This is a genomic window from Streptomyces colonosanans, assembly GCF_001866645.1.
Classification (GTDB): domain Bacteria; phylum Actinomycetota; class Actinomycetes; order Streptomycetales; family Streptomycetaceae; genus Streptomyces; species Streptomyces colonosanans.
Genome location: NZ_MLYP01000016.1, coordinates 1 through 40,500 on the forward strand (window position 1 = coordinate 1; position 40,500 = coordinate 40,500).

The following is a 40,500-nucleotide window of genomic DNA, read 5'->3' on the forward strand; positions in this document are numbered from 1 at the left end:
ACGAGGGCTTCCGGCCGGCACGCCGGTGGGGGCACCGCCCGCGCGAGCGAAGCCGAGCGTGGGGGAACGCACCGGACGCCGCTCCTTGACGGGCAAACGTTGCCTGCCACGGCACTGGGGCAGTGGCAGCGTCGGCAGGGACCCAGGGCGAGCGTCGAGGCCGAGACCACGGTCCGCGGCGGCGGACCTCGGTTGACGGCAGGCCTCGTTGGCCGGCTCGGCGAGCCCCCGGAGCCGCCCCCGGCGGGGGACCTCGGGTGGCTGGGCTCGGCCGGCGCGAGTTGTCGGGCAGGGCCTCGCCGGGATGACTGCCCGTGTCACGACGGCCAGGGTGCGGGCTGGTCAGCGGCGGTACCGGTCGGCCCGACAGTCCGGGCCCGCGGCCCGAGGCCCGGCGAGCTGCTGAACGCCTCGGTTCACCCTTCCGCGGCCGTCAGCCGGCCGCGCAGGTCCTCCCAGTAGGCATTCAGCATCCGCTTGAGCTCGTCCACGGTTTCCAGGTCCGGCTCGCCGTCGCTCTTGAACACTTCGTGCAGCACGGCGTTAGCGGCCCACACCACCATCCGCGTCGCCCGTTGCGCCCGGTGACCGCCGGGGCCGCCGGTCAGGTGCTCCACGATGCGCTGCAGGCCCTCGGCGATGTGTGTGTTGCTCGCCTCGTCGGCCCGCGCGAGCTCGGGACTGAGGTGCCGCCCGGCCCACAGAGCCATGCCGCCCGCCTGGGACCGGAAGAGCTCGGCGTAGACGCCGACCATCATGCCGACCGGGTCGGTCAGTTCGCCCTCGACGGTACGCTCGACGAGTTCGTCGATCGCGGCCTTGAAGGCATCGAGGTACCGCTGGCCCAGCGCGTCCACGACGGCGCTCTTGTCCGGGTAGAACTGGTAGATGCTGCCGACCGGCGCGCCCGCCTCCTGGGCGATCCGCCGCATCGTCAGCGCCTCGTACCCCTCCTGAGACACGATCCGGTCGGCCGCGGCGAGGATGGCCTCGACCCGGGCCCGGCTGCGTGCCTGCTGAGGCTGCCTCCGTAGCCGCGCCCGCGACGTCGGCTGCGGCTTGCCTGCTTCCGTCACCACGTGCCCCCGGTCGTTTGATGACGCGAACGTAGCACGCGGCCACGGAGCGCGGGCCGGCCATGCTGCGCCCCCGCTCCGTGCGCCGGCTACAACACCGAGCAGCGCGGTGACTCGGCAGCGTTGCTTCAATCATGCGGTGTCCCTGGCCGATCGATGTGCTGCTCTTACGGGCCGGGTCTCCCGGGGGCGGCTTTGTCCTGTGAGTGGGAAAAGTTGACGGCAATTCGTGCACGGCTTCTTCCCAGGTGCGGTTGTCACTGCTACGTTCCCCTCAAAAGCCCAGTATGGATGGCCGATTTGAGGCGGGGAGGGGCACGTGAGACGCATGACGGCTCGACCCGCCAACGCGCACCAGGCCCGGTTGCTGAAGCTCCTGCGTGACTCCGGGCCCAGCTCCCGGGCGCAGCTAGGCGACCAGGTCGACCTGTCCCGGTCGAAACTGGCCGTGGAGGTGGACCGGCTGCTGGAGACGGGACTGGTCGTCGCCGACGGGCTCGCCGCCTCGCGCGGCGGGCGCCGCTCCCACAACGTCCGGCTCGCGCCCACCCTGCGCTTCCTGGGCGTCGACATCGGAGCGACGTCGGTCGACGTCGCCGTCACCAACGCCGAACTGGAGGTGCTGGGACACCTCAACCAGCCGATGGACGTGCGCGAGGGCCCGGTCGCGGTCTTCGAGCAAGTCCTGACCATGGCGGCGAAGTTGCGGGAGACGGGGCTGGCGGAGGGCTTCGACGGCGCCGGTATCGGCGTCCCCGGTCCCGTCCGCTTCCCCGAGGGCGTCCCCGTGGCGCCCCCGATCATGCCGGGCTGGGACGGCTTCCCCGTACGGGAGGCGCTCAGCCAGGAACTCGGCTGCCCGGTCATGGTCGACAACGACGTGAACCTCATGGCGATGGGGGAGCAGCACGCGGGTGTTGCTCGCTCCGCGGGCGACTTCCTCTGCGTCAAGATCGGGACCGGCATCGGCTGCGGCATCGTCGTCGGCGGTGAGGTCCACCGCGGTACGACGGGCAGCGCGGGCGACATCGGGCACATCCAGGCCGTGCCCGACGGACGCCCGTGCGCCTGCGGCAACCGGGGCTGTCTGGAGGCCCACTTCAGCGGCGCGGCGCTCGCCCGCGACGCGCTGGAGGCGGCGCAGCAGGGCGTCTCGGCGGAACTCGCCTCCCGTCTGGAGGCGGCCGGCACACTCACCGCCGTCGACATCGCCGCCGCTGCCGCCGCGGGCGACCCCACCTCCCTCGGCCTGATCCGGGAGGGCGGCACCCGCACGGGTCAGGTCATCGCCGGACTCGTCTCCTTCTTCAACCCGGGCCTGGTGGTGATCGGCGGCGGGGTCACCGGCCTCGGCCACACCCTGCTCGCCGCGGTCCGCACCCAGGTCTACCGCCAGTCGCTGCCGCTGGCGACCGGCAACCTGCCCATCGTCCTTGGCGAGCTGGGCGCCGTCGCCGGCGTGATCGGCGCGGCCCGGCTCATCAGCGACCACCTGTTCTCACCCGCATAGGCTCCGACGGTCCCAAGAGATCACCAGCACGGAGTCATCGTTCTGCCCTGCCCCGAACACGCCTGCTCCGCAAGCGCTCTCACCCTGCAACCGGCCCGCACCACGCCCGCCGAGGGGAACACACATGGCACCAGAACCACCGCTGCTCAGTATGTCCGGCATCACCAAGTCGTTCCCCGGAGTCCGGGCTCTCGACGGCGTCGACCTCGAGGTCCAGGCCGGTGAAGTGCACTGTCTGCTCGGCCAGAACGGGGCCGGCAAGTCCACCCTCATCAAGGTCCTGGCCGGCGCCCACCAGCCCGACACCGGGCGCCTCCACTGGCGCGGCGAACCCGTCACGCTCCGCTCGCCCATCGCCGCGATGCGCCTCGGCATCGCCACCATCTACCAGGAACTCGACCTGGTGGAGCACCTGTCGGTGGCCGAGAACGTGCACCTCGGCCACGAACCCACGGCTGCCGGCTTCTTCGTACGCCGCCGCGCCGCGCGCTCCTCGACGGCCCAGCTGCTGAGCCGGCTCGGACACCCGGAGATCGACCCGGCGCGCCCGGTCGGGGAACTGCCCGCGGCGCAGCAGCAGATCGTGTCCATGGCGCGGGCGCTCTCCCACGACGTACGGCTCATCGTCATGGACGAGCCGTCCGCCGCCCTCGACCCGGAGGAGGTCGACAACCTCTTCCGCATCGTCGCCGGCCTCACCGACGACGGGGTCGCCGTCGTCTACATCTCGCACCGCCTGGAGGAGATCCGCCGCATCGGCGACCGGGTCACCGTCCTCAAGGACGGCCGGGCGGTCGCGGGCGGACTGCCGGCCCGGTCGACGCCGACGCGCGAGATGGTCGCGCTGATGACCGGGCGGAACGTCGAGTACGTCTTCCCCGACCGGCCCGGACCGGCCGCGGCGCGCGAGGGCGACCCGGTCCTGCAGGTGCGGGGGCTGGTGCGCGAGGGCGAGTTCGCGCCCCTGGACCTCCAGGTCCGTGCCGGAGAGATCGTCGGCCTCGCCGGGCTCGTGGGCTCCGGGCGCTCGGAGATCCTGGAGACCATCTACGGGGCGCGGAAGCCGATGGCCGGTCAGGTCCTGGTCGACGGCCGGCCGGTGCGTACCGGCAGCGTGCGCGCCGCGGTCAGCGCCGGACTCGGGCTCGCCCCCGAGGAACGCAAGGCGCAGGCCCTGCTCATGCTGGAGTCCGTGACCCGCAACGTGTCGGTGTCCTCCCTGTCCCGCTTCGCGCGCGCAGGATGGATCGACCGGGGCGCCGAACGCGGCGCGGCACGGGCCGCCACCCGCGAGCTGTCGCTGCGGCCGGACAACCCTGCCGTTCCCGTGCGCACCCTCTCCGGCGGCAACCAGCAGAAGGCCGTCCTGGCCCGCTGGCTGCTGCGCGGTTGCCGGGTGCTGCTGCTGGACGAACCGACCCGCGGGGTCGACGTCGGCGCTCGCGCCGAACTGTACGCGGTCGTGCGGGGGCTGGCCGACGAGGGCATCGCGGTGCTCCTGGTCTCCAGCGAGGTGCCCGAGGTGCTCGGCCTCGCCGACCGGGTGCTGGTGCTGCGCGAGGGCCGCGTCGTGCACACCGCACCCGCCCGCGACCTCGACGAGCACCGCGTACTCGACCTCGTCATGGATGCACACCCCGTGGCCAGCGAAGGGAGCCCGGCGTCATGACGCAGCACGTGTCCCCGCCCCGGGGCGGCACCGGCAAGGCCGCACCGGCCGACCGCCTTCCCCTCTGGCGTGGCCTGACGGCCCGCGCCGACGTGCGCACCCTCTCCCTCCTCGGGGTGCTCGCCGTACTGGTCCTCATCGGCGGGATCACCAAGCCCGACGAGTTCCTCGACACCCGCAACCTCCAGCTCGTCCTCACCCAGGGCTCCGTCATCGGTGTGGTCACCGTCGGCATGACCCTCGTGATCACCTCCGGCGGCATCGACCTGTCCGTCGGCGCGATCGTCGCCCTCGCCTCGGTGTGGGCGACCACCGTCGCCACGCAGGAGTACGGCTTCGGCGGCATCCTCCTCACCGCGGTGCTGGTAGGCCTGGGCTGCGGCCTGGTCAACGGACTGCTCGTCGCCTACGGCGGGATGGTCCCCTTCATCGCCACTCTGGCCATGCTGGCGTCGGCGCGCGGCCTGGCCCTGCAGATCACCGACGGCAGGACGCAGATCGTCACCGTCGACGGCGTCCTCAGCCTCGGCGAGCGCGACTCCTACGTGCTCGGGATTCCGCCGCTGGTGCTGGTCTTCGCGGTCGTGACCGTCATCGGCTGGCTGCTGCTCAACCGGACCACCTTCGGCCGCCGCACGGTCGCCGTCGGCGGCAATCCGGAGGCGGCCCGCCTCGCCGGCATCGACGTACGCCGCCAGCGGCTGTACCTCTACCTGCTGTCGGGACTGTGCTGCGGCATCGCCGCCTTCCTGCTCATCATCCTGTCCGGCTCCGGCCAGAACACCAACGGCAACCTCTACGAACTCGATGCCATCGCCGCCGCGATCATCGGCGGGACGCTGCTCAGCGGGGGCCGCGGCACCATCACCGGCTCGGTGCTCGGCGTCCTGATCTTCACCACGATCACCAACATCTTCGCCCTGAACAACCTGCAGACCGACGTCCAGCAGATCGCCAAGGGCGCGATCATCGTCGCCGCCGTGCTGGTCCAGCGCCGTACCGCGAACACGACCTGAAGAAGGGGTTCCCACGATGTCACCACTCACGAGCCGCAGAGGACTGCTCTTCGGGACCGCCGCCGTGTCCGCCGGCGCCCTCGTCACAGGTTGCACCAGCAACGAGCCCAAGCAGGAGAAGGCCGCCACAGGCGACCAGCCCTCGGCCGACGACAAGCCCGGCAAGCACGTCACCATCGGCTTCGCCGGCCCCCAGGCCGACCACGGCTGGCTCAACGCGATCAACGACAACGCCAAGCGCCGCGCCAAGAAGTACGCCGACGTCACCCTGGAGATCACCGAGGGTTCCAACGACACCGCCGCGCAGATCGGCCAGATCGAGACGCTGATCAACAAGAAGGTCGACGTGCTGGTGGTGCTGCCCGCCGACGGCAAGGCGCTCACCCAGGTCGGGCTGAAGGCGATGCGCGCGGGCATCCCGGTCGTCAACCTCGACCGTATCTTCAACACCCCGCAGGCATACCGCTGTTGGATCGGTGGCGACAACTACGGCATGGGCCTCAGCGCCGGTCGCTACATCGGCGAGAAGCTCAAGGGGAAGCAGGACGCCCGCGTCATCGAACTGGCCGGTCTCGACAACCTGGAGCTGACCAAGCAGCGCACCCAGGGTTTCGACGACGCCCTGAAGAACTACCCCAACATCAAGAAGGTGGCCCGTCAGGCCGCCGAGTTCACCGTCGAGTCCGGACAGGCCAAGATGGCCCAGCTGCTCCAGGCCCAGTCGAAGTTCGACGCGCTGTGGAACCACGACGACGACCAGGGCGTGGGCGCGCTGCGCGCCATCGAACAGGCCGGCCGCGACGACTTCCTGATGGTCGGCGGCGCGGGCGCCCTCTCCGCCTTCCAGGCCATCAAGCAGGACAACGGGGTCCTCAAGGCGACCGTGCTGTACCCACCGACCATGGCCGCCTCCGCCATCGACCTTGCCCGCGCCCTCGGCCAGGGCAAGGGCGTCGGCGGCCTCGCCGAGTACGAGATCCCGGCATCGATCACGCTCTACTCGGCCGTCGTCGACAAGACCAACGTCGACCAGTACATGCCCACGGGTTTCCGGTGACACGTTCCGCCCCGCACCCCCCACGGCGCCGACACCCACAGGACGAGGAGACATCCGTATGGGACAGCCGCAGCAAACGGATCGGCCGGAGGCGGACAAGCCGCCGCTGCGCGTCGGCATGGTCGGCTACGCCTTCATGGGCACCGCCCACTCCCAGGGCTGGCGCACCGTGGGCCGCGTGTTCGACCTGCCCCGGCGCCCGGTGCTCGCCGCCCTCTGCGGCCGGGACGCGACCGCCGTGCGCGCCGCCGCCGACCGGCACGGCTGGGCCTCGGCCGAGACCGACTGGCGGGCGCTGATCGCCCGGGACGACATCGACCTCGTCGACATCTGCACCCCCGGCGACAGCCACGCCGAGATCGCGCTGGCCGCGCTGGCCGCCGGCAAGCACGTCCTGTGCGAGAAGCCGCTCGCGAACACGGTCGCGGAGGCCGAGGCGATGGCGCGCGCCGCCGAAGCGGCGTACGAGCGCGGCCAGGTGGCGATGGTCGGCTTCAACTACCGCCGGGTCCCGGCCACGGCGCTGGCCCGGCGGATGGTCGCCGAGGGCAGGCTGGGCGCCCTGCGGCATGTCCGGGTGACCTACCTTCAGGACTGGCTGGTGGACCCGCAGTTCCCGCTCACCTGGCGGCTGCGCAAGGAAATCGCCGGCTCCGGCTCGCTCGGCGACCTCGGCGCGCACATCGTGGACCTCGCCCAGCACCTCGCGGGGGAGGATCTGGCCGGGGTGTCCGCGCTCACCGAGACCTTCGTCCGCGAGCGGCCGCTGCCGGTGGGCGCCACCAGCGGCCTGTCCGCCGTGTCGGCCGTGGGCACCGGGCAGGTCACCGTGGACGACGCCGCCCTGTTCACCGGCCGGTTCGCCTCCGGCGCGCTCGCCTCCTTCGAGGCCACCCGCTACGCCACCGGCCGCAAGAACGCCCTGCGCATCGAACTCAACGGTGAGCACGGCTCGCTCGCCTTCGACCTGGAACGGCTGAACGAGCTGTACTACCACGACGGCGGCGAGCCCGGAGCGCGGGCCGGGTTCCGCCGCATCCTGGTCACCGAACCCGACCACCCTTATCTGGACGCCTGGTGGCCGCCGGGCCACGGCCTCGGCTACGAGCACACCTTCGTCCACCAGGCCCGCGACCTGGTGCACGCGGTCGCCGAGGGCAGCAGGCCCGAACCCTCCTTCGCCGACGGGCTGCAGGTGCAGCGCGTGCTCGCGGCGGTGGAGGAGAGCGCCGAGAAGAACTCCGTCTACACGCCCGTAGCCGCTTGAAGGAGGACTGCCGGATGCCGCGCAGATTCACGCTCTTCACGGGCCAGTGGGCCGACCTGCCGCTGGAGGAGGTCTGCCGACTCGCCCGCGACTTCGGCTACGACGGCCTCGAACTCGCTTGCTGGGGCGACCACTTCGAGGTCGACAAGGCTCTCGCCGACCCGTCGTACCTCACCTCCCGCCACCAGCTCCTCGACAAGTACGGCCTGAAGTGCTGGGCGATCTCCAACCACCTGGTCGGACAGGCGGTGTGCGACGCCATCATCGACGAACGCCACCAGGCGATCCTGCCCGGCCGGATCTGGGGCGACGGCGAGGCCGAAGGCGTGCGGCAGCGGGCCGCGGCCGAGATGGCGGACACCGCGCGCGCCGCGGCCGCCTTCGGCGTCGACACCGTCATCGGGTTCACCGGCTCCGCCATCTGGCACCTGGTCGCCATGTTCCCGCCGGTCCCCGAGGCGATGATCGAGCGCGGCTACGAGGACTTCGCGGCCCGCTGGAACCCGATCCTCGACGTCTTCGACGCCGAGGGCGTGCGGTTCGCGCACGAGGTCCACCCGAGCGAGATCGCCTACGACTACTGGACGACCCACCGGGCCCTGGAGGCCGTCGGTCACCGTCCCGCTTTCGGCCTGAACTTCGACCCCTCGCACTTCGTCTGGCAGGACCTCGATCCGGTCGGCTTCCTGTGGGACTTCCGCGACCGGATCTACCACGTCGACTGCAAGGAGGCCCGCAAGCGGTTCGACGGCCGCAACGGCCGCCTGGGCTCGCACCTGCCGTGGGGGGACCCGCGCCGCGGCTGGGACTTCGTCTCCGCCGGGCACGGCGACGTGCCCTGGGAGGACGTCTTCCGGATGCTGCGCTCCATCGGCTACGAAGGCCCTGTGTCCGTGGAGTGGGAGGACGCCGGCATGGACCGGCTGCAGGGCGCTCCCGAGGCGCTGCGGCGGCTCAAGGAGTTCGACTTCGACCCGCCGAGCGCGTCGTTCGACGCGGCCTTCGGCAGCGATTAGCGCTCCGCAGGGAGCGGGGAGGAAGCGCCGTTCGGCGCGTTGTCCGAGGGCGGCTGCGGGTGGGCTGTGGCGGGTTGCTCCCCCAGTCTCTCGACTCCTCCCCCAAGTTCTCGACTCCGCTCGAACAGGGGGTACCCCCATGAGCAGGGAGGTGACCCCCCTCGCGGCGGAGCCGCATCGACACAGCCCCGTGGCCCTTCGGCGGCAGGGCAGGCCGGGGTGCGCGGGCGTCGTCGGCCGGTCCGGCCTGCCCGGAGACCGCTTTGTCCTGTAACTGGAAAAAGCTCAACTTCTCTGCTGTGCAAGGGCTATCCGACTCCGACAAAGCCAGCTACGGTCCCGGAGTTGTACAGGTCACGCACGTCTCCGGGGTGACGGCGCACCCCGGCGCACCGCTTTTGCCCCGTACGATCCCCACCCTCCCGGAGGGATTTTTGTGCACAGGAAACGTCTGAGATTCCGCAAGGCACTGGCACTCCTCACCGGCTCACTTCTCGCGGGCACCTCGCTCGCGCTCGCCGCGCCGCCGGCGAGCGCCGTGGAGCCCGACGCCAGCAGGCCGGCCGCGGCGGCCGCCGAGGACTTCCAGCAGGTCACCCTCGCCAAGGGCGCCCCTGAGGTGGGCGAACCGATGTCGCTTGCCGTCCTCCCGGACCGCAGCGTCCTGCACACCTCCCGCGACGGCACCCTGCGCCTGACCGATGCACAGGGCGCCACGTCCGTCGCGGGCAAGCTGGCCGTCTACAGCCATGACGAGGAAGGGCTCCAGGGCGTCGGGATCGACCCCGACTTCGCACAGAACCGCTTCGTCTACCTCTACTACGCGCCGCCGATGAACACCCCGCCCGGCGACGCCCCGGAGAACGGCACGGCCGCCGACTTCGCCCCCTTCGACGGCGTCAACCGGCTCTCCCGCTTCGTCCTGAAGCAGGACGGCACCCTCGACACGGCCAGCGAGAAGAACGTCCTCGAGGTCAAGACGTCCCGCGGCATCTGCTGCCACGTCGGCGGTGACATCGACTTCGACAAGGAGGGCAACCTCTATCTGTCGACCGGCGACGACTCCAACCCCTTCGCCTCCGACGGCTACACCCCCATCGACGAGCGGCCCGACCGCAACCCGGCCTTCGACGCCCAGCGCACCTCGGCCAACACCAACGACCTGCGGGGCAAGATCCTGCGGATCAAGGTCAAGCCGGACGGCTCGTACGACATTCCGGAGGGCAACCTCTTTGCCCCGGGCACCGCGAAGACCCGTCCCGAGATCTATGCGATGGGCTTCCGCAACCCGTTCCGGTTCAGCATCGACAAGCCCACAGGCACCATCTACATCGGCGAGTACGGCCCGGACGCCGGCTCCGCCAATCCCAAGCGCGGCCCGTCCGGCATGGTCGAGTTCGACCGCGTGACGAAGCCCGGCAATTACGGCTGGCCCTACTGCGTCGGCAAGAACGAGGCGTACATCAAGTACGACTTCGCCACCAAGCAGTCCGGTGCGGCCTTCGACTGCTCGGCGCCGAAGAACACCTCGCCGCACAACACCGGACTCGTCGACCTCCCGCCGGCCCAGCCGGCCTGGATCGACTACGACGGCGGCTCGATCCCCGAGTTCGGCACCGGCTCCGAATCCCCGATGGGCGGCCCGGTCTACCGCTACGACGCCAACTTGAACTCCGCCGTCAAGTTCCCCGAGTCCTATGACGGGAACTTCTTCGCCGGCGAGTTCGGCCGCCGCTGGATCAAGCGGATCGAGCAGGGCGACGACGGCACCGTCAAGTCCATCAACCCCTTCCCCTGGTCCGGCACCCAGGTGATGGACATGGCCTTCGGCCCGGACGGCGCCCTCTACGTCCTGGACTACGGCCTGTCGTGGTTCGGCGGCGACGAGAACTCCGCGCTCTACCGCATCGAGAACGTCACCAACGGCCACGCGCCGACCGTGACCGCCGCATCGGACAAGACCTCCGGGACGGCACCCCTGAAGGTGTCCTTCTCCGCGACCGGCAAGGACGCCGACGGCGACGCCCTCACCTACGGCTGGGACTTCGGTGACGGCACCACCAGCGCCGAAGCGTCGCCCCAGCACACGTACCGCGACAACGGCACGTACACGGCCACCGTCACCGTGACCGACCCGACCGGCTACACCGCCACCGCCAACGTCCACGTGGTCGTCGGCAACACCGCGCCCACCGTCGAATTCAAGACCCCGGCCGACGGCGCCCTGTTCGAGTTCGGTGACACCATCCCGTTCCAGGTGAAGGTCACCGACCGCGAGGACGAAGTGATCGACTGCTCGAAGGTCACCGTCCGCTACATCCTCGGCCACGACAGCCACGGCCACCCGATCACCTCGGCCAACGGCTGCGAGGGCACCATCACCGTGCCGGCCGACGGCGAGCACGACCCCAACGCCAACATCTTCGGCGTCCTCGACGCCGAGTACACCGACAACGGCGGCGGCGGTCAGGCTCCGCTGACCACCCACGCCCGGATCCAGCTCCAGCCCCGGCACCGGCAGGCCGAGCACTTCAGCAACCAGAGCGGCATCCGCACCTACGACAAGACCCAGGCCCACGGCGGCAAGACCGTCGGTGACATCAACAACGGCGACTGGATCTCCTTCAAGCCCTACGACCTCAAGGGTGCCCAGACGCTCACCGCCCGGGTCTCCTCCGGCGGCGCCGGCGGCTACCTCGAGGTCCGCACCGGAGGCCCGGACGGCCCCCTGCACGGCTCCGGGATCGTCCCGGTGACCGGTAGCTGGGAGACCTTCCAGAACATCGACATCCCGCTCAGCAAGCTCCCGAACAAGACCACCGAGCTGTACCTGGTCTTCAAGGGCAGCGGCACCGGAGCGCTCTACGACGTCGACGACTTCGTGATCTCCGACAAGAAGCCCGCGAACAACGCCAAGCGCGTTCTCGTCTTCTCCAAGACGGCCGGCTTCCGCCACGACTCCATCGCAACCGGCGTCCAGACCCTGAAGGACCTCGGCGAGCAGAGCGCCATCACCGTCGACTCCACCGAGGAGGCCAAGCAGTTCACCACCGAGAACCTCGCCCGCTACGACGCCGTCGTCTTCCTCTCCACCACCGGTGACGTCCTCAACGCCGACCAGCAGCAGGCGTTCGAGAAGTACATCGCCGGCGGCGGCGGTTACATGGGTGTCCACGCGGCCGCCGACACCGAGTACGACTGGCCGTTCTACGGCGGCCTGGTCGGCGCGTACTTCGACTCGCACCCACAGATCCAGAAGGCCACCGTCCGGGTTCCCGAGCACGACCACCCGGCCACCAAGGACCTCGACAACGCGTGGGACCGCACCGACGAGTGGTACAACTACCGCTCCAACCCGCGTGACAACGCCCGCGTCCTGGCCACCCTGGACGAGACCACCTACCAGGGCGGCAAGATGAAGGGCGACCACCCGATCGCCTGGTGCCACGCCTACCAGGGCGGGCGCTCCTTCTACACCGGCATGGGCCACACCAAGGAGTCCTACGCCGAAGCCGGCTTCCGCAGCCACCTGCTCGGCGGACTGAAGTACGCCACCGCACAGGAGAAGGCCGACTGCAAGCCGCGCACCGGCTACCGTGACCTCTTCAACGGCCAGACCCTCGACGGCTGGAAGCAGGCCGGACCGGGCCGCTTCACCGTCCAGGACGGCGCGCTGCACTCCGAGGGCGGCATGGGCCTGCTCTGGTACCAGGCCAAGGAGTTCCAGTCCTACTCCCTGAAGCTGGACTGGAAGATGCAGGGCGACGACAACTCCGGTGTCTTCGTGGGCTTCCCCGCCTCCGACGACCCCTGGTCGGCGGTGAACAAGGGCTACGAGATCCAGATCGACGCGACCGACGCGCCGGACCGGACCACCGGGGCCATCTACTCGTTCCAGTCGGCGGACATCATGGCGCGTGACGCCGCGCTGCGCCCGCCGGGCGAGTGGAACAGCTACGAGATCCGTGTCGAGGGCGCACGCATCCAGGTGTTCCTCAATGGAGTCAAGATCAACGACTTCACCAACAAGGACCCGGAGCGGATGAAGAACGGCTACATCGGACTCCAGAACCACGGCCCGTCCGACCACGTGTCGTTCCGCAACATCCAGATCAAGGAACTGCCCGCCAAGGGCGCCTAGTACGGCGGCGGGCGGGGGACGCCGGACCCCCGCCCGCCGTCCCTTCCCCTTCGGCCGGGCCGGCCGCCGACGCGCCCGCGCCCGTACTTCCCCAGCCGGTGCGGACCGGGATCCGGGCGTTGCCATGCGCCCGGGCCCGGTCCGCACCCGGCACCCGATCCACCCGTCCGGCTTCCGGTTCGTGTATGACAAGGAGGCTGCCCATGTCCGCCGAACCTTCCGCTTCCCCCTCCCGCACCGGTGTCTGGCTGATCGGCGCGCGAGGTTCCGTCGCCACCACCGCCATGACCGGATGCGCCGCCGTCGCCGCCGGACTGTACCCCGTCACCGGCCTCGTCACCGAAACCGAGCCCTTCGCCGCGAGCGGCCTGCCCGCGCTGTCCTCCCTCGTCTTCGGCGGACACGACACCGTGGACTGCCCGCTGCCCAAACGCGCCGAGACCCTCGCCGCCGCCGGCGTCCTGCCGCACGGCCTGCCCTCCGCCGTCCGCGGTGAACTGACCGCCACCGATGGTGAGATCAGGCCCGGCGTGCCGCTGCCCGGCGACACCCGGAGCGAGGACGCCCTCATCGACACCCTCGTCGGCGACATCCGCGACTTCACCCGCCGCCAAGGCCTCGCCCGCACTGTTGTCGTCAACGTCGCCTCCACCGAACCGGCCCCCGAGGGCGCTGCCCTGCCCGCCAGCTCGCTGTACGCGGCGGCCGCCCTGCGCGCGGGCTGTCCGTACATCAACTTCACCCCGTCGGCCGGACTGCACCACCCCGCGCTCGCCGCCGAGGCCCTGGCCGCCGCCCTGCCGTACGCGGGCCGCGACGGCAAGACCGGGCAGACCCTGTTGCGGTCCGTTCTCGGTCCCATGTTCGCGCAGCGGGCGCTGCGGGTGCTGGCCTGGTCCGGTACGAACCTCCTCGGCGGCGGGGACGGAGCCGCCCTCGCCGACCCCGCCGCGGCCGCCGCGAAGAACTCCGGCAAGGAACGGGTCCTCGCGGACACCCTGGGCACGGTTCCCCAGGGCGAGGTGCACATCGACGACGTGCCCGCGCTCGGCGACTGGAAGACCGCCTGGGACCACATCGCCTTCGACGGTTTCCTCGGCACCCGGATGGTCCTCCAAACCACCTGGCAGGGCTGCGACTCGGCGCTCGCCGCGCCCCTGGTCCTGGATCTGGTCCGGCTGCTGGCCCGCGCCGACGAACGCGGACTGACCGGACCGCGCCCCGAACTCGCCTTCTACTTCAAGGACCCCGACCCGGGAGCCCCCGCGGCGCTGGGGGAGCAGTACGCGGCGCTCCTGGACTTCGGCCGACGGCTGGGGGACCCGCGATGACCCGCCACGGTCTGGCGGTCGTCGCCCTGGCGGTGACCGTTGCCGCCGTCGTCGGAGCGCGCGGGTCCGCTGCCCGTGGCCGCCCGCGCCGTGGGGAGGGCCACGACCACCGGGCGCTCTCACCAGAGGCGGAGCACGGGGCGGGGGCTGGTGCCCGGTCCGCGGATCCGGCCGATCCGGCGGGGGAGAGCGGCGGGCCCGCGGACTCCGCCGGACAGACGGTGGCAGCCGCCGCATCCGCCGGACGGCCGCGGGCGACCGGCGCGTCGGAGGGGACGTCCCGGCCGAGGCGGACGGATGCCGAACCCGTCGCCTCCACCGCCCGGGCAGCCACCCCCGCCGCACCCCCAGCGCCGGCCTCCACCCCGAGCGGCCCGGCCACCCCGCCCACCGCGGCGTCGCCCTCCGTGCCCACCCACACCGAGCGCCCGCCCCACCGCCTCGCCCTTGGCACGCCCGCCGACTGGGTCGAACTGCTGCGGCTGCCCGCTCTGTTCACCGTCCCCGGTGACGCCCTCGCCGGGGCCGCCGCAGCCGGGCGCGCCCCCGGTGCCCGTACCCTCTTCGCCATCGGCTCGTCCCTGTGCCTCTACCAGGCAGGCATGGCGCTCAACGACTGGGCGGACCGCGCCGAGGACGCCGTGGACCGCCCGCACCGTCCGCTTCCGTCCGGGAGGATCGCCCCCGGCGGCGCGCTCGCCGCGGCCGGCGCGCTCACCGCCCTGGGCCTTGCGCTCGCCGCCCGCGCAGGCCGACCCGCGCTCCGTGTCGCCGTCCCGCTCGCCGCCACAGTCTGGGCCTACGATCTCGGGCTGAAGCGGAGCTGGGCCGGGCCGCCGGCGATGGCGGCGGCCCGGAGCCTCGACCTCGTGCTCGGCGCCGCCGCGAGCGGCGGTCGCGTCCGCAACGCCGTACCGTCCGCCGCCGCCCTCGGTGCCCACACCCTGGCCGTCACCGCGGTATCCCGCCGCGAGACCCAGGGTGGCGCCACCGCCGTACCGCTCGCAGCCCTCGCGGCCACCTGCTGCGTCGCGTACACACTCGTGCCGGCCGCTATCGCCCTCCGACTCCCGGCAGACCGCGGTGGAGCAGCCCCCCTCGGTCTGCCGGGTCCCACCCCCGCGCAGCCCGTACCGTCCGGCAGTTTGCTCCGCGCGGCCCTTGCGCTCGCCTACGGCGTCACCGCCGCCCGCCCCCTCGCCCACGCCGTCCTCAACCCCTCGCCGCCACTCACCCAGCGCGCCGTCGTCGGCGGCATCCGCGCCCTGATCCCCCTCCAGGCCGCGTTGTCCGCCCGCGCCGGCGCCCCGGTGACCGCCCTGCTCACATCGGCCCTGGCCGCTCTTGCCAGCAGGTTCGCGAGGAAGGTGAGCGTCACATGAGCGGACTCCCGGCCCTCCGCTTCGGCTACGGCACCAACGGCCTCGCCGACCTCCGCCTCGACGACGCTCTCGTCCTGCTCGCCGACCTCGGCTACGACGGCGTGGGGCTGACCCTCGACCACATGCACCTCGACCCGCTCACCCCCGACCTGGCCGCCCGCACCCGCCGGCTCGCCCACCGGCTGGACGCGCTCGGCCTGCAGGTGACCGTGGAGACGGGCGCCCGCTATGTGCTCGACCCGCGCCGCAAACACGGCCCCTCCCTCCTGGACGCCGACCCCGAGGACCGCGCCCGACGCGCCGAACTGCTGCTGCGGGCCGTGGACGTGGCCGCCGACCTCGGCGCACACGCGGTGCACTGCTTCAGCGGCATCACTCCGCCCGGCACTGGCCAGGACACGGCGTGGAAGCGGCTGGCCGAATCCCTGACCCCCGTCCTGGACGCGGCCGGCGCCGCCGGCGTCCCCCTCGCCGTGGAACCCGAACCCGGTCACCTCCTGGCCACCCTCGCCGACTTCCACCACCTGCGCCGCACCCTCGGCGACCCCGAGCACCTCGGTCTCACCCTCGACATCGGCCACTGCCAATGTCTCGAACCGCTCCCGCCCGCCGACTGCGTGCGCGCCGCCGCGCCCTGGCTGAAGCACGTCCAGATCGAGGACATGCGCCGCGGCGTCCACGAACACCTCCCCTTCGGAGACGGCGAGATCGACTTCCCGCCCGTCCTGGCGGCCCTGGCGGCCACCGGTTACCAGGGCCTGACCGTCGTGGAACTGCCCCGCCACTCCCACGCCGGTCCGCACTTCACCGAGCTCTCCCTGCCTTTTCTCCACGAGGCCGCCACGGCAGCCGCCGCCCTGCCCGCCACCCCCGAAGGGAGCACCCGATGACCCACCCGCCCGGCGCCGCGGGCACCCCCGCGGCCGGTACCGCCATCGCCCACACCCCGGTGGACGAGCTGCACCCCTTTCTGTCTGCCCGTCTGTCCTCGGACGCCCGCGCCTGGCTCGACCAGGCGCTCGACGAGGCCGCCGCCCGTCCCGGCGGTCACGCGCCCATCTCCGCCTGGGAGCTGCGCTTGGCCGAGGCGGGCCGCCGCTGCGGCCACGGCCACGCCGACGCCGCCCGCGTCCTCATCCTGCATGCCGCCGGCGCCGACCCGGACGCACTGGCCCGGGTCTACCACCAGGGCACTGCCGACGAGCGCCGCGCCGTCCTGCACGCCCTGCCCCACCTCGTGCCCGGGCCGGAAGCCCTCCCACTCGTCGAGGACGCCCTGCGCACCAACGACACCCGGCTGCTCGCCGCCGCCGTAGGCCCGTACGCCGCCCGGCACCTGGCACCCCACTCGTGGCGGCACGCCGTCCTGAAGTGCCTGTTCACCGGCGTGCCCGTGGACAGCGTCGCCGATGTGGCCCGCCGCGCCCGCGGCGACGCCGAACTGGCCCGCATGCTGGGCGACTACGAAGCCGAACGCACCGCCGCCGGCCGCCCCGTCCCCGAGGACCTGCACCGCGTCCTGGCCCTGACCGAGCCCGAGACCGCGCCGCACGGCCCGGTCGCCCCCCACGGCAAGGAGTCCTGATGCGCATCTTCGATCCCCACATCCACATGACGTCCAGGACCACCGACGACTACGAGGCCATGCACGCCGCCGGAGTCAGAGCCGTGGTGGAACCCGCCTTCTGGCTCGGCCAGCCCCGCACCTCGGCCGCCTCCTTCCTCGACTACTTCGACTCCCTGGTCGGCTGGGAGCCGTTCCGCGCCGCCCAGTACGGCATCGCCCACCACTGCACCATCGCCCTGAACCCCAAGGAGGCCAACGACCCGCGCTGCGTGCCCGTCCTCGACGAACTGCCCCGCTACCTCGTCAAGGACCAGGTCGTCGCCGTCGGCGAGATCGGCTACGACTCGATGACCCCGGCCGAGGACACCGCTCTGGCCGCCCAGTTGCAGCTCGCCGCCGACCACGGGCTGCCCGCCCTCGTCCACACCCCGCACCGCGACAAGCTGGCCGGCCTGCGCCGCACCCTCGACGTCGTGCGGGAGTCGGCGCTGCCCCTGGACCGCGTCCTGGTCGACCACCTCAACGAGACCACCGTCAAGGAGGCCAGGGACAGCGCCTGCTGGCTCGGCTTCTCCGTCTATCCCGACACCAAGATGGACGAGGAGCGGATGGTCGCGATCCTGCGCGCCCACGGCACCGAGAAGGTGCTCGTCAACTCCGCGGCCGACTGGGGCAGAAGCGACCCTCTCAAGACGCGCAAGGTCGGTGACCTGATGCTTGCCGAGGGCTTCACCGAGGACGACGTGGACCACGTGCTGTGGCGCAACCCGGTCGCGTTCTACGGGCTCAGCGGCCGGCTGGACCTCGACGTCGCAGCGACCGGCGCCACGCACGAGGGCAACAGCATCCTCCGCGGCGGGGAGTGATCGATGCGCTTCCGCCACCCCGACGGCTCCACCGTCCACCTCGCCTACTGCACCAACGTCCACCCCGCCGAAACCCTCGACGGCGTCCTCGCCCAGCTCCGCGACCACTGTGAGCCCGTCCGCCGCCGTCTGGGCCGGGACCGCTTGGGCATCGGCCTCTGGCTCGCCCGGGATGCCGCCCGCACGCTCGACTCCGACCCGTCCGCCCTGCGCGGTCTGCGCGGCGAACTCGACCGGCGTGGCCTCGAAGTCGTCACCCTCAACGGCTTCCCGTACGAGGGCTTCGGCGCCGAAGAGGTCAAGTATCGTGTGTACAGGCCGGACTGGGCCGATCCCGAACGCCTCGACCACACCACCGCCCTCGCCCGCGTCCTCACCGGCCTCCTCCCGGACGACGTCACCGAGGGCAGCATCTCCACTCTGCCCCTGGCCTGGCGCACGGCGTACGACGACGCACGCGCCGAGACGGCCCGCACCGCCCTGCGGACGCTGGCCGAACGGCTTGACTCACTCGAGGATCTGACCGGCCGCTCCATCCGTGTCGGCCTGGAACCCGAACCCGGATGCACCGTCGAGACCACGCAGGACGCCATCGCCCCGCTGACCGCGATCGCCCACGAACGCATAGGCATCTGCGTCGACACCTGCCACCTCGCCACCTCCTTCGAGGACCCGCACACCGCCCTCGACGCCCTCGCCGAGGCCCGCGTCCCCGTCGTCAAGTCCCAGCTGTCCGCGGCCCTGCACGCCGAAAACCCCCACTTGCCCGAGGTCCGCGACGCCCTCGCCGCCTTCGACGAGCCCCGCTTCCTGCACCAGACCCGGACCGCCCCCACTCTCAATTCCGTTCGAGCGGGAGGGACCCCCATCGCCGCCGGCCTGCGCGGCACCGACGACCTCGGGGAAGCCCTGGGCGCCGACGTGCTCCCCGACGCCGCGCCCTGGCGCGCCCACTTCCACGTCCCGTTGCACGCGGCCCCCGCCGCACCGCTCACCTCCACCCTCCCCGTTCTGAAGGCCGCGCTGACCCGCCTGGCCGGCGGCCCCCACCCGCTCACCCGCCACCTCGAGGTCGAGACGTACACCTGGCAGGCACTGCCGCCCGAGCTGCGCCCCCGCGACCGTGCCCGGCTCGCCGACGGCATCGCCGCCGAACTCGCCCTCGCCCGCGACCTGCTGACCGACCTCGGCCTGAAGGAGCTGCCATGAGCCGGCCAGGCGGACCGACACCGCTGCTCGTCCTGGACGTCGTCGGCCTCACGCCCCGGCTCCTGGACCACATGCCCCACCTCAAGTCCCTCGCCGGGTCCGGCTCCCACGCATCCCTCGGCACCGTCCTGCCTGCCGTCACCTGCGCTGCCCAGTCCACCTTCCTCACCGGGACCCTGCCGTCCGAGCACGGCATCGTCGGCAACGGCTGGTACTTCCGCGAACTCGGCGAGGTCCTGCTGTGGCGGCAGCACAACGGCCTCGTCGCCGGCGACAAGCTGTGGGACGCCGCCCGCCGCGCGCACCCCGGCTACACGGTCGCCAACATCTGCTGGTGGTACGCCATGGGCGCGGACACCGACATCACCGTCACCCCCCGCCCGGTCTACTACGCCGACGGCCGCAAGGAACCCGACTGCTACACCCGGCCGCCCACCCTGCACGACGAACTCACCGAGAAACTCGGCACGTTCCCCCTCTTCCACTTCTGGGGACCCGGCGCCGACCTGGTCTCCAGCCGCTGGATCATCGACGCCACCCGCCACATCAACCGCACCCGCCACCCCGACCTGACACTCTGCTACCTCCCGCACCTCGACTACGACCTGCAGCGCTACGGCCCCGACGACCCCCGCTCCCTGCAGGCGGCCACCGACCTCGACGCCGCCATGGCGCCCCTGCTGGACGACGCCCGCGCCGAGGGCCGTACCGTCGTCGCGCTGTCCGAGTACGGCATCACCCGCGCCGACCGTCCGATCGACATCAACCGCGCCCTGCGCCGGGCGGGCCTGCTCGAGGTACACACCCAGGACGGCATGGAGTACCTCGACCCGATGACCTCCCGCGCCTTCGCCGTCGCCGACCACCAGATCGCCCACATCTACGTACGCCGCCCCGAGGACCTGGACGCCACCAGGGCCGCACTCGACGGCCTGCCCGGCATCGAACAGCTCCTCGACGACGAGGGCAAGAAGGCCCACCACCTCGACCATCCGCGCTCCGGTGAACTCGTCGCCGTCGCCGAGCCGGACGCGTGGTTCACGTACTACTACTGGCTCGACGACGACCGCGCGCCCGACTTCGCCCCGCTGGTCGAGATCCACCGAAAGCCCGGCTACGACCCGGTCGAGCTCTTCATGGACCCGCTCGACCCCTACGTCAAGGTCAAGGCGGCCACCGCCCTGGCTCGCAAGAAACTCGGTCTGCGCTACCGCATGGCGGTCGTCCCCCTCGACGCGTCCCCCATCCGAGGCAGCCACGGCCGCCTGCCCACGAGCGACGACGACGGTCCGCTCCTCATCTGCTCCACCCCCCGCGCCGTCGGCGACCGCCTCGCGGCCACCGATGTGAAGTCCCTCCTGCTCCGCCTCGCCGGTCTCGACGGAGCAGACCACCAGCCCAGAGAGAGGCACCCGTGAACGACATCCACGCAACCGACCAGGGCACCGACGACCAGTTGCGCCGCAGCCTCGGTATCGGCCGCCGCAGCTTTTTGAGCACCTGCACCGCCGTGGCGGCCGGGGCGATCGCCGCTCCCGTCTTCGGCGCGGCCCCCGTGCAGGCGGCGACCGCCACCGAGTCGAACGGTGAGGCCAAGGGCCATCTGCTCGTTCCCGAGGACAAGCGTGGCATCATCCTCTACACGGTCCGCGACGCCACCGGCCGCGACCCGCTCTCGACCAACCTGCCCTCCGGCTTCCGCGCCGTCTTCGAGCAGCTGGCCCGCTTCGGCTACCGGCAGGTGGAGTTCGCCGGTTACGGCCAGCACCGCAACGCCCCCGGCGGCGCCAACCTGGAGACTCTCGAGGGCGCCCGGCTGATGCGCGGCTGGCTGGACGAGTACGGGCTGCGCGCGCAGGGCAACCACGGCTTCATTCCCGGTTCCTGGCCCCTGACCACCGCCGACCTGGACACCTTCAAGCAGCACCTGGAGATCGCCAACATCCTCGGCATGGACCACATGGGCACGGGTGGCGACCCCACCAACAGCTCCTACAAGGCCGACTGGGACGTGGCGGCGGACAAGTGGCACGCCCTCGGTGAGATCGCCCGTAGCGCCGGGATCAAGCTCTACACCCACAACCACGACGCGGCGTACGGCTTCCTGCTCGACGGCGGCCCGCTCGACGCCCAGGGCCGCCCGACCCGCAGCTCCGGCATCCGCAAGCTGGAGTACTTCCTGTCCATCACCGACCCCAAGCTGATCTGGCTGGAGATGGACATCTACTGGGCGCACGTGGCCCAGTACAAGTTCCGCACCCACACCGACCACGACGGGGCCACCCGGGAGAACATCTTCGACCCGGCCGGCCTGGTCGCCGGCCACAACAAGCGCTACCCGCTGTTCCACGCCAAGGACGGCGTCATCAACGCCACCAACGGACAGGGCTACGACATGGTCCCGTTCGGCACCGGCGTCATCGACTACACGACGTTCTTCTCCCGCGTCGGCCACCCTCACTACCACAACCCGATGGTGGAGCAGGACAACGCGCCGAGCTCCACCAACCTGGCGCAGTCCATGGAACACGCGCGGATCGGCTACCAGAACATGGCCGCCCTGCGCCGCAAGTAGCGAACCGACGCCGGGCGTACACGAAGCGGCGCGAGGAGGCTCTCCCCGGATATGGGGGAGAGCCTCCTCGCGCCGTCGTAGGACGTCAGGTCGCGGGCCGGGTCCGCGCGTCCGCGGACCCGGACTCGTCGCTACTTCTGTGGGGGCGCCGGTCGCCATGCCCGGCGCCGGCACCGACCGCCGTTCTCCCCCTCGACGTGGGTGCGGAGATACGGAAGAGCCGGGCCCGGGGCTATTGCTCCGGGCCCGGCATCGGCCGCTCTGCGAACTACAGGTTCCGCACCCGGATGTTGCGGAACTCGATCAGGTCGTTGTTGCTGTGGTTCTGCAACCCGATGTACCCCTTGAGGAACTGGCGCAGGTCCGTGGGCGGGTCACCGGCCCGGGACGACGACTTGCCGGGCGTGTTGTCGAACTCGTTGATCACCACGCCGTTGCGGATGATCGTGTAGTGCTGCCCGACCGCGCGGATCTCGTAGTCGTTCCACCGTCCCTTGGGGGTCACCCCCGCCTTGTCCAGGCTCAGTGGCTTGAAGTTGTACACCGAGCCGGTCTTCTGGACCTCGCCCGTGGCCCCGTCGTAGATCTGGATCTCCTGGCCGCAGTAGATCGCGACCCACTCGGGGGCGGTGCGAGCCGAGCCGACGGTCCCGCAACTGCCGGGCGGGCGGTCGGCCAACGGCGTCCGCGGGTCCGGGAACCGGATGAAGACCCCGCTGTTGGCGTTGCCGGGATCCGGAGCCATGTCCCGGAACTGGAGCCTGACCGAGAAGTCTCCGAGCTCCTGCTTGGGGTACCAGAGCATGCCCATGCCGCCGGAGCTGCGTATGGTGCCGTCGGGCTGGAGTGAGAACTTCCCGGCGCCTGCCTGCCGCCAGTCGGCCAGGCTCGCCGCGGTCCCGTCGAAGACGGGCTTGTATCCGGCGACCTTGCCGATCTCGCTCTGAGCCGCCGCTCTACTGATCGCCGACGACTCGCGGTTGTCGAGGACGCCCTCCTTGCGGAGGTCATTGACCACGGAGTTGACGTGGCTGACGAACTCCCCGTGGTTCGGCCAGGAGGCCTCGTCGTCGATCAGGTCGTTGACCGTGCAGCCGCCGCTGGCGCGGTGGTTGGTCACGCCGGTGTCGGTGTCGAGCAGCTTGACGGTCGGCCGGGCGTCGGGGGCCGGGCAGCCGGCCTTGGCGTCGAACGTCGCGGTGGACTTCTCACCGTCGGCGTAGGTGACCGTCAGCTTCGCGTGGTATGTGCCGTAGTCGGCGTAAGTGTGCGTCGGGTTGGCCTCGTGCGACGGCTTGCTGCCGTCACCGAAGTCCCACTCCCAGTCCACACCGCCGGCCTTGGCGCTGGAGAACGCCACCGTCCTGGGCTTGCTCTGGTTGATCACGCGCGCCCCGGCGTCCTGCGGCTTCGGGGTGGCCGGGCCACCCTGGTAGGTGATGCGGATGAGCTTCTGGTTGGAGTGCAGACTGAAGAAGCCGCCCGCGTAGTCGAGCATGTACAGCGCACCGTCGGGGCCGAACTTGGCGTCCATCCAGCTCTGCAGCTGGGTGCCGCCGCTGCCGGGCGCGATGATGCTGCGCAGGTCCTCGCCGAAGGCCGGCGCGCCCTGGTCCTTGACGTGGTCCGGGTCGAGGGTCACCGCAACCCGGTTGTTGGCGTTGGACTCGTCACCGATGAACCACTTGTCCTCCCAGTAAGCCGGCCAGGCCACGCCGCTCTTGGTGTCCACCTGGGAGCGGTGGTAGGTCGGACCGGACATGATGGCCTGGCCGCCGCCCTTGAGGTACGGCTGGGTGTAGGTGGCCTCGCTGTCGACGTAGCTCGGGACACCGCTGCCGTCGGAGCGCTTGGGGAAGACCGGGCCGCCGCCTTGGGGCGAGTACCAGATCATGTTGTCGCGGGCCGGCGGGATGTCCACCAGGCCGGTGTTGCGCGGCGACTCGTTCTTGAGGTGGTCGCAGTCGTACCAGCCGGTGAGGACACTGGCGTCGGTGTTGCTGCGGTCACGGTACGGCTGTCGGTTGCCCATGCAGTACGGCCAGCCCTGGTTGCCCGCGGAGGTGATGACCGTGGCCGTTTCATACTTGGCCGGGCCCAGTTCGGGGTTCGACGCTCCCGCGTCCGGCCCGACCCAGCCGGCGTTCAGCCAGTTGTGCACGGGGTCCACGGAGAGCCGTGCGATGTTGCGGACACCCATCACATAGATCTCCGGGCGGGTCTTGGCCGTTCCCGGCGGGAAGAGGTTGCCCTTGGGGATGGTGTAGGTGCCGTCGGACTCGGGGTGAATGCGGATGATCTTGCCGTTGAGGTCGTTGGTGTTGCCGGAGGTGCGGCGGGCGTCCTGGAAGGAGGTGCCCTTGTAGTCCTGGGTCCAGTTGTTCCCGGAGTAGCCGCTGGAGCCGCCGGAGGAGTTGCTGTCACCGGAGCCGATGTAGAGGTTGCCGTCCTTGTCGAAGGACATTCCGCCACCGGCGTGGCAGCAGCTGTGGATCTGCGTGTCCCAGTGGAGCAGGTCCTTGCGGGTGCCCTGGTCGATGGACTCGGTCGCGAAGTCGTAGGTCAGCCGGGAGACCGTCCGCTGGCCGATCCGCTTGTCGCGGTCGATCGACTCGTGCGGCATCCAATAGACGTAGATCCACCCGTTCTTCTCGAACTTCGGGTCGAGGGTGATGCCGACGAGGCCTTCCTCGTTCTTGACCAGTTCGTCACCGCTGCCCCGGTTGCCCATCACGTCGAGGGTGGTGAGCAGCTTGACCTTCTTGGTCTTGGGGTCCCACTGGTGGATGGTGCCGCAGCCCAGGCCGACCTTGGGGTCGTTCCAGTTGACGATCGGGCCGGACGGACAGGCGGCCTTGCCGATGTAGAAGGCCTTGCCGTCGGGAGCCATGGTGAGACCGTGCGGCTCCCCGATCTGGTCCAGCTGCCCGGCCTTGTTCTGGTCGGTCAGCCGCTCGGTCTTGTAGTTGGCGGCGATGGTCGCCTGACAGTCGCCGCGGACCATGCCGGTGGTCCACTGGATGGCGCCGAGGAGGTGGCTCTGGAACTTCGTGTCGGTGGTGTAGCTCTCCTCGGTGCGGCCCATGCCGGTGTAGAAGGACCGGCCGCCGTCATAGTCCCGGCACCACGAGATCGGGTGGAACGGGCCGTTGGCGCTGAGTCCCGGCTTGTACTTCCACTCCTCGACCTGGGCGATGGTGTGGACCTTGCCGACCGGGTTGGGGTCCCAGTTCATCCACTGGTCAGAGCGGGTCCAGGTGAGCGGCAGGTTCTTGTTGGCCGGATGTTGACGGTCCGTCACATCGACGACACCCTGCTGGACCTTGGAGTCCTGCGGAGGCGTCGGGTTGGCGCTGAAGAGCCGGAGTTCGGCCAGTTGAGTCAGCGGCTCACCGCTGTTCGCGGTGATCTCCAGCCGGTAGTGCTGGTAGGCCTGCTTGTTGGTGAACTGGAACTGCCTGGTCTGGAACCGCGACGAGAAGGTCTCGCCGGTCCGGGTGTCCAGGGTCGTCCAGTTCTGGCCGTCCTGCGAGCCCTGCAGCTTCCAGTCCTTCGGGTCCCGCCCCGGGTAGTCGTTGGCGGAGGTCAGCGCGTAGTTGACCACCGCGACCGGCTTGTCCAGCTTCATAGTGACCCAGCCGGTCGGCGCATGGGTCAACCACTTGGTGTCGTTCTTGCCGTCGAACAGCTTGTCCTTGGTCTCGTTCGGCGGGTTGTCCTCGTTGACCGCGTACTCGACGACCTTCTCGGGGTCGGGGAGGCCCAGGGCCGGGCGGGTGCCGATCAGGCCGGTGAACCAGGAGGAGTCGCCCTGGGCCCGAGCGGCGTCGTGGACGCCGACGAAGCCTCCGCCGTTGTTGATGTACGACTGGAACGCGGCCTCCTGCTCGGCGTTGAGCGTCACGCCGTCGGCCGACAGGAACACCACCCCTCGGTACTTGGCGAGGTTGGCGGTGGTGAAGGCGCCGGGGTCATCGGACTCGACGACCTTGAAGCCGTTCTTCTCGCCGAGGTTCTCGATCGCCGTCGTGGCGCGCTTGACCGGGTCGTCCTGCTTGGCGGCCGGTCCGTGGAAGACCAGGACGTTCACCTGTGCTTCAGTGTCGACGCCCTGGTCCTGGCTGCGTTCCGAGGTCGGCTGCGCGTGTGCCTGCACTGCCGGCATCGCGGACAGCCCCATGGCCAGCGCGGCGCTGGACAGCAGGACTACCGCGCGGCGCCAGGACCGCGCGTGCCGAGGGGTTCGCACCGGACTCGAAGGCGGCGCTCCGCTTCTTCGTGACGGGGCGAACCGGTCTCTCATGCCCATGGTTGCTCCTTGACTCGATCCGACAACGGAAGAGTGATCAGGAAATGGAGCGAGGGCTGCCGCAGGCAGCCTTGCCCGACGTGCGCCCGGTGAGGCGGATTTCGGCGGGCGGTCACGATGCCCGGGAAGGACGGGGTGCCGGAGCAGGGAGGTCAGGTTCGCCTCAGGTCCTTGCGGGCGAGGACCGACCGGCGGCAGTTGGTACACGCCCGACAGGCCGGTGACGGGCGTGGCTTCGGGGGCGAAACCCGGGTCTGGACCCCGCCGCTGCTGCCCAGGGTCTTTCGTTTGGATCGGCTGGATCGGGGAGCGGTGCCAGGGCCCGCGAACCCGGCGTGATCCAAACGAGCGGCCCCAGTGCCCCGGCAGGCAACGTTTGCCCGTTAAGGAGCGGCGTCCGGTGCGTGCTCTCGGCGTGCCGGCCGGAAGCCCTCGTACTGGATGTACTTGGGTTTTCGGCCTGTGGGGCGAGAGTGCGTGCCGGGCGTCGCGACGGGGCGAACGTTGCCTGTTGGGGCACTAGTGGTGGGGCATGCCGCCGGGGACCGTGCCGTCGGCCTCGGTCACGAGGAAGATCCCGGCCATGCCCATGTCCGCGTGGCTCTGGACGTGGCAGTGGTACATCCAGGCACCCGCGCCGACCCGGTCGCCCGCGATCACCTGGAACCCGAAGGAGTCCGCGGGGCCGACGGTCTTGGTGTCGATGACCCGGCTCACGTCCTGCGGACCCTGCAGGATCCCGGTGCGGTTGTCCACCCAGCGGTGGCCGTGCACATGAAAGGTGTGGAAGAAGTCCCCGTGTGTGATCACGATGAACTCCACTCGCTCACCGCGTACGGCCTTGAAGGTGGGTGCGGCGTGGGCGGCCTTGTTGTTGATCGTCATGTCGTTGAACACGACCGTGAACTGCTTGTCGGGCAGCACGTCGCCCTTGCGGCGCACGATCACGGGGCCGTACAGACCCTTCTTGATGCCGCCCGTGCCGTGTTCGGTCCCCACGTTGTGATCATGATAGTGCCAGTAGCCGGCGCTACCGGCCTCCCACGTCCCGTCGTGGTTCGGTCCCGGGGCATGGGTACGCCAGACGTAGGTCCGTCGACCGCCCGGCTCGACGACGCTGTCGTTCATCTTGGTGCCGTCGCTGGCGATGTCGTAGTCCATGCCGTGCACGTGCAGACTCGCGGCGACGTCCAGGTTGTTGACGACCTCGATGTGCATCGTGTCGCCCTCGGTCAGCTCGATGAGCGGGCCGGGAATCGTTGCCTGACCGGGCTGCAGGCCGTAGCCCATCTCCCCGTTCGGCAGCTTCTCCATGTACACCGTCAGATTGCGAACGTTGCCCTTGTTGTTGCCTTGACCGTTTCCTTCACCGGGCTTGTCCTTCGGGGCGGCAGCGGCGGTGGTGCCGAGCACCGCGGGCACGATCGCCGCAGCGGCCGCCCCGGTGGCGAACGCTCGCCGTGAGAAGTGGCGTCTCGTGCCTGTGCCTGGGTCGGTCATCGCTCTCCATTCCTTGAAAAGCGTGCGTGCCTGAAGGCGTTCCGTGGTCGTGATGTGAGCGGCCGCCGACGGCATCTGTCCCGTCACGGCGGTACGCGGTGGCGCGTCGAGCGTTCAGCCTCGCGAGATGGGCGAGGCGTTCGTCGGACCGGACTCTGACGGGGCCGATCGGCTTGGCTCGATGGGCCGGATGCGCCCGGGATCAGATCGGCTGGGCGAACAGGATTCGCCTCGGGACTGCCTCACCGTAACGGGCGATCCTCCAGTTTTTCCAGACTCAGGTCAAAGTTGGTTGGATTCTGGTCATAGGTCTTGGCGGCCAGTCAAAAGATGGCTAGCTTCCCACCGATACCGCATTGAATGAGGTTGCGTGAACCCTACCCTCGGGTTCGCGGTGCCACCGGCCTCTCAGCGACAGCGGCGGATGCCGCCTGTTCGTGAGTGACGGCGGCCACCGCCGTCGTCACGCCCCGGCGATCACCAGCGCGGCACTCGCCCCGCTTCGTCCAGGGCGCCGGTCCGGTGAGCGGAGTACTCGCGCCTCGATACGTGCTCATCCCGGCGGCTGGTCGTCCACCCGGCGGGACCGCGAGTTCAGCGCGGTGCCGCACAAGCGAATCCCCGAAAGGTGCAGCGGTGTTCAGAAGACTGCTCCATGCCCAGACGGATCCGCCCCCCTCAAGTTCCGTGCGACGCAACCGATTCAAGGCGCACCCGACGCTCGTGATGCTGGTGGCCGTTGTCTTCACGGCTCTCTCGCTGGCCGTGCCGGCCGCGTACGCGACGGTGAGCCGCGCGGCGAAGACTACAGCGACCCAGGTGCTGACCTGGACGGCCGGCGACGATTACACGAGGTACGCGTCCGCCCCCACCACCGCGGTGGCCGGCCCGGCGACCATCGTGTTCGAGAACAGCGCGGCTACCGGCAACACGACGGGGATGCCGCACACCCTGACGTTCGACACCTCGAACTCCGACTACAACACCGATGTCAGCCTCAACATCCAGGCGAGCCCCTCGGACTCCAACGGAGGCAGGCACACGGCCGAGGTCACCCTCACGCCCGGCGTCTACCACTACTTCTGCGCGATGCCGGGCCACCAGCTGATGTCGGGTGAGCTGATCGTCACCGCCGCGCCCGGCGACGACACCACCGCGCCGGAGACGTCGGCAACCGTGTCGGGTACGAAGGATGCTTCCGGGAACTTTGTGTCGAGTGCGACGGTGACGGTGACCGCTTCGGACTCGGAATCGGGTGTGGCGAGTATCCAGTACTCGCTGGATAATGCCGCGTTCGTGACGTACTCCAAGCCGGTCGATGTCAGTAGCGTGGGTCATCACATGCTGGCCTATAAGGCAACGGACAAAGCGGGGAACACCTCTCCGGTGAAGTCCGTGGAGTTCACGGTGGTGGCGGCTCCTCCGGAGGACAAGACACCACCGGACACATCGGCAACCGTGTCGGGGACGAAGGACGCTTCCGGGAACTATGTGTCGACTGCGACCGTAACCGTGACCGCCTCGGACACGGAATCGGGTGTGGCCAAGATCGAGTACTCGCTCGATGGTGCGGCATATGTCGCTTACACGGCCCCGGTCGGGGTGAGCAGCGTGGGTCGGCATACGTTTGCCTATCGGGCGACGGATAAGGCGGGGAACGCATCACTGGTGAAGTCCGTGGAGTTCACGGTGGTGGCGGCTCCCCCGGAGGACAGGACGCCGCCGCAGGCGTCGGCCTCCGTCTCCGGCACGAAGAACGACTCCGGTGACTACGTCGGCAGCGCGACGGTGACGGTGACCGCTTCGGATACGGAATCGGGTGTGGCCAAGATCGAGTACTCCCTCGACGGCGGCCCCTACCTGCAGTACTCCGCTCCGGTGGTGATCGACCGAGCCGGAAGCCACACCTTCGTCTACCGAGCCACCGACAAGGTCGGCAACACGTCCACGCCGCAGTCGCTGTCCCTCACCATCGTCGACAGCAAGCCGCCGGCCGACTGTCCCGAAACTGACTCCCACTCCACCGTGTTCGTTGGCTCGATCAACACCGGTGTCCCGAACCGCGTCACGGCCAACGGCTGCACGATCAACGAGCTGATCGAGGATCACCGGGCCTGGGACAACCACGGCGCGTTCGTCTCGCACGTCGGGGAGATCGTAGCGACGCTACGGAAGGAGGGAATCCTCGACCAGCGAGAGGCCGCCGAGATCAAGAAGGCAGCCGCCCAGTCCGACATCGGCATGCCGAAACGTGGTTCCGCCGGTCACTGAGTCGCGGCCGGAGCGGTGACGCCGCCTGATCCGTGTGCCTTGGCGGGCCGCATCAGCAGCCGCCGCGGCGACCCGGACAGCACACCAGGCCCGATGGGGTGAAGAGCCGGACGGCTCCACCCCATCGGGCCTGGCCACCTCTGTGACACGGCTGTGCTGCTTCGAACCGGCTTTGCCCATCGGCTGATGAACGTCCCGCCCGATCGTGGTCAAACGAGAGGAAGCACCAGATCAGGCAGCTGCCGAGACCATCGCCGGGGGGTCGGGAGACTGCGGGAACTCACGGAAACATGGACATATTCTCTGAACTCTGATATCGGCGTCGAGAGTGGTGAACTCGCGGCATCTGTCAGGGCAGGTGTCGGCGAGTCTCTGCCCAGACGAGGAGTTGATTCCGTACTGGGTTGGGTTGCAGGTGGTCGACAAGCCTGTCCAGATGGGCCGTCAGGTTCTTGTGCCGCCGTAGCTCGCTTATCTGCTCGACTGCGAGGTCGCGCCAGTGATCGGCGAGAGCACGGGCCTCAGCGCGCGAGCCTGCGGACCGCCGCGAACAGTGGACGCGTACCGGCTGCGGGGCGGGGGAAGCGTCCTTGACCTACGGCACTACGACAGTCAGTGATGTGCCGGTCAGTTGGAAACCGAGCTTCTCGTAAACGCGACGGGCTGGATTCGCATCGCTCACGACGAGCGAGACATCGGCCAGTCCGTCGGCCGCAGCGTCGCTGAGCACCCGACGCAGCAGATTGGCGCCAAGGCCCGCGTAGAGGGCTTCGGGTCGGCGGAACACGTCCGCGATCCACGGCAGGCCGTCGCGGTCGGTGATGATCGCCCCAGCGACAACGCGGTCCGTCTCGTCCACCACCAAGGCGCTGCACGGAAGGACCGGCCCGAGAACGGAGCCCGCCAGCATCGGTGCCAGGCGCTCGTTGAGCGCTTCTTCGTCGCTGCCGCGATGGTGGTCGGGATGGTCGACAGGAAAGGCGGCTCGCCAGGCCGAGAACACCGCATCGGCATGGAGGTCGCAAGGAACTGCCCGAAGTCCGTTGCCCAGGGCGTGCGATGACCAGTCGGCCGGTGGCGGACACGCGGCCAAGTCCCTCCGCATTTCATGGGCGTGCCGCATCACCCGTGCGCCATGGCGCAGCAGTTGCTCACCAAGCTCGACGGATCCCGAGACTGCCCATCCGGACATACCGGCGACAATGGATTCCACGGGGTCGGGGCCGACCACTTCGGCCAGGTCCGCCCATGGGTGCCCCTCCCGAACACCCTGTAGATAAGTCAGGACCGGCATACCCTGCCCGTTGGTCAGGGTCTGGCGCTGCTCGTCGCTCTCAGTCACTTTTCATCCTTGATAGATCATGTATGCCTCGGCGCGGGCATTCTGCAGTTCCGCATCCGATGCCACAACAGAGTTTCCGCAGCTCGTGATGTTTCATACGGCGGCTTGACGGTCTCCGATCGTTGTGCACTGACCCTCAGTCACAGGCGGCTGGCGGATGGCCGTGCCCTGGAGATTGCGGGTCCGGCGCGCTCTGACCACAATCCGATACCAGTGGGCCCGCCTTCGGTCCGCGCCCGCGGTGGAACCCGAACACCCCGGAGGAGGACCGATGGTTTCACCGCACGATGCTGCGGCACCTGACCAAGACGCTGCACCCCGGGGTACTCAACTGGCGACGATCCGCTCAGGAGTGTGCCCGTCACGCTGGCAGTGAGCACGGATCCGGGATGCCTCTCTGACAGAACGGGAAAGGGGCGCGCCCACGACCTCGTGGGCGCGCCCCGCCGTTGTGTGACTTTGGTGCGGGTGTGTCAACTCAACGATTCCACCCGGATGTTGCGGAACCGCACCTTGTTTCCGTGGTCCTGCAGGCGGATCGCCCCGGCCGACGGTCCCTCCGGTGCCCCGCCGCCGGTCGGCCCGTCGATCGCGACGTAGTCGTGGACCTTCTTGCCGTTCCACACGACCGTCACCCGCGCGTCGGCGGTCTTGCGGCCGCTGTCGTCGAATCGTGCCGCGTGGAACGTGATGTCGTACGTCTGCCAGGTCTCCGGCGCCGTCGCCGCGTTCACGTCGGGGGCCTTCTTCAGGTAGATCGCCCCGGCCTCGTTGGTGTCGAGCGTGGTGTCACCGTACGAGTCGAGGATCTGTATCTCGTAGCGGTCCTGAAGATAGACGCCGCTGTTGCCGCGGTTCTGGCCGGTCACGTCGTCCGGCAGCAGCGGAACCCGGAACTCCACGTGCAGCTTGAAGTCCTGGTAGGCCTCCTTGGTGCGGATGTCGCCGCAGCACACCTCCATCGACTGCTCGGCGGCGAGCGGCCACTCCACGCGCCGCCCGTCCGGATGCTGCCACTGAGCCTGGGAGGCGGTGGTGCCGTCGAAGAGGGTGACCGGGGCGCCGTGCGGACGCACGGTGATCAGGTCGAGGTTGACATGACCGGTGTCTCCGGCGTCGAAGCGGTACGCGAGGGTGTTGTGGCCCGCACGCAGGCCGACACGTTCGGTCCGGGTCGACCAGGCGTCCCACGTGCCAGTGGAGGGGAGCTTCGTCTGGCGTAGCTTCTCCCCGTTGGCGTACAGAGAGAGGGACTTGGTGCCCTGGAAGGGGTTGGGGCCGTTCGAGTAGCGCAGGTTCACGTCGTACTCGCCGGCCTCGGGGACCGTCACATCGAACGTAGTGGCCACCTTGCCCTCGGTGCTGTAGCGGTCGACGAAGCCGCTGCCCGAGTACCCGGTGTGGTCGGTGTTGACGCCGGCCGCGCCGGTCAGGCGCGCCTCCTCGGCCTCGTACAGCGTGGCGGGCGGCGGCTGCTGTCCCGGCATGGCATTGAGTGTGTACCAGGCCTCCGTGCTCCACAGCGTCTCGCCGGACGCGGACGCGAAGGGGCGCGGCGAGCGCACGTGCACGACGCGGCCGGGCTTGAGCCCGTCGAGGCGCAGCCGGACCGTGCGCCCGTCGTCGGCGAGCGTCGCCGAGCGGACGGCGAGCTGCTCCTCGGCGATCTTCGGGCCGCCGTAGTCCGATGTCGGGGTGTAGCGCCACTGCTCGGCCTGGTAGCGGGAGGCCAGCTTCTCGGCGGTGGCTTCGGACACCGGCTGGGTGTACTCCAGGTCGAAGCCGCCGGGCACGGCCCGCATCTCCTTGATGTCGAAGGTGTTGCCACCGTTCGGCGTCAGCTTCTGCAGGCCGAACCTGAGCTTGCCTTCCTGACCCCAGTTGCCGTCGGCGCCCAGGCCGCCCGCGTAGATCGCGCCGTCGGGGCCCATGGTGATCCGGTTGACGCCGGCTTCGAGCCCCTGCGTGTAGCGGAACACGGCTCCCTGGTACTGCCCCTTCACCTTCTCCAGGTAGCCGCGCTGGAGCCCGCCGTAGGTGACGTCACCGATGAGCATCTGCCCGGCGAACTGACCCTTGGTCAAGTAAAGTGGAGTGCTGGGGGAGTTGGCGATCTCGTTCTGCGGCAGCCACAGCACCGGCTGGGTGACGGGATGGTCGTCGAACGGGCCCGACGGCTCGACGTAGTGGTTGAAGAAGCGGTCCTGTTTGATCTGGACGAGCTTGTTGGCCGGCAGCCAGCCGCCCTGGTTGTCGGTGGTGAAGATGTCGCCGTCCGGACCCCAGCCGATCCCGTTGGGCGTGCGCAGACCGCCCGCGACCGGATGGATCTTCCCGGTCTTCTTGCTGATCTTGTATGTGGTGCCGCGGCCCGGGGCCGGCTGCGGGGTGGTGGTCGCCCCGCCGTAGTTGATGGCGACGGACAGGTTCACATAGAAGTAGCCGTCGCGGTAGAGCAGCCCGAAGGCGAACTCGTGGAAGTTCCCGCTGTAGGGCCAGGTGGCCACGGTGCGGTACTCGTCGGTGACGGAGTCGTTGTCGGTGTCGACGAGCTGGGTGAGCTCGTGCTTCTGCGATACGTAGAGGGAGCCGTCGACGTACTTGATGCCCATCGGCTCGCGCAGCCCGCTCGCGATCTTCTTGACGGTCACCTTGTCGCGGCTGGTGTTCCCGGTGACGTGGTCGAGGAGGTACACCTCGCCCGTCTTGTTCTGGGAGCCGCCCCACGTGCTGATGGCGAGCTGCCCGTCGGGCAGCCAGTCCATGCCGGTGACTTGCGGCTCGAACCCGTCCGGGCGCAGGTCGGTGAGGGTGAGGTCGGGGCGCACGTCGGTGAGCGGCAGTCCGTCACCGGGGCTGTCGGCGCCGGCCTCGCACTCCTTGCGGCCCGGCGATGTGACCCGTACGACCCCGGCGTCGGTGGTCAGCGACTCGCGCGGCACGACGGTGAAGTCGGTGGCGCCCGGCGGCTTCCAGCCGAGCGTGAGCTGCTGCCCGCCGGTGCGCTCGAAGTAGTCGATGTGGAACGGGTGGGAGCCTGCGGTGAGTTGGACGGCGCCGTCCTTGGGCTCGGCGGCGTGCAGTCCGTCGTGGTCGATGACCTCACGGTCGTCGATCGTGAGCCGTGACCCGTCGTCGCTGGTGAGACGGAAGGTGTACGTCCCGTCGGTGGGGATGACGAGGTAACCGGATGCCTGCGCCGAGAAGTTGTCGGCGAATCCGCCGAAGTCGTCGGTCGAGGACCAGTCCACGGTCGGCATCAGCTTGTCGTAGTTGGGTGTCTGGCCCGGCTTGAGGGTGCACAGCTTGCTGAGCGGGACCTGGGTGTCGAAGACGCGCAGGGTGACACCGGGTTCCTGGGGCGGGACATCGGCGGGTGCGGCGGCGGACGGGGGAGCGGCCGCTATCCCGCCTGCGAGGAAGCCGCCGATGAGCAATGCGGTGAGGTGTCTTCGGGCGCGGCGGAACGGAAGTGGATGCATCGGTCCTCCAGGACGGGACCGGAGGCCGCCGGATCGCACTCCGGTCGAGCTATACGGAAACGCGGATGCTGATGCCGAAGAGTCAGTACTCCTACGGTTGTGCCGTCACGGTAGGGGACTTCTGCCGATCGGGTCCATACTTTGTCATCAATGGGTTCAAAGTCTGGCCTGGGAAGCCCAGTTGAGCGTCCTCGGGATTCGGTCGCGGGGAGTGGCACCAGCACACCCGGGGCACCGGCGTGATGAACTACCGGCACGTCGAGCGGAAGTCGGTGTGCTTGAGTAGCCCGCGTTCCTCCAGCTTGGCGCACCGCACCGCGCACGGACCCGATGTGTGGGCGAGTCCGCACCCTTGTCTGCGCCGCGCCCATCAGCAAGCCGTCCTGGCGCCGGCCCAGCTCGGAGACGAACGCACTCTGCCCGGTCTGCTGACCGCATTGGACACGGGTACCGATGCCTGGCGCGCGGTGCACGCCGCAGGCTGTCTGCGCCAGGCCGTCTCCGAACTCGTGCCTCGGCTGATCCGCCGCCTCGCCGATGTCGACTTCTCCCAGGAGTGGCCCGACAGCAGAGCTTCCGCGCTCGCTTCCGCGCTCGCATCAGCCCTCGCGGATCTGGGAGACCCAGCCGCCGCGCCCGCACTCGCCGACGCCGTCAGTGCCGCTGCCCGGCACAAGCAGTGGCGCACTGCCGCCTCCGTCCTGGAGGCGCTCGCGTCCTTCGGCACCCGGGCTGCACCCGCCCTGGACGTCGTCCGCCCCCTGGCCGACGCGGAAGACGTGGACCTCCGCACGGGCGCGACGGGCGCCCTCTGGGAACTCGAACGCCACCCTGAGAGTGTCGTGACGCAGTTGGAGCGTCTCCTCGACAGCTACCGGAGCATCGACGCGGTACAAATTCTCGGCCGGATCGGTCCTCCCGCCGCAGCCGTGCTGCCGCGTCTGCGACAGGTGCTTAACGCGCAAGTCGAACAGAACGCACGGAACGAGCAGAACGATGCGGCCGTGCTGAACGCGGGGAACGCGGGGAACGCGTGGACCCTCGTCCATGTCGCGTCGGCGCTGTGGGAGATAGCACTGCCCCGAACTCGACGCCCTCACCCGCCATGTCCGTTCCTTCGCAGTCATGCTCACTGGCCGCAAGGGTGAGCGCCTGCCGGACTGGCTCGACGCCGTCCGGCAGGACGACCTGCCCAGCCTGCACACCCTCGCCGCAGGCATCGACCGCGACCGCGACGCCGTCATCGCCGGACTCACCCGGCCCTGGAATTCCGGTGTCGTGGAGGGGCATGTCAACCGGATCAAGATGCTCAAGCGCCAGATGTTCGCCTGTCCAGGCTTCGACCTCCCACGCAAGCGAGTCCTGCTTGCGTGACAGGCCTCGCGACCTCCCACTACTGGGGAACGGCCTATACCGGCTCCTCGTGCACGTCAATCTCGAAGGGCGCGCGTTCAAGCAGCAGTTCGAGATGCCTCTCCACAGCGGCGAACCACTGGTCGAGGTCCGCATCGGTGTCGTGAAAGAACCACGAGTCGAAGCACCCCAGGGCGTCCAGGACGGGTTCGGGCTCGTAGCGCAGTTCGCAGTGGACCTGCACGTAGTGGTCATGCTCACCGTCGACATCGCTGATGTCGAACTGTCGCGTGAGGTCCACCGTGAACGTCGGTCGCCCGTTGAAGGCGTACGTGCCGTACTGGAAGAGCAAGCCGTCGGAGTCGGGCATGGCCGCTGTGTCAAAGCGCTGCCGTCCGAATCGCATGAAGGCCAGCCATGCGGCTTTAGTGGTCAACTCGGCCGTCGTCGATCGCCCAGCCGCCAGCTCGGCACGCAGGATATTGAGGGCTTCCTCCAGTGGCGGTCTGTTGGGCACTCCAGCTCTCCTCGCTTCGTGAATCAGCAGCCTGTGAGGTTCCCTCGCTGGGCGGGAGTGGCTGACTAGCATGGCATTCGCGGTTCCGCTACCGGTGCCTGCCGCATCTCGTGTCCACACACATCGCACGTCACAGCCAGATCCTGTCATGGCAACTCCACACGTACCGCCGGCGGCAGGGGCCTTGGCCGAACCGCATTCCGCTAGCGGTTCTTAGTGCCGCATCAGGCAAGGTTCGCCCTGTTCGGGAACATGGTGAAAATTCGGGTGCGGGTCACCCCGCCCATAGCCAATGATGTTGATCGTGACTGGATATGTCGACGTTCCTGCCCGGCTGGGCGAGAGTGCTCTGTCTGATGGGCGGTTGCTTGGCTGGGCCGAGTGGGGGCCGTTGGACGGAGTGCCCGTTCTGTTGTGTCCGGGTGCGGCTACGAGCCGGTGGCTCGGGTTCGGTGCAGGCGTTGTCGAGGCGCTTGGGGTGCGCCTTGTCTCTGTGGATCGTCCGGGGCTTGGTGTCTCGACGCCCGCCCCCGGGCGGACCTTCTCTGACTTCGCTGGGGATATGCAGCAACTCTGTGTGTTGCGAGGGCTGGAGCGCCCGGTTGTGGCCGGGAACTCGCAAGGTGCACCGTTCGCTCTCGCCTGCGCTGCGGAGGGGGTCGCCTCGGCACTGGCTGTTGTCTCTGGTGCGGACGAGGTCGCCGCGCCGCAGTTTGCTTCTGTTCTGGAGGCGGACCTGCGTGGTCTCGTCGAGCGGACTGTGCGCGATCCGGTCGGCGCTGAGGAGTTTTTCGCGGGCTTCACTGCGGATGCGATGTGGGACATGGTCATGGCCGGGAGCCCAGGGTGCGACCTTGCCGTGTACCAGGATCCTGATTTCGCGGCTGGATACCGCAGGGCCTTGAATGAGGCATTTACTCAAGGTGCTGCTGGTTACGCCCGCGACACGGTCCTGGCGATGGGGCGGTGGCCATTCGCCCTCGACGAGATCACTGTCCCGGTCGATATCTGGTACGGCGAGCAGGACACCAGCCACTCGCCCGATAACGGAGCACTGCTCGCTGCCCGTATGCCCGGTGCAGATCACCATGTCGTGCCGGAGATAGGCGGCGCCCTGCTGTGGACACATGCCGAGTCGATCCTGACGTTGCTCCTTGAGAAGGCCATCACCGACGGGTAGGTGATCGGTTCATGGCCGTGCCGAGGCAGAAGGCGTGCGCGTGCCGGACAACGATCTCCGTCAAGCTGTGCGGGTGTGTCGGCGACGGCTGAAAAGTGGACCAGTAGCGACGCTTGAAAGTTGACCCCCTCCGGGGGCCGGGCTCGTTGAGCCAGGCCGGGAGGAAGGGTGATCAGCGTGGAGGACTGGGCGGAGATCCGTCGGCTGCACCGGACTGAGCAGATGCCGGTCCGGGCGATCGCCAGGAAGCTGGGTATCGCAAGAAACACCGTTCGCAGGGCGATTGCGGGCGACGCACCGCCGAAGTACCAGCGGGTGCCGAAGGGCTCGATCGTGGACGCAGTCGAGCCGCGGATCCGTGAACTGCTGGAGCAGTGGCCGGAGATGCCCTCGACGGTGATTGCAGAGCGGATCGGCTGGGACCGTGGGATGGCGGTCCTCAAGGACCGGGTCAGAGAGTTGCGGCCGGCCTACCGGCCGGTGGATCCGGCCTCGCGGACGGTCTATGAGCCGGGCGAGATCGCCCAGTGCGACCTGTGGTTCCCGCCCGCTGAGATCCCTTTGGGCTTCGGGCAGGCTGGGCATTCGCCGGTGCTGGTGATGGTGTCCGCCTACTCGCGGTGGATCCTCGCACGGATGCTGCCCTCGCGCTCGGCTGCCGACCTGATCGCCGGACACTGGCGGCTGCTGACCGAGCTCGGTGCCGTGCCACGGTTGCTGGTCTGGGACAACGCAGGTGCGGTCGGCTCCTGGAGGCCGGGTGGCCCCCGACTCACTGACGAGTTCGCCGCGTTCGCCGGGCTGCTGGGCATCAAGTTCGTGCTCTGCAAGCCCCGGGATCCGGATGCGAAGGGCCTGGTTGAGCGGGCCAACGGCTATCTGGAGACCTCGTTCCTGCCCGGTCGGGTGTTCACCAGCCCGGCGGACTTCAACGTCCAGTTGGCCGACTGGTTGTCCAAGGCCAACCGCCGGACCCACCGGAGCTTGCAGGCCCGCCCCTTGGACCGGATCGAAGCCGACCGCACCAGACCTCCGCCGTCTGGCAGCGCCGGCCGCATTAGGAATGCTGGGCTTGCAATATTGGCCTTCGAAGCCTAACCTTCCAATTATGGACACTCGCAATGCTCTGAACCGGTCCACCGCCACCGCGATCCGGGTGGCGCTGGGGATGCTCAAGCGACGCACCCGCGAGGCCGTGGCCGACGGGCAGTTGACGACCCCGGAGTTGTCCGCGCTGGCGCAGATCGATCGCAGCGCTCCGAGCACCGTCGCCGACCTCGCCCGTCTGCAGCAGATCACCCCGCAGGCGATGGGCTCCACCGTCGCGTCGCTGGAGAAGCACGGGCTGGTAACGCGGTCCCCGGACCCCAACGACCGGCGGCGATCGCTACTGACGGTGAGTGGCGCGGGCAGCGACGTCCTCCACTCCAGCCGCGACGCGAAATCCGATCGCATGGCCGTCGCGCTCGGCGAGTCGTTCACCGGCGACGAGGTCGCCACTCTGGCGGCTGCGGCTCCGCTGCTGGAACGCCTGGCCCAGCATCTCTGACCCTTGATCCGAACCAGCCCCCATGCCGAGCGTGCGGAGCCGATGACGTGCGGCCTCGACCGCGCATAGGGACGTGCGTATGTCAGTGACCGAAGAGCACTCCGCGGCTTTGCCTGCGTACAGTGGCCACCCGTTTTCCTGGCGTTTCGCCACGCCCCTGTTCGTCGGTTCGGCCCTCAACCCCATCAACAGCTCACTCATCGCGACGGCGCTACCGGTATTCATTCGCAGTGCATCGGGGTTCACCCTGGTGGTGAAGCGAATCTGAAGGGGCGACGCGGAGCGTCGGGGTGGTTTTCCGGCGGAGCCGGACAGGGCTTCACATGGGGCGGGTCGCTTTCGATGTCCGGTACCGCCCGCATGATCTCCTTCATGCACCACAGATGATCATCCGTGAACACCTTGTACCGGAAGTCGGTCACAAAGTCCAAGTGAACATGCATCACGAAAAATCACTGCCGACCGATCCGGATATTCTGCATCTCGGCCATAACTCAGGTACGTAGAGTCCTCGGTGTGCAGCTTCGGTACAGCTTCCGCTTGTACCCGCGACCAGGCCAGCGCGCTGCGCTGGCAAGGGCGTTCGGGTGCGCTCGTGTCGTGTTCAACGACGCGGTACGCGCCCGCGAGGACGCCCGTAGGCAGGGCGTACCGTTCCCGAAGGCCGCGGACCTGTCCCGCACCCTGATCACCCAGGCCAAACAGACCGCCGAGCGGTCCTGGCTGGGCGAGGTCTCCGCAGTGGTGCTGCAGCAGTCCCTGCGGGACGCCGAGAGCGCCTATCGCAACTTCTTCGCCTCGCTGAAAGGCGAACGCAAGGGCCCGAAGCTGGGCGCGCCGCGCATGAAGTCCCGTAAGGACGCACGGCAGTCGATCCGGTTCACCACAAACGCCCGCTGGTCCCTCACGCCGGCCGGGCGGCTGAACCTGCCGAAGATCGGTGAAGTGCGGGTGAGGTGGTCTCGCACCCTGCCGGCTGTCCCGTCCAGCGTCACCGTGATCAAGGACGCGGCGGGCCGGTACTTCGCCTCCTTCGTCATCGACACCGACCCGGCCGCCGACGCGGCCCGCGTGCCCAAGGCGGACCAGAGCATCGGCATCGATCTCGGACTGACCCACTTCGCGGTCCTGTCCGATGGCACGAAGATCGACTCTCCGCGGTTCCTGCGCCGCGCGGAGAAGAAGCTCAAGAAGGCCCAGCGGGAGCTGTCCCGCAAGCAGAAGGGATCCAAGAACAGGGAGAAGGCTCGTTGGAAGGTCGCTCGCGCCCACGCGAAGGTGACCGACGCACGCCGCGACTTCCACCACCAGCTCT

General features: G+C 69.5%; 27 protein-coding genes and 5 pseudogenes. 23 read left to right on the forward strand and 9 right to left on the reverse strand.

Going from position 1 to position 40,500, the window contains the following annotated elements; translation table 11 throughout:
• Positions 1-416 precede the first annotated feature (416 nt).
• Positions 417-1,079, reverse strand: coding sequence for a TetR/AcrR family transcriptional regulator (locus BIV24_RS06895; RefSeq protein WP_177198634.1), 663 nt, complete (start codon positions 1,077-1,079; stop codon positions 417-419).
• 325 nt (positions 1,080-1,404) lie between these two features.
• Between BIV24_RS06895 and BIV24_RS06900 the strand changes: the two genes are divergently transcribed.
• The 15 genes from BIV24_RS06900 (at position 1,405) to BIV24_RS06970 (ending at position 21,682) form a co-directional block, all read left to right on the forward strand.
• On the forward strand, positions 1,405-2,586 hold the full coding sequence (locus BIV24_RS06900) for an ROK family transcriptional regulator (protein WP_071365276.1): 1,182 nt from the start codon (positions 1,405-1,407) through the stop codon (positions 2,584-2,586).
• Positions 2,587-2,710: 124 nt separating this feature from the next.
• Positions 2,711-4,255, forward strand: coding sequence for a sugar ABC transporter ATP-binding protein (locus BIV24_RS06905; RefSeq protein WP_071365277.1), 1,545 nt, complete (start codon positions 2,711-2,713; stop codon positions 4,253-4,255).
• Positions 4,252-5,271 carry an ABC transporter permease gene (locus BIV24_RS06910; protein ID WP_071365278.1) on the forward strand — a complete coding sequence of 340 codons (1,020 nt, stop codon included), beginning with the start codon at positions 4,252-4,254 and terminating at the stop codon, positions 5,269-5,271. The genes BIV24_RS06905 and BIV24_RS06910 overlap by 4 nt, the downstream gene beginning before the upstream one ends.
• A 16-nt stretch (positions 5,272-5,287) precedes the next feature.
• Complete coding sequence (locus BIV24_RS06915) at positions 5,288-6,328, forward strand: substrate-binding domain-containing protein (protein WP_071365279.1); 1,041 nt, start codon at positions 5,288-5,290, stop codon at positions 6,326-6,328.
• A 58-nt stretch (positions 6,329-6,386) separates the two neighbouring features.
• Complete coding sequence (locus BIV24_RS06920) at positions 6,387-7,595, forward strand: Gfo/Idh/MocA family protein (RefSeq protein WP_071365280.1); 1,209 nt, start codon at positions 6,387-6,389, stop codon at positions 7,593-7,595.
• A gap of 14 nt (positions 7,596-7,609) precedes the next feature.
• Positions 7,610-8,611: a sugar phosphate isomerase/epimerase family protein gene (locus BIV24_RS06925; protein ID WP_071365281.1), complete on the forward strand. Its 1,002-nt coding sequence runs from the start codon at positions 7,610-7,612 to the stop codon at positions 8,609-8,611.
• A 436-nt stretch (positions 8,612-9,047) separates the two neighbouring features.
• Positions 9,048-12,752, forward strand: a complete 3,705-nt coding sequence (locus BIV24_RS06930) for a ThuA domain-containing protein (RefSeq protein ID WP_071365282.1) — start codon at positions 9,048-9,050, stop codon at positions 12,750-12,752.
• A gap of 203 nt (positions 12,753-12,955) precedes the next feature.
• Positions 12,956-14,083, forward strand: a complete 1,128-nt coding sequence (locus tag BIV24_RS06935; protein ID WP_071365283.1) for an inositol-3-phosphate synthase — start codon at positions 12,956-12,958, stop codon at positions 14,081-14,083.
• A gap of 407 nt (positions 14,084-14,490) precedes the next feature.
• Positions 14,491-15,465, forward strand: coding sequence for an SCO3242 family prenyltransferase (locus tag BIV24_RS06940; protein ID WP_071365300.1), 975 nt, complete (start codon positions 14,491-14,493; stop codon positions 15,463-15,465).
• Complete coding sequence (locus BIV24_RS06945; RefSeq protein ID WP_071365284.1) at positions 15,462-16,355, forward strand: sugar phosphate isomerase/epimerase family protein; 894 nt, start codon at positions 15,462-15,464, stop codon at positions 16,353-16,355. The genes BIV24_RS06940 and BIV24_RS06945 overlap by 4 nt, the downstream gene beginning before the upstream one ends.
• Positions 16,352-17,050, forward strand: a complete 699-nt coding sequence (locus BIV24_RS06950; RefSeq protein WP_071365285.1) for an EboA domain-containing protein — start codon at positions 16,352-16,354, stop codon at positions 17,048-17,050. Before BIV24_RS06945 ends, BIV24_RS06950 begins: the two co-directional genes overlap by 4 nt.
• On the forward strand, positions 17,050-17,898 hold the full coding sequence (locus BIV24_RS06955; RefSeq protein ID WP_071365286.1) for a TatD family hydrolase: 849 nt from the start codon (positions 17,050-17,052) through the stop codon (positions 17,896-17,898). The genes BIV24_RS06950 and BIV24_RS06955 overlap by 1 nt, the downstream gene beginning before the upstream one ends.
• A gap of 3 nt (positions 17,899-17,901) precedes the next feature.
• Complete coding sequence (eboE, locus tag BIV24_RS06960) at positions 17,902-19,107, forward strand: metabolite traffic protein EboE (protein ID WP_071365287.1); 1,206 nt, start codon at positions 17,902-17,904, stop codon at positions 19,105-19,107.
• The gene (locus BIV24_RS06965) at positions 19,104-20,525 is read left to right on the forward strand and encodes an alkaline phosphatase family protein (protein WP_071365288.1); all 1,422 of its coding nucleotides are present in this window, start codon (positions 19,104-19,106) and stop codon (positions 20,523-20,525) included. The genes eboE and BIV24_RS06965 overlap by 4 nt, the downstream gene beginning before the upstream one ends.
• Positions 20,522-21,682 (forward strand): sugar phosphate isomerase/epimerase family protein, encoded by a 1,161-nt coding sequence (locus BIV24_RS06970; RefSeq protein ID WP_071365289.1) that lies wholly within the window; start codon positions 20,522-20,524, stop codon positions 21,680-21,682. Before BIV24_RS06965 ends, BIV24_RS06970 begins: the two co-directional genes overlap by 4 nt.
• A 268-nt stretch (positions 21,683-21,950) precedes the next feature.
• Here the strand turns inward: BIV24_RS06970 and BIV24_RS35070 are convergent, their stop codons facing one another.
• From BIV24_RS35070 to BIV24_RS06980, 5 genes and pseudogenes are all read right to left on the reverse strand, one after another.
• On the reverse strand, positions 21,951-22,802 hold the full coding sequence (locus BIV24_RS35070; RefSeq protein WP_342745240.1) for a 3-keto-disaccharide hydrolase: 852 nt from the start codon (positions 22,800-22,802) through the stop codon (positions 21,951-21,953).
• A 78-nt stretch (positions 22,803-22,880) separates the two neighbouring features.
• Positions 22,881-23,084, reverse strand: a pseudogene (locus BIV24_RS36185) (PKD domain-containing protein); the annotation flags it as partial.
• Positions 23,085-23,093: 9 nt separating this feature from the next.
• A pseudogene (locus tag BIV24_RS06975) lies at positions 23,094-25,043 on the reverse strand (ThuA domain-containing protein); the annotation flags it as partial.
• Between the two features lie 3 nt (positions 25,044-25,046).
• Positions 25,047-25,991 (reverse strand): annotated as a pseudogene (locus tag BIV24_RS36190) (ThuA domain-containing protein); the annotation flags it as partial.
• Between the two features lie 519 nt (positions 25,992-26,510).
• Positions 26,511-27,491 (reverse strand): multicopper oxidase domain-containing protein, encoded by a 981-nt coding sequence (locus BIV24_RS06980; RefSeq protein WP_071365291.1) that lies wholly within the window; start codon positions 27,489-27,491, stop codon positions 26,511-26,513.
• A gap of 726 nt (positions 27,492-28,217) precedes the next feature.
• Here BIV24_RS06980 and BIV24_RS06985 point away from each other — a divergent pair.
• On the forward strand, positions 28,218-29,762 hold the full coding sequence (locus BIV24_RS06985; RefSeq protein WP_107459250.1) for an OmpL47-type beta-barrel domain-containing protein: 1,545 nt from the start codon (positions 28,218-28,220) through the stop codon (positions 29,760-29,762).
• Positions 29,763-30,357: 595 nt separating this feature from the next.
• On the opposite strand, the gene BIV24_RS06990 is transcribed toward BIV24_RS06985, so the two are convergent.
• The gene (locus BIV24_RS06990; protein ID WP_071365293.1) at positions 30,358-31,104 is read right to left on the reverse strand and encodes a GNAT family N-acetyltransferase; all 747 of its coding nucleotides are present in this window, start codon (positions 31,102-31,104) and stop codon (positions 30,358-30,360) included.
• Between the two features lie 473 nt (positions 31,105-31,577).
• A complete protein-coding gene (locus tag BIV24_RS06995) occupies positions 31,578-34,586 on the reverse strand; it encodes a 3-keto-alpha-glucoside-1,2-lyase-like domain-containing protein (protein WP_071365294.1) in 3,009 nt (1,002 codons plus the stop codon).
• 278 nt (positions 34,587-34,864) lie between these two features.
• Here BIV24_RS06995 and BIV24_RS33025 point away from each other — a divergent pair, with 278 nt between their 5' ends.
• Together BIV24_RS33025 and BIV24_RS07005 are read left to right on the forward strand one after the other, a co-directional pair.
• On the forward strand, positions 34,865-35,734 hold the full coding sequence (locus tag BIV24_RS33025; RefSeq protein ID WP_143064568.1) for a hypothetical protein: 870 nt from the start codon (positions 34,865-34,867) through the stop codon (positions 35,732-35,734).
• Positions 35,661-35,960 (forward strand): annotated as a pseudogene (locus BIV24_RS07005) (transposase); the annotation flags it as partial. The gene BIV24_RS33025 and the pseudogene BIV24_RS07005, both read left to right, overlap by 74 nt.
• 34 nt (positions 35,961-35,994) lie before the next feature.
• On the opposite strand, the gene BIV24_RS07010 reads toward BIV24_RS07005, so the two are convergent.
• Positions 35,995-36,456, reverse strand: a complete 462-nt coding sequence (locus BIV24_RS07010) for a hypothetical protein (protein ID WP_071365297.1) — start codon at positions 36,454-36,456, stop codon at positions 35,995-35,997.
• Between the two features lie 292 nt (positions 36,457-36,748).
• Here BIV24_RS07010 and BIV24_RS07015 point away from each other — a divergent pair, with 292 nt between their 5' ends.
• The 5 genes and pseudogenes from BIV24_RS07015 to BIV24_RS07030 form a co-directional block, all read left to right on the forward strand.
• A complete protein-coding gene (locus tag BIV24_RS07015) occupies positions 36,749-37,636 on the forward strand; it encodes an alpha/beta fold hydrolase (protein ID WP_177198635.1) in 888 nt (295 codons plus the stop codon).
• A gap of 168 nt (positions 37,637-37,804) precedes the next feature.
• Positions 37,805-38,689: pseudogene (gene istA, locus BIV24_RS07020) on the forward strand (IS21 family transposase); the annotation flags it as partial.
• 55 nt (positions 38,690-38,744) lie between these two features.
• Complete coding sequence (locus BIV24_RS07025) at positions 38,745-39,185, forward strand: MarR family winged helix-turn-helix transcriptional regulator (RefSeq protein ID WP_071365298.1); 441 nt, start codon at positions 38,745-38,747, stop codon at positions 39,183-39,185.
• Between the two features lie 79 nt (positions 39,186-39,264).
• Positions 39,265-39,453 (forward strand): hypothetical protein, encoded by a 189-nt coding sequence (locus BIV24_RS31370; protein ID WP_079168059.1) that lies wholly within the window; start codon positions 39,265-39,267, stop codon positions 39,451-39,453.
• A gap of 248 nt (positions 39,454-39,701) precedes the next feature.
• Positions 39,702-40,500, forward strand: a 799-nt coding sequence (locus tag BIV24_RS07030; RefSeq protein ID WP_107459253.1) for an RNA-guided endonuclease InsQ/TnpB family protein, incomplete at its 3' end; no start/stop codon positions are given.

Coding starts and splice junctions, on each gene's coding strand:
- BIV24_RS06980 (WP_071365291.1), bottom strand. CDS start 27,491: ATGACCGACCCAGGCACAGGCACGAGACGCCACTTCTCACGGCGAGCG.
- BIV24_RS06935 (WP_071365283.1), top strand. CDS start 12,956: ATGTCCGCCGAACCTTCCGCTTCCCCCTCCCGCACCGGTGTCTGGCTG.
- BIV24_RS06900 (WP_071365276.1), top strand. CDS start 1,405: ATGACGGCTCGACCCGCCAACGCGCACCAGGCCCGGTTGCTGAAGCTC.
- BIV24_RS31370 (WP_079168059.1), top strand. CDS start 39,265: ATGTCAGTGACCGAAGAGCACTCCGCGGCTTTGCCTGCGTACAGTGGC.
- BIV24_RS06910 (WP_071365278.1), top strand. CDS start 4,252: ATGACGCAGCACGTGTCCCCGCCCCGGGGCGGCACCGGCAAGGCCGCA.
- BIV24_RS06920 (WP_071365280.1), top strand. CDS start 6,387: ATGGGACAGCCGCAGCAAACGGATCGGCCGGAGGCGGACAAGCCGCCG.
- BIV24_RS06985 (WP_107459250.1), top strand. CDS start 28,218: ATGCTGGTGGCCGTTGTCTTCACGGCTCTCTCGCTGGCCGTGCCGGCC.
- BIV24_RS06995 (WP_071365294.1), bottom strand. CDS start 34,586: ATGCATCCACTTCCGTTCCGCCGCGCCCGAAGACACCTCACCGCATTG.
- BIV24_RS06905 (WP_071365277.1), top strand. CDS start 2,711: ATGGCACCAGAACCACCGCTGCTCAGTATGTCCGGCATCACCAAGTCG.
- BIV24_RS07015 (WP_177198635.1), top strand. CDS start 36,749: ATGATGTTGATCGTGACTGGATATGTCGACGTTCCTGCCCGGCTGGGC.
- BIV24_RS07025 (WP_071365298.1), top strand. CDS start 38,745: ATGGACACTCGCAATGCTCTGAACCGGTCCACCGCCACCGCGATCCGG.
- BIV24_RS06950 (WP_071365285.1), top strand. CDS start 16,352: ATGACCCACCCGCCCGGCGCCGCGGGCACCCCCGCGGCCGGTACCGCC.
- BIV24_RS06955 (WP_071365286.1), top strand. CDS start 17,050: ATGCGCATCTTCGATCCCCACATCCACATGACGTCCAGGACCACCGAC.
- BIV24_RS06945 (WP_071365284.1), top strand. CDS start 15,462: ATGAGCGGACTCCCGGCCCTCCGCTTCGGCTACGGCACCAACGGCCTC.
- eboE (WP_071365287.1), top strand. CDS start 17,902: ATGCGCTTCCGCCACCCCGACGGCTCCACCGTCCACCTCGCCTACTGC.
- BIV24_RS06915 (WP_071365279.1), top strand. CDS start 5,288: ATGTCACCACTCACGAGCCGCAGAGGACTGCTCTTCGGGACCGCCGCC.
- BIV24_RS06965 (WP_071365288.1), top strand. CDS start 19,104: ATGAGCCGGCCAGGCGGACCGACACCGCTGCTCGTCCTGGACGTCGTC.
- BIV24_RS06925 (WP_071365281.1), top strand. CDS start 7,610: ATGCCGCGCAGATTCACGCTCTTCACGGGCCAGTGGGCCGACCTGCCG.